General features: G+C 62.7%; 52 protein-coding genes (1 of these 52 running past the window's edge). 21 read left to right on the top strand and 31 right to left on the bottom strand.

Translation table 11 applies throughout. The features are described 5' to 3' along the window. Positions 1–157: 157 nt before the first annotated feature. Positions 158–961: a M48 family metallopeptidase gene (locus AC0969_RS07935; RefSeq protein WP_479623612.1), complete on the bottom strand. Its 804-nt coding sequence runs from the start codon at positions 959–961 to the stop codon at positions 158–160. A 265-nt stretch (positions 962–1,226) separates the two neighbouring features. Here AC0969_RS07935 and AC0969_RS07940 point away from each other — a divergent pair, with 265 nt between their 5' ends. Together AC0969_RS07940 and AC0969_RS07945 are read left to right on the top strand one after the other, a co-directional pair. Next, on the top strand, positions 1,227–1,463 hold the full coding sequence (locus AC0969_RS07940; protein ID WP_479623613.1) for a hypothetical protein: 237 nt from the start codon (positions 1,227–1,229) through the stop codon (positions 1,461–1,463). Between the two features lie 96 nt (positions 1,464–1,559). Next, complete coding sequence (locus tag AC0969_RS07945) at positions 1,560–3,299, top strand: methyl-accepting chemotaxis protein (RefSeq protein ID WP_479623614.1); 1,740 nt, start codon at positions 1,560–1,562, stop codon at positions 3,297–3,299. Positions 3,300–3,341: 42 nt separating this feature from the next. On the opposite strand, the gene AC0969_RS07950 is transcribed toward AC0969_RS07945, so the two are convergent. The 4 genes from AC0969_RS07950 to glyQ form a co-directional block, all read right to left on the bottom strand. Then, entirely contained in the window at positions 3,342–4,082 is a 741-nt protein-coding gene (locus AC0969_RS07950) for a lysophospholipid acyltransferase family protein (RefSeq protein ID WP_479623615.1), read from the bottom strand. 66 nt (positions 4,083–4,148) lie between these two features. Further along, positions 4,149–4,724, bottom strand: a complete 576-nt coding sequence (gmhB, locus tag AC0969_RS07955; RefSeq protein ID WP_479623616.1) for a D-glycero-beta-D-manno-heptose 1,7-bisphosphate 7-phosphatase — start codon at positions 4,722–4,724, stop codon at positions 4,149–4,151. 10 nt (positions 4,725–4,734) lie between these two features. Continuing rightward, positions 4,735–6,879, bottom strand: a complete 2,145-nt coding sequence (gene glyS / locus AC0969_RS07960) for a glycine--tRNA ligase subunit beta (protein WP_479623617.1) — start codon at positions 6,877–6,879, stop codon at positions 4,735–4,737. Position 6,880: 1 nt separating this feature from the next. Continuing rightward, positions 6,881–7,882 (bottom strand): glycine--tRNA ligase subunit alpha, encoded by a 1,002-nt coding sequence (glyQ, locus tag AC0969_RS07965; protein ID WP_479623618.1) that lies wholly within the window; start codon positions 7,880–7,882, stop codon positions 6,881–6,883. A 151-nt stretch (positions 7,883–8,033) separates the two neighbouring features. On the opposite strand from glyQ, the gene AC0969_RS07970 reads away from it, so the two are divergent. After that, a complete protein-coding gene (locus AC0969_RS07970) occupies positions 8,034–8,258 on the top strand; it encodes a hypothetical protein (RefSeq protein ID WP_479623619.1) in 225 nt (74 codons plus the stop codon). Between the two features lie 202 nt (positions 8,259–8,460). Here the strand turns inward: AC0969_RS07970 and AC0969_RS07975 are convergent, their stop codons facing one another. From AC0969_RS07975 to AC0969_RS07990, 4 genes are all read right to left on the bottom strand, one after another. Further along, on the bottom strand, positions 8,461–9,540 hold the full coding sequence (locus AC0969_RS07975; RefSeq protein WP_479623620.1) for a type II asparaginase: 1,080 nt from the start codon (positions 9,538–9,540) through the stop codon (positions 8,461–8,463). A 132-nt stretch (positions 9,541–9,672) separates the two neighbouring features. Beyond that, a complete protein-coding gene (gene lnt / locus AC0969_RS07980; RefSeq protein ID WP_479623621.1) occupies positions 9,673–11,202 on the bottom strand; it encodes an apolipoprotein N-acyltransferase in 1,530 nt (509 codons plus the stop codon). After that, positions 11,202–12,089 (bottom strand): HlyC/CorC family transporter, encoded by an 888-nt coding sequence (locus AC0969_RS07985; protein WP_479623622.1) that lies wholly within the window; start codon positions 12,087–12,089, stop codon positions 11,202–11,204. Before AC0969_RS07985 ends, lnt begins: the two co-directional genes overlap by 1 nt. A 75-nt stretch (positions 12,090–12,164) precedes the next feature. Then, the gene (locus tag AC0969_RS07990) at positions 12,165–12,854 is read right to left on the bottom strand and encodes an N-acetyltransferase family protein (protein WP_479623623.1); all 690 of its coding nucleotides are present in this window, start codon (positions 12,852–12,854) and stop codon (positions 12,165–12,167) included. A 220-nt stretch (positions 12,855–13,074) separates the two neighbouring features. On the opposite strand from AC0969_RS07990, the gene AC0969_RS07995 reads away from it, so the two are divergent. After that, positions 13,075–13,635 (top strand): DUF308 domain-containing protein, encoded by a 561-nt coding sequence (locus AC0969_RS07995; protein ID WP_479623624.1) that lies wholly within the window; start codon positions 13,075–13,077, stop codon positions 13,633–13,635. Positions 13,636–13,639: 4 nt separating this feature from the next. On the opposite strand, the gene AC0969_RS08000 is transcribed toward AC0969_RS07995, so the two are convergent. Beyond that, a complete protein-coding gene (locus tag AC0969_RS08000) occupies positions 13,640–14,113 on the bottom strand; it encodes an Lrp/AsnC family transcriptional regulator (RefSeq protein ID WP_479623625.1) in 474 nt (157 codons plus the stop codon). 98 nt (positions 14,114–14,211) lie between these two features. Between AC0969_RS08000 and phhA the strand changes: the two genes are divergently transcribed. Beyond that, a complete protein-coding gene (gene phhA, locus AC0969_RS08005) occupies positions 14,212–15,087 on the top strand; it encodes a phenylalanine 4-monooxygenase (protein WP_479623626.1) in 876 nt (291 codons plus the stop codon). Positions 15,088–15,147: 60 nt separating this feature from the next. Continuing rightward, positions 15,148–15,939 carry a 2-oxo-tetronate isomerase gene (gene otnI / locus AC0969_RS08010; RefSeq protein WP_479623627.1) on the top strand — a complete coding sequence of 264 codons (792 nt, stop codon included), beginning with the start codon at positions 15,148–15,150 and terminating at the stop codon, positions 15,937–15,939. Between the two features lie 49 nt (positions 15,940–15,988). Here the strand turns inward: otnI and AC0969_RS08015 are convergent, their stop codons facing one another. Continuing rightward, positions 15,989–16,912 (bottom strand): LysR family transcriptional regulator, encoded by a 924-nt coding sequence (locus tag AC0969_RS08015; protein WP_479623628.1) that lies wholly within the window; start codon positions 16,910–16,912, stop codon positions 15,989–15,991. Positions 16,913–17,009: 97 nt separating this feature from the next. Here AC0969_RS08015 and AC0969_RS08020 point away from each other — a divergent pair, with 97 nt between their 5' ends. The 4 genes from AC0969_RS08020 to AC0969_RS08035 all read left to right on the top strand — a co-directional run bounded on the left by AC0969_RS08020 (position 17,010) and on the right by AC0969_RS08035 (position 21,250). After that, complete coding sequence (locus AC0969_RS08020; RefSeq protein WP_479623629.1) at positions 17,010–17,972, top strand: Bug family tripartite tricarboxylate transporter substrate binding protein; 963 nt, start codon at positions 17,010–17,012, stop codon at positions 17,970–17,972. A 143-nt stretch (positions 17,973–18,115) separates the two neighbouring features. Next, positions 18,116–19,144 (top strand): 4-hydroxythreonine-4-phosphate dehydrogenase PdxA, encoded by a 1,029-nt coding sequence (locus tag AC0969_RS08025; protein WP_479623630.1) that lies wholly within the window; start codon positions 18,116–18,118, stop codon positions 19,142–19,144. A 10-nt stretch (positions 19,145–19,154) separates the two neighbouring features. Beyond that, entirely contained in the window at positions 19,155–20,327 is a 1,173-nt protein-coding gene (locus AC0969_RS08030) for an L-rhamnonate dehydratase (protein ID WP_479623631.1), read from the top strand. A gap of 5 nt (positions 20,328–20,332) precedes the next feature. Further along, the gene (locus tag AC0969_RS08035; protein WP_479623632.1) at positions 20,333–21,250 is read left to right on the top strand and encodes a dihydrodipicolinate synthase family protein; all 918 of its coding nucleotides are present in this window, start codon (positions 20,333–20,335) and stop codon (positions 21,248–21,250) included. Positions 21,251–21,316: 66 nt separating this feature from the next. Here the strand turns inward: AC0969_RS08035 and AC0969_RS08040 are convergent, their stop codons facing one another. Beyond that, a complete protein-coding gene (locus AC0969_RS08040) occupies positions 21,317–21,658 on the bottom strand; it encodes a zinc ribbon domain-containing protein YjdM (RefSeq protein WP_479623633.1) in 342 nt (113 codons plus the stop codon). Between the two features lie 135 nt (positions 21,659–21,793). Here AC0969_RS08040 and AC0969_RS08045 point away from each other — a divergent pair, with 135 nt between their 5' ends. Both AC0969_RS08045 and AC0969_RS08050 read left to right on the top strand, forming a co-directional pair. Beyond that, positions 21,794–23,479, top strand: coding sequence for an AMP-binding protein (locus tag AC0969_RS08045; protein WP_479623634.1), 1,686 nt, complete (start codon positions 21,794–21,796; stop codon positions 23,477–23,479). A gap of 104 nt (positions 23,480–23,583) precedes the next feature. Beyond that, positions 23,584–25,212, top strand: a complete 1,629-nt coding sequence (locus AC0969_RS08050) for a peptide chain release factor 3 (protein ID WP_479623635.1) — start codon at positions 23,584–23,586, stop codon at positions 25,210–25,212. Here the strand turns inward: AC0969_RS08050 and AC0969_RS08055 are convergent. From AC0969_RS08055 to AC0969_RS08135, 17 genes are all read right to left on the bottom strand, one after another. After that, complete coding sequence (locus AC0969_RS08055; protein WP_479623636.1) at positions 25,209–25,565, bottom strand: hypothetical protein; 357 nt, start codon at positions 25,563–25,565, stop codon at positions 25,209–25,211. The two genes, AC0969_RS08050 and AC0969_RS08055, sit on opposite strands and share 4 nt — an antisense overlap. 90 nt (positions 25,566–25,655) lie before the next feature. Further along, complete coding sequence (gene xylB / locus AC0969_RS08060; RefSeq protein WP_479623637.1) at positions 25,656–27,110, bottom strand: xylulokinase; 1,455 nt, start codon at positions 27,108–27,110, stop codon at positions 25,656–25,658. 147 nt (positions 27,111–27,257) lie between these two features. After that, positions 27,258–28,187: an AraC family transcriptional regulator gene (locus AC0969_RS08065; RefSeq protein ID WP_479623638.1), complete on the bottom strand. Its 930-nt coding sequence runs from the start codon at positions 28,185–28,187 to the stop codon at positions 27,258–27,260. A gap of 63 nt (positions 28,188–28,250) precedes the next feature. Further along, complete coding sequence (gene dalD / locus AC0969_RS08070) at positions 28,251–29,633, bottom strand: D-arabinitol 4-dehydrogenase (protein ID WP_479623780.1); 1,383 nt, start codon at positions 29,631–29,633, stop codon at positions 28,251–28,253. Between the two features lie 34 nt (positions 29,634–29,667). Then, positions 29,668–30,711: an ABC transporter ATP-binding protein gene (locus AC0969_RS08075; RefSeq protein ID WP_479623639.1), complete on the bottom strand. Its 1,044-nt coding sequence runs from the start codon at positions 30,709–30,711 to the stop codon at positions 29,668–29,670. 152 nt (positions 30,712–30,863) lie between these two features. Then, positions 30,864–31,676 carry a carbohydrate ABC transporter permease gene (locus tag AC0969_RS08080; protein WP_479623781.1) on the bottom strand — a complete coding sequence of 271 codons (813 nt, stop codon included), beginning with the start codon at positions 31,674–31,676 and terminating at the stop codon, positions 30,864–30,866. Between the two features lie 17 nt (positions 31,677–31,693). Beyond that, positions 31,694–32,551, bottom strand: a complete 858-nt coding sequence (locus AC0969_RS08085) for a carbohydrate ABC transporter permease (RefSeq protein ID WP_479623640.1) — start codon at positions 32,549–32,551, stop codon at positions 31,694–31,696. Positions 32,552–32,758: 207 nt separating this feature from the next. Further along, a complete protein-coding gene (locus AC0969_RS08090) occupies positions 32,759–34,069 on the bottom strand; it encodes an ABC transporter substrate-binding protein (RefSeq protein ID WP_479623641.1) in 1,311 nt (436 codons plus the stop codon). Positions 34,070–34,514: 445 nt separating this feature from the next. Next, positions 34,515–35,351, bottom strand: a complete 837-nt coding sequence (locus AC0969_RS08095; RefSeq protein WP_479623642.1) for an SHOCT domain-containing protein — start codon at positions 35,349–35,351, stop codon at positions 34,515–34,517. A gap of 91 nt (positions 35,352–35,442) precedes the next feature. After that, a complete protein-coding gene (locus AC0969_RS08100) occupies positions 35,443–36,486 on the bottom strand; it encodes a histone deacetylase family protein (protein WP_479623643.1) in 1,044 nt (347 codons plus the stop codon). Next, the gene (locus AC0969_RS08105; protein ID WP_479623644.1) at positions 36,483–36,842 is read right to left on the bottom strand and encodes a hypothetical protein; all 360 of its coding nucleotides are present in this window, start codon (positions 36,840–36,842) and stop codon (positions 36,483–36,485) included. The genes AC0969_RS08100 and AC0969_RS08105 overlap by 4 nt, the downstream gene beginning before the upstream one ends. Next, the gene (locus AC0969_RS08110; RefSeq protein ID WP_479623645.1) at positions 36,785–37,954 is read right to left on the bottom strand and encodes a class I SAM-dependent DNA methyltransferase; all 1,170 of its coding nucleotides are present in this window, start codon (positions 37,952–37,954) and stop codon (positions 36,785–36,787) included. Before AC0969_RS08110 ends, AC0969_RS08105 begins: the two co-directional genes overlap by 58 nt. After that, the gene (locus AC0969_RS08115; protein ID WP_479623646.1) at positions 37,951–39,918 is read right to left on the bottom strand and encodes an RNA-binding domain-containing protein; all 1,968 of its coding nucleotides are present in this window, start codon (positions 39,916–39,918) and stop codon (positions 37,951–37,953) included. The genes AC0969_RS08110 and AC0969_RS08115 overlap by 4 nt, the downstream gene beginning before the upstream one ends. Further along, positions 39,915–41,213, bottom strand: a complete 1,299-nt coding sequence (locus tag AC0969_RS08120) for a restriction endonuclease subunit S domain-containing protein (RefSeq protein WP_479623647.1) — start codon at positions 41,211–41,213, stop codon at positions 39,915–39,917. Before AC0969_RS08120 ends, AC0969_RS08115 begins: the two co-directional genes overlap by 4 nt. 382 nt (positions 41,214–41,595) lie before the next feature. Continuing rightward, the gene (locus AC0969_RS08125) at positions 41,596–42,840 is read right to left on the bottom strand and encodes a type I restriction-modification enzyme R subunit C-terminal domain-containing protein (RefSeq protein ID WP_479623782.1); all 1,245 of its coding nucleotides are present in this window, start codon (positions 42,838–42,840) and stop codon (positions 41,596–41,598) included. Further along, on the bottom strand, positions 42,722–44,386 hold the full coding sequence (locus AC0969_RS08130; protein ID WP_479623648.1) for a DEAD/DEAH box helicase family protein: 1,665 nt from the start codon (positions 44,384–44,386) through the stop codon (positions 42,722–42,724). The genes AC0969_RS08125 and AC0969_RS08130 overlap by 119 nt, the downstream gene beginning before the upstream one ends. Before the next feature lie 85 nt (positions 44,387–44,471). Beyond that, positions 44,472–45,359, bottom strand: coding sequence for a transporter substrate-binding domain-containing protein (locus AC0969_RS08135; RefSeq protein WP_479623649.1), 888 nt, complete (start codon positions 45,357–45,359; stop codon positions 44,472–44,474). Positions 45,360–45,701: 342 nt separating this feature from the next. Between AC0969_RS08135 and AC0969_RS08140 the strand changes: the two genes are divergently transcribed. The 9 genes from AC0969_RS08140 to AC0969_RS08180 all read left to right on the top strand — a co-directional run bounded on the left by AC0969_RS08140 (position 45,702) and on the right by AC0969_RS08180 (position 55,839). Continuing rightward, positions 45,702–46,409 carry a FadR/GntR family transcriptional regulator gene (locus tag AC0969_RS08140; RefSeq protein WP_479623650.1) on the top strand — a complete coding sequence of 236 codons (708 nt, stop codon included), beginning with the start codon at positions 45,702–45,704 and terminating at the stop codon, positions 46,407–46,409. A gap of 11 nt (positions 46,410–46,420) precedes the next feature. Further along, a complete protein-coding gene (locus AC0969_RS08145) occupies positions 46,421–47,434 on the top strand; it encodes an L-idonate 5-dehydrogenase (protein WP_479623651.1) in 1,014 nt (337 codons plus the stop codon). Between the two features lie 31 nt (positions 47,435–47,465). Continuing rightward, a complete protein-coding gene (locus AC0969_RS08150; protein WP_479623652.1) occupies positions 47,466–48,434 on the top strand; it encodes a sialic acid TRAP transporter substrate-binding protein SiaP in 969 nt (322 codons plus the stop codon). 7 nt (positions 48,435–48,441) lie between these two features. Continuing rightward, positions 48,442–49,053 (top strand): TRAP transporter small permease, encoded by a 612-nt coding sequence (locus AC0969_RS08155; RefSeq protein ID WP_479623653.1) that lies wholly within the window; start codon positions 48,442–48,444, stop codon positions 49,051–49,053. An 18-nt stretch (positions 49,054–49,071) separates the two neighbouring features. Further along, a complete protein-coding gene (locus AC0969_RS08160; protein WP_479623654.1) occupies positions 49,072–50,478 on the top strand; it encodes a TRAP transporter large permease in 1,407 nt (468 codons plus the stop codon). Beyond that, a complete protein-coding gene (locus AC0969_RS08165; RefSeq protein ID WP_479623655.1) occupies positions 50,475–51,998 on the top strand; it encodes a UxaA family hydrolase in 1,524 nt (507 codons plus the stop codon). Before AC0969_RS08160 ends, AC0969_RS08165 begins: the two co-directional genes overlap by 4 nt. Positions 51,999–52,008: 10 nt before the next feature. Continuing rightward, positions 52,009–53,220 (top strand): D-mannonate dehydratase ManD, encoded by a 1,212-nt coding sequence (gene manD / locus AC0969_RS08170; protein ID WP_479623656.1) that lies wholly within the window; start codon positions 52,009–52,011, stop codon positions 53,218–53,220. Positions 53,221–53,362: 142 nt separating this feature from the next. Continuing rightward, positions 53,363–54,823 carry a mannitol dehydrogenase family protein gene (locus AC0969_RS08175; RefSeq protein WP_479623657.1) on the top strand — a complete coding sequence of 487 codons (1,461 nt, stop codon included), beginning with the start codon at positions 53,363–53,365 and terminating at the stop codon, positions 54,821–54,823. Between the two features lie 8 nt (positions 54,824–54,831). Next, positions 54,832–55,839, top strand: coding sequence for a zinc-binding alcohol dehydrogenase family protein (locus AC0969_RS08180; RefSeq protein ID WP_479623658.1), 1,008 nt, complete (start codon positions 54,832–54,834; stop codon positions 55,837–55,839). A gap of 76 nt (positions 55,840–55,915) precedes the next feature. Here the strand turns inward: AC0969_RS08180 and phnX are convergent, their stop codons facing one another. Together phnX and AC0969_RS08190 are read right to left on the bottom strand one after the other, a co-directional pair. Beyond that, on the bottom strand, positions 55,916–56,734 hold the full coding sequence (gene phnX / locus AC0969_RS08185) for a phosphonoacetaldehyde hydrolase (protein ID WP_479623659.1): 819 nt from the start codon (positions 56,732–56,734) through the stop codon (positions 55,916–55,918). Positions 56,735–56,738: 4 nt separating this feature from the next. Then, positions 56,739–57,671, bottom strand: partial view of a TIGR03364 family FAD-dependent oxidoreductase gene (locus AC0969_RS08190; protein ID WP_479623660.1) — the 3' portion only. The gene runs 204 nt beyond the window's last position; 933 of the gene's 1,137 nt are visible here — the last part of the coding sequence; its start codon lies beyond the right edge, outside the window; its stop codon occupies positions 56,739–56,741.

Genomic DNA, 57,671 nt, shown 5'->3' on the forward strand with positions numbered 1-57,671 from the left:
TTGGTATCCTGCAACTGGGCTGAGTCCTTGTGGTGTCTGGTTCGTTTTGCAACTCCAGGCTATCACTGTCCAGGGCTCAGCCCACCCAGGTTTCAGGGGTACTTCTTCTTATCCTAGGGCATGAGGGTCAGAGCCCGGTTGCGAGTGATGCGCCAGCCTACCCGCCAATGCGCGGCGCGCAACCGGGATCTGACCCCTCGGCATCCCATTTAGGAACCGCCACACTGCGCAGCTCGGCCCGCAGCGGCGCATAGCCGGGCTGGATGGAGGCCACCGTGGCCCAGAACTGGGCGCTGTGGTCCATGTGGCGCAGGTGGCTCAGCTCGTGCACCACCACGTAATCGATGACGGCCATGCGGTGGTGCAGCAGCCGCCAGTTCAGCCGGATCGACCCGGTGCTGCTGGCGCTGCCCCAGCGGGTGGCGGCGTTGGACAAGGCCAGGCGCTTCCACTGCACTTGCAACTGGGGTGCGAAATGGTTCAAACGCTCTACAAACAATGCCCGGGCTTGCAGCAGCAACCACTTGTGTACGGCAGCGCGGATCTGCACGGGGGGAGTATCCAGCGGCAGGGCCAGACGCAAAGTGTGGTCCATCACCAGCGCCCCTTGGTGGGCCCGGTGCAGCGCGGGCTCCAGCAACAGCGTCAGCGGCTGGCCCAGATAGGGAAAGGCGGCCCCGTTTTGCCATACCACCCGCGCAGCCTGCTGCACGGCCTGGCGCTCCTGGGACTGGCCAAGCTTTTGCACGATCCAGCCACCCTTGCTGCGCACAGCCGCATCCACCTCGGCCAGCGGCACCCATTTGGGAGCACTAATTACCAGGCCTTGTGCGCCCACCACAAAACCGATGCTGCGGCGCTTACTGCGTTTCAACGCGAAACCCACTAACGCGCCAGGCAGTTGCACGGTGCGGTTGGCTGCAGGGTGGTGGTAGGCGATAGTCCCGAGCGTATCGCGCAAAAGCAGGGCCGATGGCTGCGGCTCAAGCGCAATATTTTCAGGAGCTGCTGGTGTATGTAAGATTTGCGCTAGCACGGTATTTCTTTGAAACCTGGAGATTTACAGGGACTGGCTCAAGCGGCAACCCTTTAAGCCCAGGGGCAAAAAGGTCAAAGGCAAACTTCAATAAACGGCGCCTCGAGAAAGTTTAGCCACGCCGCCATTTTGGCGCTGTCAAAGTTCTCAGCTTTCACGCACACAGTGATCTGTCAAGTTAGATGTAAGTATGTCCCCGGTCGCAGCTGGCCGCTCTTTAGAGCGCGGGAATTGCGGCACGGCAGCGACAGCGACAGCCTTATTTAACCCTTACCGACCGTTTTACCAGTCGTACAACCACCATATCCCGCAGCGGGCGCTGAATCACGTATTCCCCATTGAAGCGCTGCAAGCTTGGCGTAAAAAGTCGCTGGAATTATTCGCCAAGCAGGCATATAAACAGTCGGAATTTGACAGGCATCAATAAAAAGACATTTTGTAACTGTGAAAATTAAGTAAGTCACACATTGGCTTATTTTGGTACCGATGGTTCTTGTGCACACCTCTTTCATCCTAGGAATCTATGTCATTTGATGACCTCAAAGTAAGCACCCGTTTGGCTCTCGGCTTCGGACTGGCGATTGTGCTGGGTATTTTTATTGCCGTGCTCGGCACGGTGCAAATGCAGAAGATGTCCGCCGACCTGGACGAAGTGGCCAACAGCCGCATGACAAAGGTTGCCCAGTTCTCGGAAATCAAGGACAACGTGAATGCGATCGCCGTAAGCATTCGCAACATGATGGTTGCGCCTGAGAATGCCGCGCTGCTAGGGGCCGAGCAAAAAAAGATCGGTGATATGCGGTTGCGTAATGTCGAGCTGGTGGCCGCGCTGGACAAAACCGTGGCCGGCAAAGGCCGCGAACAGTTGAATTTACTCAAAGAAAAACGCCAATCGTACGTTCAAGCCACTGACCGTGTCATCGACTTTGTCAAACAAGGAAGGGCCAGCGATGCCAGCGCAGTGCTCTTTAGCGATGCCAAGATAGCCCGCGAAGCTTTGTACAAAATCGTGGGCGACGCAAACGACTACCAACAAGAATCCGGCAAAACCTTGGCCAATACATCGTCCCAGAACGCCAGCATTTATGCCGGGCTATTTAGTAGCTTGGCGGCGGCCATGGCCCTAGTGGGGGGGCTGATGGGCTGGGCCATCACGCGCAGCCTGACCCGCGCCCTGGGTGCCGAACCCGCACAGGTCAATGCAGCGGTGCAGCGCGTCGCCGAAGGCGACTTGAGCACACCCATTGTGTTGCGCAACAACGACCGCACCAGCATCATGGCGACGGTCAAAGGCATGCAAGAGTCGCTGACCCGCACCGTCAGCAGTGTGCGCAGCAATGCAGAAGGTGTGGCCAGCGCCAGCGCACAGATCGCCCAAGGCAATAACGATCTGAGTGCCCGTACCGAGCAACAAGCCAGCGCACTGGAAGAAACCGCTGCCTCGATGGAAGAGCTGAACGCCACGGTCAAGCAAAACGCCGATAACGCGCGCCAAGCCAACCAGCTTGCCCAAAGCGCCAGTACGGTAGCCACCCAGGGCGGTGAAGTGGTGGCCCAGGTGGTGGAGACCATGAAGGGCATCAACGACTCGTCGCGCAAAATCTCCGACATCATCAGCGTGATCGACGGCATCGCCTTCCAAACCAATATTCTGGCGCTGAACGCCGCAGTAGAAGCCGCCCGCGCGGGTGAGCAGGGGCGCGGTTTTGCGGTGGTGGCATCCGAAGTGCGCAGCCTGGCGGGGCGCTCGGCCCAGGCGGCCAAAGAGATCAAGAGCCTGATTGGTGCCAGTGTGGAGCGGGTGGAACAAGGCGCAGCGCTGGTGGACCAGGCGGGTGTCACCATGAGCGAGGTGGTCAGCTCCATCCGCCGGGTCACCGACATCATGGGCGAGATCAGCGCCGCCAGCAGCGAGCAAAGCGCTGGCGTATCCCAGGTCGGTGAGGCCATCATCCAGATGGACCAGGTGACCCAGCAAAATGCTGCGCTGGTCGAAGAGATGGCGGCAGCGGCTGGCAGCCTGAACACCCAGGCCGAAGACATGGTGGCCACGGTGGGCCTGTTCAAATTATCGACCCATGCGGCGCACCAAGCGGTTAAGGCGGCACCGACCCCGAAACCAACGTTGCGCAGTATCCCCAAGCCCGCCGCGAAACCAGCCGTTAAGGTGGTTCGCAGCCTGGCGCACAAACCCAAAGCGTTGCCCAAAGCACTGCCGAATGCGGCAGTCGCCAACGGTGATGGTGGGTGGAGTAGTTTCTAGGAGCCCGGGCGGCACCCTGGCCGATCCCGTCGTTTGAAGTGGCTACAGCTGCGGATAGGCCTCGGGGTCTAGCCTGCGCATTTCGGCTTCGATCCAGGCTTGGACCTCGGCCATCAGCTCGTCCGGGCGGCGGCCCACGCTGGAGATGGGCTTGCCGATGGAGATATCCACAATGCCGGGCGTTTTGATGAAAGCCTTGCGCGGCCAGCATTTGGCCGAGGTCACGGCGATCGGGATCACCGGTACGCCGCACTGGATGGCCAGGCGCGTGCCGCCGGTCTTGTATTCGCCCACCTGGCCCCGGGCTATGCGCGTGCCCTCGGGGAACATGATGATCCAGGTGCCCTGCTGTGTGAGGCGCCTACCCGAAGCGACCATCTTTTTAAACGCCTGCGTGCCCTGGCTGCGGTCGATATGGATCATGTCCATGCAGGCCATCGCCCAGCCGAAAAACGGCACGTACAGCAGCTCTTTCTTGAACACATAGGCCAAAGGGCGCGGCATGATGGCGGGCATCATCAGCGCCTCCCAGGTGGACTGGTGCTTGCACAGCAGCACCGCAGAATCCAGCGCGCCGGTGGGCAGGTTTTCCATGCCGGTGATGCGGTTCTGGATGCCCAGAATGGCCGTGCCGCTGTCCACCGACAGCTTTAGCCAGCGCGCGCACGCCCAGTACACCGCCGTCGGCCCGGCAAACAGGCGAATCACAAATACGGACGATGCCCAGGGAATGACGGTGATCGCCAAAAACAGCATGTGCAGAACAGATCGGATCAAAGGCATTTTTAAGAGTCTTTTAGGCCGCTAGCGCATATAAAAAATGCACATACAGCTATTAATTAAATAGCACTACACAAGCAACGGTTTGGCCGCCAGTTCGCGCTGGATGAGAAACGTGGCAAACGCCAGCAGGTCTTGGTGGATCCAGGTGCCCACCGGAAACTCGGGCGGCAGCACGCCCTTGCTGCGGAAGCGTGCGGCCTTGCCGGTCAGCACCACATGCGGCTCGCAGCCCACCGCCACCCCGGCCTGCAGGTCGCGCAGGCTGTCGCCCACCGTGGGCACGCCGTGCAGGTCGATGCCAAAGCGCTCGCCAATCTGCTCGAACAGGCCCGGTGCGGGCTTGCGGCAGTGGCAGGCATCGTCGGGCGCGTGCGGGCAGAAGAACACCGCGTCAATCTTGCCCCCGGCAGCGGCCAGCAGCTTGAACATCTTGGCGTGCATGGCATTCAGCGCCGCCACGTCAAACAGCCCGCGCCCCAGCCCCGACTGGTTGGTGGCCACCACCACACGCCAGCCCGCGTGGTTGAGCTTGGCAATCGCTTCCATCGCGCCGGGCAGCGGCAGCCATTCGTCGGGCGATTTGACGAACTCGTCACTGTCCACATTGATGGTGCCGTCGCGGTCGAGGATGGCGAGTTTCATGGGGTGTTTCCTATGAAGCCAGTTTGGACAAATCCGCCACGCGGTTCATCGCGTTGTGCAGGCTTTGCAACAGGCCCAGGCGGTTCAGGCGCACATCAACAGCTTCGGCGTTGACCATCACGCCGTCAAAGAAGGCATCCACCGGGGCGCGCAGGGCGGCCAGGGATTGCAGGCTGGCGGTGTAATCGCCGGACTCGAACTGGGCTTGGGCTGCGGGGGCGGCTTGCTGCATGGCGGCAAACAAAGCGTGCTCGGCGGGCTCCTGGAACAGCGCGGGGTTGGCGTGGGCGTCTACCGCGTCGGTCTTCTTCAGGATGTTGCCGATGCGCTTGTTGGCGGCTGCTAGGGCTGCGGCTTCGGGCAGGGCGGCGAAGGCACGCACGGCGGCCAGGCGCTTGGGGACTTCGGCCAGACGCTGCGGGCGCAGGGCGAGGACGGCATCGACCTCTTGGGCGCTGTAGCCCTCTTCACGCAGGCTGCCGCCGAGGCGGTCAAACATGAAAGTCAGCAGAGCCTGCACCGAGGCTTCACGCGGGGCGGTGCATTTGTCGCCCAGCACGTTGAACGCGGACTCGACCAGCGCGGTCACGTCCAGCGGCAGGTTTTGCTCGGTCAGCATGCGGATCACGCCCAGCGCATGGCGGCGCAGCGCGAACGGGTCTTTGTCACCGGTGGGCAGGTTGCCGATACCGAACATACCCACCAGCGTTTCCAGCTTGTCGGCCAGCGCCACGGTGGTTCCCACCGGGTTGCGCGGCAAAGTATCGCCCGCAAAGCGCGGCTTGTAATGGTCTTCAATGGCATTGGCCATTTCGACCGACAGGCCGTCGTTGAGTGCGTAGTAGCGGCCCATCGTGCCTTGCAGCTCAGGGAATTCGCCCACCATGTCGGTGACCAAATCGGTTTTGGCCAACTTCGCCACTTGCTGAGCAGTAACCGCCAGCGTTGCGTCGCCTTCAATTCGCGACAGCTTGAAACCAATGGCGTATGCGATATCGCCAACACGCTGCATCCGCTCACCTTGCGAGCCGAGTTGGTTGTGGTAGACCACTTTGTCCAGCCCCGCCACACGCGACGCCAGAGTCTTCTTGCGGTCTTGGTCAAAAAAGAATTTGGCATCCGCCAGCCGGGGCCGCACCACGCGCTCGTTGCCGCCGATGACCTGGCTGGGGTCGGCCGGGCTGATGTTGCTGACGATCAGGAATTGGTGGGTCAGTTTGCCCGCAGCGTCCAGCAGCGGAAAGTACTTCTGGTTGGCCTTCATGGTGAGGATCAGGCATTCTTGCGGCACGCCGAGGAATTCTTCCTCGAAGCTGCACACCAGCACGTTGGGGCGCTCGACCAGGGCGGTCACTTCGTCCAGCAATGCTTCATCTTCGATAGCACGCACGCCATTGCCGATCTGCGCTGCAGCCGCATTCAGCTGGCGCACGATGTCGGCACGGCGCTCGGCGAAGCTGGCGATGACTGCGCCGTCACGGGCCAGGGTTTCGGCGTAGCTGTCGGCATCCAACAGCACCACGGGATCGACGGCGGCTTCAAAGCGGTGGCCGTGGGTGGTGTTGCCGGACTGCAGGCCCAGGGCCTCGACGGGCACGACTTCAGAGCCGTGCAGCGCCACCAGACCATGCGCGGGGCGCACGAAGCTGACGCTGCTCCAGCCGGGCTGGGCGCAGCCGCTGGCGAGCTGGTAGCTCATCACTTTCGGAATCGGCAACTTGGCGATGGCTTCCAGCAGGGCTTTTTGCAAGCCCTCTTGCAGGCGGGCACCGGCCACCGTGCGCTCGAAAAACAGGGCTTCGGCCTTGCCGTCCATCGCACGCTTCAAACCGGCTACGGCAGATGCGTCGGCTCCCAGGGCCTGCAGCTTCTTGATGAGCGCGGGGGTAGGCGCACCGTCGGCGGTGAGGCCCACGGCCACCGGCATCAGCTTGGCCGATACGGCCTTGTCGGCGGCGAAGGCGGCCACGGCGGTGATGTGCGCGGCCAGGCGGCGCGGCGAAGCGAAGGCGGTCACGGTGGACTCGGCGCTGGCCAAACCTTGGGCCTTGAGCTGCTCTAGCAGCACGGCGGCAAAGGCATTGCCCAGTTTGTTCAAGGCCTTGGGTGGCAACTCTTCAACGAACAGCTCCACCAGTAAATTCTTAACGCTCATATCAGGCGGCTTTCTTTTCAATCTGGGCCAGGACTTCGGCGGCCCAGTCTTTGGGTGCCATCGGGAAGCCCAGGCGGGCGCGGCTCTCGAAGTAGCTTTGCGCCACGCTGCGGGCCAGGTTGCGGATGCGGCCCATGTAGGCGGCGCGCTCGGTCACGCTGATGGCGCCGCGCGCATCCAGCAGGTTGAAGCTGTGGGCGGCTTTGAGCACTTGCTCGTAGGCGGGCAAGGCGAGGCTTTCGGCGACGAGGTGCTTGGCCTGCTTTTCATGCGCGGTGAAGGCGGTGAACAAGAAGTCGGTGTCGCTGTGCTCGAAGTTGTAGGTGGATTGCTCGACCTCGTTTTGCTTGTACACGTCGCCGTAGAGGAGTTGGCCCCCACGCTCCCCCGCTTCGCGAGGTCCGCTGCCCCCCGGGGGGGCTGGGTCCGCTTGGGAGCGGCCCTGCGCTGACCCGCCTTCCGTCCAGACCAGGTTGTAAACGTTGTCCACGCCTTGCAGGTACATGGCCAGGCGCTCCAGGCCGTAGGTGATTTCGCCGGTGGCGGGCTTGCAGTCGATGCCACCGACCTGCTGGAAGTAGGTGAACTGCGTCACTTCCATGCCGTTGAGCCAGACTTCCCAGCCCAGGCCCCAGGCGCCCAGGGTGGGGTTTTCCCAATCGTCTTCGACGAAGCGGATGTCGTTTTGCTTGAGGTCAAAGCCCAGGGCTTCGAGCGAGCCCAGGTACAGCTCCAGGATGTTGGCCGGGGCGGGCTTGAGCACCACCTGGTACTGGTAATAGTGTTGCAGGCGGTTGGGGTTCTCGCCGTAGCGGCCATCTTTGGGGCGGCGGCTGGGCTGCACGTAGGCGGCCTTCCACGGCTCGGGGCCGATGGCGCGCAAAAAGGTGGCGGTGTGCGAGGTGCCCGCGCCCACTTCCATGTCGTAGGGCTGCAAGAGCGCGCAGCCTTGCTCAGCCCAGTAGGACTGCAAGGTCAGGATAATTTGCTGGAAGGTCTTCATGGAGGTCTGCAAAGAGGAAGATCACCGGAGGCGGCGATGCTGTTCCTGATTTTACGGGGCCGTGGAATATGTCACGGAAAAGGCTTAGCACGGCGTTTGCGTGCCACACTGTCGTAACATTTGTACACATCCAGCAACTCAGGAGACCCACATGGAGGAAGCAGGCAGCGCATTCAGCTGGTTTATGGCGTATTTGATCTGCGGCGTGCTGATGGTGGTGGGCGTGGCGGCTTGGATCATGGTGTGGCAGTACCGCAAGCACAAACACGAGCGGCAGACCGCCTCCAGAAAAGCCAGGGCCCGCGTTCGGGCCTGGCGCGCAGGCAAACCCACGGCCTCGCAACAAGCCAAGCTTGACAAAGAAAAAAGCCGCTAGCGCATATTCAATATGCATTAGCAGCTCTTAATTAGATAGCAAACAACTCTTCAGCCAGAACGACTCTGCCCCCGCCCCTTCCAGAGAAACCACGGAACTGGCTATGCCGGGCCGTAGACATCGCCCCCTGCATGTCCTATTGGCTTTTTAAGCCAATAGGAGGGGGGTGGCGGCGAGACGAAGTCCGCACGCCTGGGGGTGTTCAATACTCCCAAAAGATGCGTTGCAGTTCTTTGGTGTCGCTGGTTTTTGTCAAAGCCACCATTGCCAAAATACGGGCTTTCTGGGGGCGCAGATCGTGGGCTACGACCCAGTCGTACTTGTCGTCGGGCTGCTCGGCGTTGCGCAGCACAAAGCCGTCGGGCACGCGGGAGCTGCGGATCACGATGGCACCGTCGGCACGCACTTTTTGCAGGTAGGGCACGATGCGGTTGGCCACCGAGCCGTTGCCGGGGCCGCCGTGGACCAGGGCCTTGATGCCGCTCTTGCCCAGCGCTTCAATAGCGGTGGGGGCCACGCCTTCGTAGCCCATGGCGATTTCCACATTGGGCAAATCAGTGATGGTGTCAATGTCGAACTCAGAGTTCATGGTGTGGCGCTTGACGGGGGCGCGGAACCAGTAGTTCTTACCTTCAACAGTCATGCCCAGTGGGCCCCACTGGCTAGAGAACGCGTTGGTCTTGATGTTGACGTTTTTGCTGACATCGCGGCCGCTGTCGATGGTGTCGTTCATGGTCAACAGAACGCCTTTACCCATAGCGTCTTTGCTGCCCGCCACGCTCACTGCGCCATACAAATTCAGCGCGCCATCGGCCGACAAAGCCGTACCCGGACGCATGGAGGCCACCATCACGATGGGCTTGTTGGTGCGCTCTACCAGGGTCAGGAAGTAGGCAGTTTCTTCGACCGTGTCGGTGCCGTGGGTGATGACGATGCCATCCACATCGGCTTGCTTGGCCAGGGCCGAGACGCGGCGGGCCAGGGTCAGCAGGTTGTCGTTGGTCAGGCTTTCAGAGGCCACCTGGAACACTTGCTCACCCCGCACATTGGCAATATTGGCCAGCTCGGGCAGACCGGCGATCAGCTTATCCACACCAACCTTGGCGGCGGCGTAGGTGGCGCTGTTGATGGCCGAAGCACCGGCTCCGGCGATGGTGCCGCCGGTGGCCAGAATCACCACATTGGGTTTGGCTGCCTGGGCCTGGGCCAAGCTGACCAAGGCCGACAGGGCCGCAATTGCGGCTCCGGCAACGAATTTTTCGATCCTGAAATGGGTTCGCATAGAAAGACTCCTGGGGGTTAAAAATGGCCTCGTTTTCGAGGTGCCCGATGCTATCGGCGTGCACACTCCAGACTACGCAAGACCCATGCCTTCTCGGCATAACCCGCCACAAACCCGTCATACAACGGGTATTCACCGACGTTTGCGGTAAGCCCAAATCCAAGTCAGCAGCCCCAGCCCCCACAGCGGCCACAGGCCGAACCTGGCCACCCACCAGGCATAGGGGGTGATGCGCCAGCCGCTGGTGGCGTTTAGCCCCCGACCATCCACCTCGGCCACCAGCACGTCACGCGTCAGGCGCGGCAGCGCGGCGGTGACGCGGCCGGTGTGGTCGATGACGGCGGTGGCCCCGGTGTTGGTGGCGCGCAGCATGGGCCGCTCGAATTCCAGCGTGCGCATGCGCGAGATGCCGAGGTGCTGGTCGATGGCCAGCGAGTCGCCAAACCAGCCGATGTTGCTCACATTGACAAAAATAGTGGGGGACTGCGCCGGGTCGATAAAGCGCGCGCCCAGCTCTTCGCCAAACAAATCTTCGTAGCAAATATTCGGCGCCAGCCGCTGGCCCGCCACGCCCAGCGACGGCTGGCCCACCGCGCCCCGGTTGAAGTCGCCCAGCGGGATGTGCATCATTTCAGTAAACCACTTGAACAGTGGCGGAATGAACTCGCCAAACGGCACCAAATGGTGCTTGGCGTATTCATACGGCAGTGTGCGGCCGGGCTGCAGGCCGACCACGGCGTTCAGGTAGCCGTCTTTGGCGTTGCCCAGCGGCACGCCGACCAAGGCGGTTTGCCCGCCGCTGGCAAAGCGCTGCAACAAGTCCGGCCAGTAGCCCGCAGGCAGCTGTTGCGGCAGCATGGGAATGGCGGTTTCAGGGGCCACCACCAGCGGGGTGCGGGCCTGCGCCAGTTCGGTGCCATACCAATGCAGCGCCACCGGCACGCCTGCGCCGAGTTCGAATTTCTCGTCCTGCGGAATATTGCCTTGCAGCAGCGTGACGGGCAGCGTGGCCGCCGGGTCGTTGGGCGGCACGGGCACGGATACCGCCGCCACCGCCAGCACGGCCACCAGCAGCACGGGGCGCCACTGGCGCAGCACCACGCAAGCCGCCACCAGCGTGGCCACCCAGCCCACGCCATACACGCCCACATAGCGGGCAAACAGCGCCAGCCCGTCCAACTGGGCATAACCCCCGGCGCCCCACGGAAAACCGGTAAACCACTGCCCGCGCGCCAGTTCAGCCAGCATCCACAAAGATGCAAAAATAATAGCACGCTGCGCAGGTGGAATATGCGCTAGAGCCTTAAAACACCCACAAACTAGCGCATAGTACAGCGCCAACACTGCGGCCAGCCCACCCACCGCCAGCACCGCCAGCGGCGCAGGCAGGCCGCCATAGGTGTGCATCGAAATAAACAACCACCAGAACGTGCCACTGAGCCAGGCCCAGGCAAACACCCAGCCCCGCAACACCGCCTGCTGGGGTGTGGCGGCGCGGTCTACCAGCCAGAACAGGCCGCCCATAGACAGCAATTGCAGCCACCACAGGGGCTGGCCGTTGAAGGGGTTGGCGATGGACGCGGCCTGCGCTGCACCGAACAGCGCGGCCAACAGAAGCCCGCCCAGCGCTGTGTGGCGGGGCCGGTGGAACAAATCGCGCATTAACCGCTGGTGTCGGTGTCCGCCACCGCAGACACCTTGAACCAGCGTACCGCGCCGCCTTTGGCGTGCAGCACCACAAAGTTCAGCCCGGCAAGGGCGTGGTGTTCGCCGCGCTTGGGCACGTGGCCCATTTCGTGGGCAATGAGGCCGCCGATGGTGTCAAACGCGTCCTCGGGATCGGTGCTGGCTAGCTTCACGCCAAAGGCTTCGTTAACGCGGTCAATCGCGGTGTCGCCGCTGACGCGGTAGGTGCGGTCGGCCAGGCCGAAGATGTCGCCCTCGTCCTCGGCGATGTCGAACTCGTCTTCGATCTCGCCGACGATCTGCTCCAGCACGTCTTCGATGGTGATCAGCCCGGCAATGCGGCCAAACTCATCGACCACGATGGCCAGGTGGTTGCGGTTGCCCCGGAAATCCCGCAGCAAATCATTCAGGCCCTTGGTTTCGGGCACAAACACCGCCGGGCGCAGCAGGGCGCGGATGTTCAGCTCGGGTGCGCGTTGCAGCTTGAGCAAATCCTTGGCCATCAGGATGCCAATGATGTTTTCGCGTTCGCCCTCATAGACCGGAAAGCGCGAGTGGGCGGTTTCGATCACCTGGTGCAGCAGGTCGTCAAACGGCGCGGCGATGTCGAGCAGGTCCATGCGGGTGGCGGGCACCATGACCTCGCCAGCGGCCATGTCGGCCATGCGGATCACGCCCTCCAGCATCACGCGCGACTCGGCGCCAATGATGTGGTTGTCCTCGGCTTCGGACAGGGTTTCTAAGAGTTCGTCGCGCGAATCGGGTCCGGGGTGGATGAATTCGGCGAGTTTTTGCAAGAAGCCACGCTTGTCTTCCCGTTCAGGCAGATGGGAGGACGAGCGCGCGGGGTGGGGTTCGGACACAGCCTTGGATGCAGGACGTGCGGTTGTTAACAAGCCGCAAGGATAGACGATTGTGGTGACGGTGGCCGAAACCCGTCAGGCGGCCGACTTGTGGCGACCGTCGCGCACGCCCTGTCGCACGCTTTGCAGGCCGCTGAGAAAATCCCAAAAATGTTTGGCCTGGATTTTGAAGCGGTAGTCGGTCTGGGCCAGTTGCTCGGCCACCATCTCAGCCATGCGGCTGTCCAGCGTGGCGGGGGGCAGGCGTAAAAAGGCTTCGGCCTCGGAGCCGTCGCGCTCCACCGTGGCACCGGCTTTGCGGGCAATTTTCAGCATGGCGGTGTTTTCGCTCAGGGCGTGGACAAACAGCAGCTCGACCCCTTCGTTGCTGGCGTGCATGGTGGCCCGCTCGAACAGCCGCGCACCATAGCCCCGCCCGCGCGCAGTGGGCCGCACCGACACGCCAAATTCGGCACACGACTTGAACTGCGGATTCACCGAGTACGCCAAATGCGCCATGGCAATCAGCTCCAGCTTGCGGTTGTAGATGCCAAAGATGTCGTCCTTGGCAAAGTTGAGGCCGGCCACGTAATCCTGGATATGCCGGTCGGCGGCGTTGTAGCCAAAGCGCAGGTAGCGGTCGCGCGGGTCCAGCGCCAACAGGTGGGCCGCAATCCGCTCGCGGTGGCCCACGCCCAAGGAGCGGATCGGCACCACCGTGTGCGCGGCTGCACGCGAGGCCGCCAAGGCCAAGCGTGCAGGAGACGTATCTTGAAAATCTAACATCGCAGAAATATACGGGTTTTCCCTTAAAAGCCAAGCACTCCAGGTGACACAGCGCATTAAATAGGGGCGAGCCCCCAAAATCCATCGGCCTCCATTCCGATTAGCCCTGTTGCAAAACCGCATGGACCCGGGTAAAAACTCACACAACAGGCATAAACTTTGCATGCAATCCATGTGCAAAAGCAATTCCGGTATTAATTCACAGACAGGACGCCGCACCATGCGTATTTACACCGATTATTTTTTAACCCAGATGGGTCGCCAGTGGGGCTGGGTGGTGTTTCGCGGGTTGGTGGCCATCATGTTTGGGGTGGTGGCGCTGCTGGTGTCCAACCGCGAATTCGAGGCCTTCACCGAAGTCTGGGGGGCCTATGTAGTGACCGACGGCTTTGTCGTGCTGCTCACCGCCTACCAGATCCGCGAGAAAAACCGCCCCTGGGTCGCGCTGGCGCTGGCCGGAGCAGCCGGCGTCCTGGCCGGAGGGTTCATCTTTGCCCTGCCCGGCACACCGATGGGGCTGCCCAATTTGGTGGCCCTGTGGTCACTGGCGATGGGCATCTGCCAGATCGTGGCGGCGCGGCGCATGCGCCAGTCCATCCAGGGCGAGTGGAGCCTGGTGTTGTCGGGCGTGCTGGCCGTACTGCTGGGCGTGCTGCTGTTCATCATCCCCAACAACTTCAGCACCACGATCGGCTGGTTGATAACCGGCTTTGCGATGGGCTTTGGCGTGCTGGTGGTGGCCTTTGGCCTGCGCTTGCGCCAGACCAAATACGCCGACTGAACCGCTACACAGGTAACGCCGTGGTGGCCTTCACGTGGTCCAGCACAAAGCTGGTTTTGCAGTCTTCCACGCTGGGGTGCTTGAGCAGCGTGTCCATGATGAAGCGGGCGTAGGCCGCCATATCCTGCACCACCACGCGCAGCAAATAGTCCATCTCGCCGGTCAGCGACGCGCATTCCACCACCTCGGGCCAGGTCTGCACGCTGGCGCGGAACACGTCCATCGGGTTGCGTTTGTGGCTTTCGGTGTGTTTTTCCAGCCGCACATTCAAATACGCCGTGAGCCCCAGCCCCAATGCCTCGGGTTTGACCAGCGCCACGTAGCGGTCAATCACCCCGGTGTCCTCCAGCCGCTTCACGCGGCGCAACACCGCGCTGGGCGACAGACTCACCTGCTCTGAAAGCTGGTCGTAGGTGGCACGGCCATCGGCTTGCAGGCTGCGCAAAATCAGGCGGTCAATCTTGTCGAGTGTTTCCATTGCCCGTATTTTGCAGTTTTCCTGCGCAATTTTCCTAAATTTGCAGCAATGACAAATCACCCCAAGGCTACAGTGGCTCTCTATCCAGAGGAGACAGCATGGCCCCCGAACCCACAACAGTACCCACCGTCTACGGCAGCAGCGACCGCCCGCCGCGTGGCGATTACGCCCGGGGCGGCCTGGTTGCCGCCGACTACACCTGCCCGCAAAACTACGCGGCCTACACGCCCCAAGACCACGATACCTACCGCCGCCTGTTCGAGCGCCAGTCGGCCCTGCTGCCGGGCCTGGCCTGCGATGCCTTCATCACCGCCCTGCCCTTGCTGGGTGTGCACGACCACATTCCGCGCTTTGCAGACATCAACGCCCGCCTGACCCCGGCCACCGGCTGGTCCGTAGTGGCCGTGCCGGGGCTGATTCCCGAGCTGGCGTTTTTCACCCTGCTGGCAAACCGCCAATTCCCGGTGACCGACTGGATCCGCACGCCCGCCGAGCTGGACTACATCGTCGAACCCGATGTGTTCCACGATCTGTTCGGCCACGTACCGCTGCTGTTCAACCCGGTGTTTGCCGACCACATGCAGGCCTACGGCGCGGGCGGGCTGAAGGCGCACCGGCTCGGGGCCTGCGAGCTGCTGAGCCGCCTGTACTGGTACACGATTGAGTTTGGCTTGGTGCGCCAGGCCGATGGCCTGCGGGCCTATGGCGCGGGCATTCTTAGCTCGGCGGGCGAGTTGCAGCACAGCGTGCGCAGCCCGGAGCCGCAACGCATCGCGCTGGACGTGGCCCGCTGCATGCGCACCCGCTACAAGATCGACAGCTACCAGCAAAGCTACTTCGTGATCGACAGCTTCCAGCAGCTGTTCGACCTGACCGCCCCCGACTTCACCCCGCTGTATGCGCAGGTGCAGGCGCTGGGGGAACTGGCGGCGGATGTGCAGCTGGACAGCGATATCACTATCGCTATCAATTAAAGAGCTGCCTGCGCAGGTTTCATATGCGCTAGCGGCCTAAAAAGCCTACAAAATAGCCTGATGCCCCAATTCGCCGCCAACCTCAGCATGCTCTACCCCGAGCACGCCTTCATCGACCGCTTTGCCGCCGCCGCTGCCGACGGTTTCACCGCCGTGGAAATTCTGTTCCCCTACGCTTTTGCGGCGGCTGATCTGGCCGCGCAATTGCAAGCGCACGGGCTGCAACAGGTGCTGTTCAACGCCCCGCCCGGCGACTGGGAGGCGGGCGAACGCGGCATGGCCTGCCTGCCGGGGCGCGAAGCGGAGTTTCGCCAAGGCTTTGCCCAGGCCCTGGACTATGCCCACGCCCTGGCCTGCCCGCGCATCCACGTGATGGCCGGGCGGCTGCCTGCGGGCCACAGCCGAGACAGCCTGCGCCCGGTCTATGAGGCTAATCTGGCCTGGGCCGCCGAGCAGGCCGCCACAGCGGGCTTGGACGTGCTTATCGAGCCTATCAACACCCGCGACATGCCCGGCTATTTCCTGAACCACCAGGCCCAGGCGCACAGCGTGGTGCAGGCCGTGGGCGCGCCGAATCTCAAGGTGCAGATGGACCTGTACCACTGCCAAATCATGGAAGGCGACTTGGCGATGCAACTGCGCTCCTACCTGCCCACGGGCCGCGTTGGCCATATCCAGATCGCCGGGGTGCCCGAGCGGCACGAGCCAGACGGGGGTGAAGTGCACTACCCCTACCTTTTCGCGCTGCTGGACAGCCTGGGCTACACCGGCTTTGTGGGCTGCGAGTACCGGCCCCGGCGCGGCACCTCGGCCGGGCTGGGTTGGCTGCGCGACGCACTACAAAATCAATAGCTACTAGCGCATATGAAATATGCGCCAGAGGCCTAAAAAGCTTAAAAACTTAAGTGTGCAACAGCTCCAGAAACCGGGCCGCTGCCACGCCCACGGGCCGGTCACTGCGCACGATGCTGCCGTAGGCGGCCAGCTTGTGGTGGATGGTGTAGGGCAGGATTTTCAACAACCCGTGTGTCTGGTAGCGGCTGGCGCTGGACTCGGGAATCACCGCAATCATCTGGGTTTTGAAAATCAGGTTGGTGGTGGTCAGGATGGACGAAGTCTCGATCAGCCCCCGGTGCAAGCTGGTGTGGTGGTCGCGAAATTCTTGCTCCAGCACCTCGCGCATGGGGCTGCCATGCGGCTGCAAAATCCAGGGGAAACGCAACAGCTCGTCAAACGACACACTGGATGCATCAGCCAGCGGATGGTCTACCGCCACCACCACCGACAGCGGCTCCTCGCCAATCGGGCGAAAGGCGTGGTTCTGCCGTGCCGGGCCCAGCATGCGGCCAATCACCACGTCCAGCACGCCTTCGCGCATTTGCTCCACCAGCCGGTCGCTGGTGTCCACCGCAATTTCGATCGCCAGCAGCGGAAACTCCTCTTTCAGGCGGATCAGCGTGTCGGTCAGCAGCACCGGCGACGCCGCCATGATGCTGCCGATGAACAGCTTGCCGGCACCGCCCAGGCGCAGGTCTTGCAACTCGCGGCCCAGCGCCTCCATCGTGCCGCGCATGCCACGAAAGGTGTTCGTTACCGCTTGCCCGGCCGGGTTGAGTTGCAGGCCGCGCCCCACCCGGTCAAACAGCGGCTGGCCGAGCGCGTCCTCTAGCTCGTGCAGCATTTTGGTGGCCGCTGGCTGGGTCAAGCCCAGCTGCTGCGAGGCCGCGTGCAGGGTACGGTGCGCGTCAATCGCCAGCAGCAGGGCCACCTGGCGCATGCGCAAGCGGTTCAGCAGCTGGGCGGTGGTGTCGGTAGTGGCCGTCATTTGATAACCCCAGGGAATCAATACATCAAATACTTTCACTATACGGGAATCAATCGTCTTTCTAAGATCCAGCCTATACAACGATTTGGAGACACTTATGCACCCCCCCTTTTGGCTGGCCACCGCCACCGTCCTGGCCTGCACCAGCTTTGCCACACAGGCCCAAGAATGGCCGAGCAAGCCGGTCAAAATTCTGGTTGGGTCGGCCCCCGGCGGCGGCACCGACGCCATGGCCCGCGCCGTGGCCGACCGCCTCGGCCCGCTGCTGAAGCAAGCCGTGGTGGTGGAGAACAAACCCGGTGCCTCCAACACCCTGGCCGCCGATGTGGCCGCCAAATCCACCGACGGCCACACCCTGCTGATGGGCGTGTCCACCGCCCAGGCGATTGCGCCGCATTTGCTCAAGCTGAATTACGACAGCAACAAAGACTTGGTGCCAGTGGCCTTTGTGGGCTCGGTGCCGAATGTGCTGGTGGTCAACACCGCCGTGGGGGCCACGGATGTGGCATCGCTCATCAAGCTGGCCAAGGCCAAGCCCGGCCAGCTGAACTACGCCACCAGCGGCTCGGGCAGCACGCAGCACATTGCAGCCGAGCTGTTCAAGGAAGCGGCGGGCGTGTTCGTCACCCACATCCCGTACCGGGGCAGCGGCCCGGCGATGGTCGATCTGATCGGTGGCCAGGTGCAGATGAGCTTTGACACCCTGCCCTCGGTGATCGGCCAGATCAAGGCGGGCAAGGTCAAGGCCCTGGCCGTCGCCGCGCCCAAGCGCAACAGCCAACTGCCCGACGTGCCGACCCTGGCCGAAGCAGGCGTCAAAGGCGTGGAAATGAGCGCCTGGTACGGCATCTACATGCCCGCCAGCACGCCCAAAGCCGTGCAGGAGCGGGTGCTGGCCGAGGTGAATAAAGTGCTGGCCATGCCCGAAACCCTGACCCGGCTGGACGGCATTGGCGCAGAAGTTACGCCTATGGCGCAGACTAAATTTCAGGAATTCCACAACGCCGAATACCAGCGTTTTGGTGACCTCATCAAGCGCAAGAACATCAAACTCGACTGAACTATCGCTCACCCCCAGGCTGCAGTGCTTCGCATCTTTCGCCAACCCCCTTGCAGGGGGCAACACCAGCAGCCTGGCAAAGCCAGTTCTGCGGTGTTTCTGGCGGACGGGCGTTCGTTGCGTCAACTAACTTTGGAGAAACCATGCACCCCATAAAACCCGCGCCTCTACCTGTGGTGGCCCTCACCCTGGGCGACCCTGCGGGCATTGGCCCCGAGCTGATTGCCCGGCTGCTGGGCCAGACCGATGCCACCACCCACGCCAACATCGTGCTGGTGGGCGATGCCTGGCTCTGGGCCGACGGCCAAAAGGTCGCGGGCGTACAGGTCGCCACCCAGCCGGTGCGCAGCTTTGCCGAGGTGCGCGCCCGTACCGACACCAGCCTGCCCGCCTGGCTGCCGATGGACACCGTGGCCCCCGAGCAGGTGGTGCGCAGCCAGGCCCAGGCCATCGGCGGTGCATCGGTGCTGCAAGTGCTGAACGCCTGCATGGACGCGACCCAGCGCGGCGAGGTGGACGCGATCTGCTTTGCCCCGCTGAACAAGTTCGCCATGAAGCAAGGCGGCCTGCGCCATGAAGACGAGCTGCACCATTTCGCCGAATACCTGGGTGTGACAAGCTACTTTTGCGAGTTCAACACGCTGGGCGATGTGTGGACCTCGCGCGTGTCGTCCCACATCCCCCTCAAGGATGCCGCCAGCTACCTCACGCAAGAGCGCATCCAGCAGGCAGCCGCCTTGATTTACCGCTCGTTGCAGGCCAGCGGCATTGCCAACCCGAAGGTGGCGGTGGCGGCCTTCAACCCGCACGGCGGCGACGGCGGCACCTGCGGACGCGAAGAGATCGACACCATCGCCCCGGCGGTGGCCGCACTCAAAGCACAGGGCATGGCGGTGGACGGGCCCTTCCCGGCCGACACCATCTTTCTGAAAGCGCGAGACGGGGAATACCAGGCCATCGTCACCATGTACCACGACCAGGGCCAGATCGCCATCAAGCTGATGGGTTTCAGCAAGGGCGTCACCGTGCAGGGCGGCCTGCCCGTGCCCATCACCACGCCCGCGCACGGCACGGCCTACGACATCGCGGGGCTCGGCAAGGCCGATATCAACGCCACCTACAACGCCTTCCGCATCGCCGCCCGCATGGGTCTGGCACAAGCAACACACTGAAAGAGCGACCATGAAAATCACCGCCGTCCGCGCCCGCGTCTTCGAGTGGAAGGGCAAAACCGTGCCCCCGCAAGGCAACTTTTGCTCCAACGCGATGGACCTGGTTTATTCCAAGACCGAGAGCATGAGCACCTTCCGCTTCCACTCGTGGACGGTGGTGGAGATTGAAACCGACAGCGGCATCATCGGCCTGGGCAATGTGGCTCTGGCCCCCAAGATCGCCAAGGCCATCATCGACGAATATCTGGCCCCGCTGGTCATCGGCCAGGACCCCTGGGACTATGAATACCTGTGGCAGCGCATGTACCGCGCCACCCACGCCTGGGGCCGCAAGGGCGTGACAATGGGCGCGATTTCGGCCATCGACCTGGCCATCTGGGACATCCTGGGCAAGTCGGTCAACAAGCCCGTCTTCAAGCTGCTGGGGGGCCGCACCAAGGAGAAGATTCCTTGCTACTACAGCAAGCTGTACCGCACCGATTTGAATGAGATGCAAAAGGAAGCCCAGACCTTCAAGGACCAGGGTTTCACCGCCTTCAAGATGCGCTTTGGCTACGGCCCGGCGCACCTGCAGCACGGCGTGGCCGAGAACCTGAAATCGGTGGCTGCCATCCGCGAAGTGATTGGCTATGACAACGACCTGATGCTGGAGTGCTACATGGGCTGGAACCTGGAATACGCCAAGCGCATGCTGCCCAAGCTGGCCAAGTTTGAACCCCGCTGGCTGGAGGAGCCGGTGATTGCCGACGACATCGACGGCTACGCCGAACTCAACGCCATGAACATCGTCCCCATCAGCGGCGGCGAGCACGAATTCAGCCTGTATGGCTTCAAGCAGTTGCTCGACAAAAAAGCCGTGAGCGTGGTGCAGTACGACACGAATCGCGTGGGCGGCATTACCGCAGCACACAAGATCAACGCGCTGTGCGAGGCCTACAGCGTGCCGGTGATTCCGCACGCCGGCCAAATGCACAACTACCACCTGACCATGAGCACCATCGCCAGCCCGATGAGCGAATACTTCCCGATGTTCGACGTGGAAGTGGGCAACGAGCTGTTTTATTACATCTTCAAGGGCGAGCCGGTAGCCGAGAACGGCTTTGTACAGCTCGACGACAACACGCCGGGCCTGGGCCTGACGCTGAACACCGACTTTCTCGACCAGTTCGTCATCACCGAATGACCGCCATGGTTGCCCGTTACAAAGGCGTATTCCCCGTCGCGCCCACCATCTTCCACCCCGACGGCACACTGGACCTGCCCGGCCAGAAGCGCTGCATCGACTTCATGATCGACGCGGGCTCGCACGGCATCTGCATCCTGGCCAACTTTTCCGAGCAGTTTTTGCTGTCGGACGACGAGCGCGAGCTGCTGACCCGCAGCGTGCTGGAGCACGTGAATGGCCGGGTGCCGGTGATCGTCACCACCACGCATTTCAGCACCGATGTCTGCGTTAATCGCAGCCAGCGCGCCCAGGCCCAGGGTGCTGCGATGGTGATGGTGATGCCGCCCTACCACGGGGCCACCTTCCGCGTGCCCGAGGCGCAGATTTTTGAGTTCTACGCCCGGCTGTCGGACGCGATCAGCATCCCCATCATGGTCCAGGACGCACCCGCCAGCGGCACGGTGCTGTCGGCCGCCTTCCTGGCGCGCATGGCGCAAGAAATTGCACAGCTCAGCTACTTCAAGATCGAAACCGCCGGGGCTGCCAGCAAGCTGCGCGAGCTGATCCGCTTGGGCGGCGACGCGGTAGAGGGCCCGTGGGACGGCGAAGAAGCCATCACCCTGCTGCCCGACCTGGATGCCGGGGCCACGGGGGCAATGACCGGCGGCTCGTATCCCGACGGCATCCGCCAGATCATGGACGCCTACACCGCTGGCCGACGTGAGGATGCCGTGGCCGCCTACACCCGCTGGCTGCCGCTGATCAACTTTGAAAACCGCCAGGGCGGCATATTGACGGCCAAGGCGCTGATGCGCGCAGGCGGCGTGATCGCCTGCGAGGCCCCGCGCCACCCATTCCCCGAAATGCACCCCGAAGTGCGCCAGGGGCTGTTAGATACGGCGCGGCGGCTCGATCCGCTGGTGCTGCGCTGGGGTAAGTAGGCCACGCATGCTATTAAATTAATAGCTTCTAGCGCATATGAAATATGCGCTAGAGGCCTAAAAGACTCAAACTTTCTTCAAAAAGCAGGCCTTCAGCATGAAGCTGCCTGCATCCATCTTGCAATCCACCTCGTGGTCGCCGCCCACCAGGCGGATGCTTTTGACCTTGGTGCCGACCTTCAGCACGGTGGACGAGCCCTTGACCTTCAGGTCTTTGATCAGCACCACGGCATCGCCATCGGCCAGCAGGTTGCCGTTGGCATCCTTGACCACCGCGTCGGCCTCTTCCACCTCCTCGGCCACGGCTTGGGGCCATTCAAAACCGCAGTCGGCGCAAACGAAGTTGGCCCCGTCGGGGTAGCTATTGGGCAGGGTGCATTGGGGACAGGCAAGAGGCATAAAAGGCATCGCAGAGTCGTTTGTGGGGAGATGCATTGTCCGGCATGCCTCTGCCATCTTGTCTCCCAAGCGACCGCGCATTAGGACAAGCCCGGTAACACATACTTACCAGTCCACCCAGAATCGCTGCATAAGGAGCAACGCATGGACAAGGTCTGGTTAAAAAATTATCCCGCCGACGTGGCGCACACGGTTGACGTAAACGCCTACGGTTCGCTCACGCAGCTGCTGGAAGAATCGTTCAAAAAGCACGCCGACAACCCGTTTTCGGTGTGTATGGAGCGCTGGATGTCCTACCGCGAGCTAGACCAGCTGTCGGGCGCGCTGGCCGCCTGGCTACAGGCCCAGGGGCTGAAACCCGGGGCACGGGTGGCCATCATGCTGCCGAATATTCCGCAGTTTGCCGTGACGATGGCCGCCGTGCTGCGCGCCGGGTACACCTGCGTCAACGTGAACCCGCTGTACACCCCGCGCGAGCTGGAGCACCAGCTTAAGGATTCGGGGGCCACCGCCATCGTGATCCTGGAGAACTTTGCCCGCACGCTGCAAGAGGTGGTGGGCCGCACCCCCATCCAGCACGTGGTGGTGGCCCACATGGGCGACCTGCTGGGCGCGGTGTATGGCAGGGTGGTCAATTTCATGGTGCGCCGGGTCAAAAAGCTGGTGCCCGCCTACCAGTTGCCGCGCAACGGCACTTTGCGCGTCAGCACCTTCAACCAGGCGCTGGCCGATGGCCGGGGCCGCACGCTCCAGCCCACCGCCAGCACGCTGGATTCCATCGCCTTTCTGCAATACACCGGCGGCACTACCGGCCTGTCCAAGGGCGCCATCCTGACGCACCGCAACATCGTGGCCGCCGTGCTCCAGGCCGAAGCCTGGTTCAGCCCGGCGCTGGCAGGGGTGGGCGAGGCGCGCAAGATCAACAGCATTGCCGCCCTGCCGCTGTACCACATCTTCGCCCTGACGCTGTGCCTGATGGGCATGCGCCTGGGCTCGCACATGACGCTGGTGCCCAACCCGCGCGACTTTGGCGGCTTCATCAAGACACTGAAAAAACGCCCCTTCCACTTGTTGCCCGCCGTCAACACTTTGTTCAACGCGCTGCTACTGCAACCCGAATTCAAAACCATCGACTTCTCCAGCCTGTGCGTCACCCAGGCGGGCGGCATGGCCGCATCCGAGGGCACGGCCCAGCGCTGGCTGGAAGCCACCGGCAGCGCGATGGTGGAGGGCTGGGGCATGAGCGAAACCTGCGCCATTGGCACCAACAACCCGGTGCTGAACAAAAGCTTTACCGGCACCATTGGCCTGCCGCTGCCCAGTATCGACATCGCCATCAAGGACGACGATGGCAACAACCTGCCGCTGGGCGCTGCGGGCGAAATCTGCATCAAGGGCCCGAACGTCACCATCGGCTACTACCACCAGCCCGAGGAAACCGCGCGCTCGTTCACTGCCGACGGCTACCTGCGCACCGGCGACATCGGCATGATGGACGAACGCGGCTACACCCGCATCGTGGACCGCAAGAAGGACATGATTTTGGTCAGCGGCTTCAACGTGTTCCCCAATGAGCTGGAAAACGTGATCTCGCTCTGCCCCGGCGTGGTGGAATGCGCGGCCATCGGCGTGCCCGACGAGAAACAGGGCGAGGCCATCCAGGTGTTTGTCGTCAAAAACAACCCGGCGCTAACCGAGGCCGACGTGCTGGCGTTCTGCAAGCAGAACCTGACCGGCTACAAGCTGCCCAAGACCATCACTTTCCGCACCGACCTGCCGAAATCGAATGTGGGCAAGATCCTGCGGCGGGAACTGCGCGAGGGCAAGTAAGGGCTTGCGGGGCGTTAGATGGACGGCCCTGGTTAAAATCGCGGGTTGCCTGCCCCATCACGTGATGGTTGGAGCAGCGCCCCGTTTTTGCCCTGGAAACCACCTTGTCCTACGCCTCTGAAACCCGCCGCCGCCGCACGTTTGCGATCATTTCCCACCCGGATGCGGGTAAAACCACGCTGACCGAAAAGCTGCTGCTATTTTCGGGCGCAATCCAGATTGCGGGCTCGGTCAAGGCGCGCAAGGCCACCCGCCACGCCACCAGCGACTGGATGGAGATTGAAAAGCAACGCGGCATCTCGGTGGCCTCGTCGGTCATGCAGATGCTGTACCGCGACCACGTGATCAACCTGCTCGACACGCCCGGCCACAAAGACTTCAGCGAGGACACCTACCGGGTGCTGACTGCGGTGGATTCGGCCCTGATGGTGATTGACGCGGCCAATGGCGTGGAGGCGCAAACCCGCCGCCTGATCGAAGTCTGCCGCCAGCGCGATACGCCCATCATCACGTTTGTCAACAAGATGGACCGCGAAGTGCGCGAGCCGCTGGACATTCTGGACGAGATCGAGCGCGAACTCGGCATGCCCTGCGTGCCCATGACCTGGCCGGTGGGCCAGGGCAAGAGCTTTGGCGGCATCATGAACATCCGCACCCAGAGCATGACGGTGTTCGACTCGGGCAAGGAGCGCCTGCCGCAAGAGTTTGAAACCATCGCCCTGAGCAACCGCGCCGAGCTGCTGAAACGCTTTGGCAGCGAATTTGAAGGGGCCGAGCAAAGCATGGAACTGGCCGCCGGGGCCTCGCCCGCCTGGGACTTGCAAGCCTTTTTGGCCGGCAAGCAAACCCCGGTGTTCTTCGGCTCCGGGGTGAATAACTTCGGGGTGATGGAGGTGCTGGACGCGCTGGTGGACTTGGCCCCGCCGCCCCAGCCGCGCACCAGCACCACGCTGGTGAATCGCCAGCCGGTGGTGAAAGAAATCCAGCCCGACGACAAGGCGTTTGCGGGCGTGGTGTTCAAGGTGCAGGCCAATATGGACCCGGCGCACCGCGACCGCATCGCCTTTGTGCGCATGGCCTCGGGCAAGTACACGCCGGGCATGAAGCTGCGCGTGCAGCGCACCGCCAAAGAGCTGCGCCCGACCAGCGTGGTGACCTTTTTGAGCCAGCGCCGCGAGGCGGTGGACGAGGCCTATGCGGGCGACATCATCGGCTTCACCACCCACGGCGGCGTGCAGCTGGGCGACACGATTACCGACGGCGCCAGCCTGCAGTTCACCGGCCTGCCCTTCTTCGCGCCCGAGCTGTTCATGACCGTGATCTTGAAGAACCCGCTGCGCACCAAGCAGTTGCAGCAGGGCCTGGCCCAGCTGGGCGAAGAAGGTGCCATCCAGGTGTTCCGCCCCAATGTGGGCGGGCCGATGCTGCTGGGTGCTGTAGGCCAGTTGCAGTTTGAAGTGGTGCAGCACCGCCTGAAGTCTGAATACGATGCCGATGTGCGGCTGGAAGGCTGCCAGTACACGGGAGCCCGCTGGATCACCGCCGACACCCCAGCCGAGCTGCGCGCCTTTACCGATGCGTATCCGATGCGCATGGCGAACGACGCGGCTGAAACGCTGGCCTACCTGTGCACATCCCCCTACGACGTGCGGCTGGCGCAAGAGCGTTTTCCGAAGATCCACTTCCACCCGCTGCGCGAGCATGCGGGCTTGGCGCTGCAAAACGCGGGCTAATCCGTCCCCGTCGGCGGTTGCACTTCCAGCGTGGAGTCGCAGCCAATGCCCGCCGCCACCCAGCGCCGCGCCCAGCGGCCCAGCAGCGGTGCCGCCCAACGCCAGCGCGGGCCCAACACGCCTGCGGGCTGGCTGATGGCTCCGCAGAGGTAGCGGGCCTGGTCAGCATTCCAACGTAAAGCCGTGCACGCCCCGGTGCGGCGACCACTCAACACGATGCCCAGCGGGCACGGGGCCGATACACAGCACACGCCGCAACCGTTGCAAGGCGCGCCCACCGCCGGTTTAGCGGGAGCCGTGGGGTGGAGGTGCAGCACCTGCCATGCAGGATCGCGGGGGATAGGCGTGGGCATGCGCGATTGTGGCCCAGCCACCAACCGCTATGCATTCAGTAGCTTCTCACGCTTATGGAATAAGCGCTGGAGGCCTAAAAAGCTTAAATTTTAGAAACTACCCCGTACCGCCTGGTACAGCGCGCCAAAACGTTGGTAACGGGCAGCTTCAGCGGCGGGCTGGGTGAGCGGCTCGAAACGCTGGGCCACGGGCGGACTCAGACACACGTCCGCCTCTACGCCGCCATCGGCCAGCCAAGCCAGACGCGCTGCGCCCAGGGCCCCGCCGGTGGCACCGCCCTCTTGTGTGACCAGCGGCACGCCCAGGGTGTTGGCCAGCTCTTGCGACCACCAGGCGCTGCGGGCACCGCCGCCGACGACTGACAGCGCGGCGATGGGTTGGTCGGTGGCTAAGGTCCGCCAGCCGTCACACAGACCGAAGTTCACGCCTTCAACCACGGCGTAGGCCATCGCAGCCGCGTCATGGCTGTGCGTCAGACCGAACAGCACGCCCTGGGCGTTCGGGTTGTTGTGCGGCGAGCGTTCGCCGGACAGGTAGGGCAAAAACAGCGGTGCGTTGGCACGGGCGCTGGGCGATACCTGGGCCGCAGCAGCCAGCAACGCCGCCTCGTTATCGAAGCGCAGCAGCTTGGTGGCCCAGCTCACCGCGCTGGCGGCGGACAGCATCACCGACATCTGGTGCCAGCGGTTCGGCAGCGCGTGGCAAAACGCATGCACTGCCTGGGCCGGGTTGGGCCGGAAGCTGCTCGTAGCCAGAAACACCACGCCCGAGGTGCCCAGCGACACAAAACCCTGGCCCGGCGACACCACGCCCATACCCACGGCACTGGCGGCGTTGTCGCCACCGCCCCCGGCCACGGGCAGGCCCGCACGCAGGCCCCAGCGGGTGGCGATGTGGGCACTCAGCCCACCCGACACGGCGCTGCCCTCGACCACGCGCGGCATGTGCGACTCGTCCAGGCCACAGGCCGCCAACAACCTGGGCGACCAGGCGCGTGCGCCTACGTCCAGCCACAGCGTGCCGGACGCATCGGAGCAGTCGGTCACGGCCTCGCCAGTCAGCAGCAGGCGCAGGTAGTCTTTGGGCAGCAGCACGCGGGCAGTTTGGTTGAATATCTCGGGCTCATGCTCTCGCAGCCACCACAGCTTGGGTGCGGTGAAGCCGGGCATGGCCAGGTTGCCGGTGATGGCCGCCACCTCGGGCACGGCTTCGGTCAGCGCCACGCAGGCCGCACCGCTGCGGCCATCGTTCCACAAAATTGCCGGGCGCAGCACCTTGTCTTGCGCATCCAGCAGCACCGCACCGTGCATCTGGCCGGACAGGCCGATGGCCCGCACGGCGGACAACTCAGCCCGGTGGCTGGCCGCCAATTGGTCCATCACCGACTCCAGCGCACGCCACCAGCTGTGCGGATCTTGTTCAGACCACAGGGGCTGGGGCTGCTGCACGGTGAGCTGCGCATGCGCGACGGCCACCACGCGGTGGTCGTCGGCGAGCAGCAGGGCTTTGAGTTCGGAAGTGCCTAAATCGAGTCCAAGGTACATGGCATTGCCTTATGAGTAGAAGGTTCGGGGGAAGTAGAAATGGGATAACCGGGGCCGCGCAGGGCTTGGCATACCAAAGTTAGTTTTAAAGAAAAACTAACTTTACCGCATATTCCACCTGCGCAAACAGCTATGTTTTATATAGCACTAGGGGTTTTTACTGCCAAATCGGGCTTCGGCCTGGCGGCGGAAATCTTTGGGAGTCATGCCTTTGATCTGCATGAAACGGCGGTTGAAATTGGCCACATTGTTGAAACCCACGTCGTAGCAGACGTTATTGATGTAGCGGTCGGTTTCCATCAGCAACTGGCAGGCGCGGTTGATGCGCAGGCGGTTCACAAAGTCGGTAAAGGTGTTGCCGGTGGCTTTGCGAAAGTAGCGGGAGAACTGGCTCTCCGTCATGCCCACGCGCTCAGACACCTCACCCATAGTGAACTGCTCGGCGCTGTGCTCGGTGAGGTAGCTGACGATGCCACTGATTTGTGCCAGCGAGGCATCGTCGTCAAAGCTTTGCATCTGCACGGTGGACAGCAGCCGGTAGTCGGTGCAGCGGGCCAACTGGTCTAGCAGCATCAAGAATTCGCCATACCGGGCCATGCCGTGGCTGTTTTTGATGCGCACCAGGGCATCGCGGGCGACAACGCTCATGTCGAAAAATTCGATGCCGTGGCGGGCCCGCTCCAGCAGGGGTAGCACGCTGTGCAGCTCGGCCACGTCGGCCCCCACCTGGCGCAAGGGTGCTTCGGAGAATTGCAGCACCATGTCGCGCAGGTGGACGACTTCGTCGGAACCGTCGCTGCTGATCCAGTTGTGCGGCAGGCGCGGGCCGGTGAGCACCAAGTTGCCGGGCTCGAAGTGGCCGATGTAATCACCCACAAACAGCTTGCCCCGGGTCTCCACGATGAGGTGCAGCTCGCATTCCTCGTGCTGGTGCCAGCGCACCAGCGGCGTGGGGATGCCGTGCTCCAGATAGCGCAGGCTGCCGGGCATTTCCAGTGGCTCGTAGCCCAGAGTCAAATGGCGGCCCAGGTCGTGCTCCAGCTCGGGTTCGCGGTCACGTTGTCGCAGGCTGGCCATGGTCATCTCCTTGTTAGCCTAGGACGTTACCACCGTCCACGTGCAAGGTTTGGGCGGTGGTGGTCATGCTTTCTGGATGAACTGGTGCACTTGCAGCGTAGCTTTTTGCAGCGCGGCGACCAGACGCGGATCGCCAGCCAGCTCGGCCCAGAAAGCGACGTTGCCCGCCAGTGCCACCACCGGGTCTGGCGCATCGCACAGGGCATGGGCAACCGCCGGGTCCATCGCCTGGTCCTGGTACACATAAGACAGCTCGCCCCGGTGCCAGCGCTGCAAGAACGCCAAAAACAGCGCGGGCAGCATGGCCACGGCGTCGATGCTGCGGCCCTGGGCCAGGCACTCGCGCACGGTGGGGGCAATGAAGCCGGGCATCTTGGAGAAGCCGTCGGCGGCCACACGCTGGTTGGTATCCAGAATGGCGGCATTGCCAAAACGGTCCAGCACCACATCGCGGTAGGTGGGCAGGTCCAGTGGGCAGGGGTGCTCAGGCGTATCCAGGCAGGGGATCACGTCGGTGGTGACGTAATCAAAAGCTATTCTGCGGATGCGTGCGTCGTGGGTGCCTTCGTGGATATAGGTATAGCCCGCCAGCGTACCGGCCCAGGCAATGCAGCTATGGGTGGCGTTGAGCAGGCGGATCTTGGCCTCTTCAAACGCAGCCACCGAGTCCACCATCTGCACACCCACGGCTTCCCAGGCAGGGCGGCCGTTGCAGAAATTGTCTTCGATCACCCACTGGATGAAGGATTCGCCCATGATGGCAGCACCGTCGTCCCAGCCGGTAGCGGCCAGCACGCGGCCCCGCAGCTCGGGCGCGGGGCGCGGCGTGATGCGGTCCACCATGGCGTTGGGGCAAGTGGTATTAGCCAGTACCCAGGCGTGCAAAGCCGTGTCGCCCGCCAGCTGGATAAAGGACAACAGGCCCTTGCGCACGCGGTCGCCGTTGTGGCGCAGGTTGTCGCAGTTCAGCAGCGTGAGCTTGCCACCACCGCTGGCCATGCGGGCGCGCAGGATGGCGGTAAGGGCGGCGTAGATGCAGCTGCCGGGCTGGCCGTTTTTGGCGCGCTCCAGGTCAGCGGCCAAGTCGGGGGAGCCCAGGTCGAGCTGGTCGTTGGCATCCAGGTAATAACCGGCTTCGGTGACGGTGAACGAGATGATGCGGGTGTGGGCATCGGCCCCTACCTGGATCAGCCCGGCCAGGTCAGGCGTGTACGGCACGATCTGGCGGATGGACTCGATGCGCTCGTAGCTGCGCTCGTCGGTGGGGGTGACTGTTTCCAGCGTGTAGGCACCGCCCTGGGCGGCCAGGGCCGCCATAGTCTCGGGCATGTCGGGGCGCGTATTGCCCCCGGCCAGCGACCATTGGGTGTCGCCGGTGGCGCGCAGCTTGTGCATGTAAACGGCCTGGTGGGCACGGTGGAACGAGCCCACGCCCAGGTGCAGCATGACGGAGTTGGTAGCAGACATTCTGGGCAACTCCTTACGACAGTGCGACCGTGCGGCCTGCGCTGTCAAAACAATGCAGGGTGTTCAGGTCGAACTCCAGCGTGACCGGGTCGCCAATCTGTAGCGTGGTGCGCTCGGCCTGGCGGGAGATCATCTGCGTGCCCATCACGTCCACGTGGATCAGGGTGTCGGCCCCCAGGGCTTCGATCAGCTCGACCTTGCCGGGTACGCCTGCGCTGCCCACGGGCAGCACGCGCACGCCTTCGGGGCGCACACCGATCAGGCCATCCTGGGGCACGCGGCCTGCGGCCTGGCCGGCCAGTGCGCCGAATTGCGACAGTTGGGCGGCCTTGACGATGTTCATCGACGGCATGCCAATGAACTGCGCCACAAACTGGTTGGCGGGCTTGTCGTACAGCTCCAGCGGTGCGCCCACCTGCTCGATGGCTCCGTCGCGCAGCACCACCACGCGGTCGGCCAGGGTCATGGCTTCCACCTGGTCGTGGGTCACGTAGATAGTGGTCACGCCCAGGGCGCGGTGCAGTTTGTGGATTTCGACACGGGTCTGGCCACGCAGGGCGGCATCCAGATTGGACAGGGGTTCGTCGAACAGGAAAATCTTGGGGGCCCGGACGATGGCGCGGCCAATGGCGACGCGCTGGCGTTGGCCGCCGGACAGCTCTTTGGGGGTGCGCTGGAGGTAGGCGGTGAGGTTGAGCTTGTCGGCAGCGGCCTCGACTTTGCGCTTGATCTCGTCCGGGGCCACCTTGGCCAGCTTGAGGGCGAACGACATATTGTCAAACACCGTCATGTGCGGGTACAGGGCGTAGCTTTGGAACACCATGGCCAACTCGCGCTGCGAGGACGGCAGGTGGGTGATGTCTTTGCCATCGACGTGCAGGCTGCCGCCGTCGGTGGTTTCCAGCCCGGCAATCATGCGCAGCAGGGTGGACTTGCCGCAGCCGGACGGGCCGACGAAGACGATGAATTCGTTCTTGTTGATATCGAGGTCGATACCCTTGATGGCGCGGTGCTCGCCAAAGAATTTTTCAACACCACGGAGTTGCAGAAAAGACATGATCGAATCCTAAAAAAGACTGCCAAATATTCAAAACAAGAACGCTGCCGCCCCTTCCAAGAACACCGTGGAACCGGCTTTGCCGGGCCACTGGTGTTGCCCCCTGCAAGGGGGTTGGCGAAAACGCGCAGCGTGTAGCCTGGGGGTGTGCCCTATTTCACTGCGCCGAAAGTAAGACCCTGCACCAATTGCTTCTGGCTAAACCAGCCAAAAACAATGATCGGCGCAATCGCCATCAGCGAGGCGGCCGACAACTTGGCCCAGAACAGCCCTTCAGGGCTGGAGTACGAGGCAATCAGCGAGGCCAACGTGCCCGCGTTGGCGGAGGTCAGGTTCAAGGCCCAGAAAGCTTCGTTCCACGACAGCACCAAACACAGCAGACCGGTGGAGGCAATCCCGCCCATAGTGAGTGGCAGGATCACGTGGCGGAACTCTTCCCACACGGTGGCACCGTCAAGGCGCACGGCTTCCAGAATGTCTTTGGGGACTTCTTTGAAGGCGCTGAACAGCATCCACACCATGATGGGCAGGTTGGACAGGGTGAACACAATGACCAGGGCGGTCAGCGAATCCAGCATGCCGACGGTTTGCGCCATCACGTACACCGGCACCAGGGCACCTACAGCGGGCATCATCTTGGTCGACAGCATCCACAGCAGGATGTCGCGGGTCTTCTTGGTGGGAAAGAAAGCCATCGAGTAGGCCGCAGGCACTGCAATCAAGATGCCCAAAATAGTCGAGCCCAGACTGGTGATCAGCGAGTTCTTGGCAAACAGCAGGTAGTTGCTGCGCTCTTGCACTTCGGCAAAACTGTGCAGGGTGGGCGAGAAGAAAAGTTCGCCTGCAATGGCCTGTCCTTCGGTCTTGAAGGCCGTAATGGCCAGCCAAAACAGCGGAAAGAACAGGAACAGCGCAATGCCCCACGCAAACACGGTGCGGGCCAGCGGGAAGGGTGCTTTTTTCATCATGGTGGTGGTCCCGTTCAGTCCAGGTTTTTACCGACGAGCTTGACCAAGAAGACCGACGCGATGTTGGCCAGAATGACCGCAAACAAAGCACCGGCCGAGGCCACACCCACATCAAAATTCATCAGCGCTTGCTTGAAGATCAAGAAGGCCAGGTTGGTGCTGTCGTTGCCGGGGCCGCCACCGGTGGTGGTGAAGATTTCGGCAAACACGCTCAGCAAGAAAATCATTTCGATCATCACCACCACCGCAATCGAGCGCCCCATGTGGGGCAGCACGAGGTAGAAGAATTTATCGAAGCTGTTGGCGCCGTCCATGCCGGCGGCATCCATCTGCTCGCGGTCCAACGACTGCAACGAGGTAATGAAGATCAGGCAGGCAAACGGTAGCCATTGCCACGACAGCATGATGATCACCGACAGCAGCGGAAAGTCGGTCATCCAGTCGATGGGCGTAAGGCCAAAGAACTGCCAGACGTGCGCCATAACCCCGTAAATCGGGTTCATCATCATGTGCTTCCACAGCAGCGCGTTCACTGTGGGCATAACAAAAAAGGGCGAGATCAGCAGCACCCGCACGATGCCCTGGCCGGGGAACGGCTCGTTCACCAGCAAGGCCAGGCCCACGCCCAACACCACGGTGATGACGATGACCGAACCCAGTAATTGCAGGGTGTGCAACACCGACGGCCAGAAGTCGGGGTCGGACATGAAGTAGCGGAAATTTTCCAGGCCCACGAAACCGGTTTCGTCGGGCTGCATCAGGTTGTAGTGGATGACGGAGAAATACAGCGTCATCACCAGTGGAACAATCATCCACAAAAATAAGGTGACGATGCTGGGTGCCATCAGTGCACGGGGGAGAAATCGACTCATGGTGTGTAGCTTTCAAGCGCAGGCCTGTAACCTCGGCTCTCTTGGGGGGCGCCGTAGTTAAAGCCCATTTTTCAGTTTCCTGCGGTCCAGCGGAACGAAGCCTCCACAGTGGGGAGCCCCGCCAGGCGTACACAGCGCAAGCCGATCCACGGGGAGCGGAGAGCGGCAGCCGTTTAGACCGCCCTCTCCGTTCACCCGGCCGGGGCTTTACTTCTTGTAGTAACCGCCCTTGGTCATTTCGCGTTCAGCGGCAGTTTGCGAGGTCTTCAAAGCCGCATCGACCGTGACCTTACCCGCCAAAGCTGCGCTCATTTGCTGGCCTACAGCAATACCGATAGCCTGGAACTCAGGAATGGCGGCGTACTGCACACCCACATACGGCGACTTGGGCAAAGTGCTGTCGTTGGGGTTGGCGCTGTTGATGGCCTTGAGCTCTTCGGTGGCGAACTTGGCCACTTTCTGGAACTCGGGGTTGGCGTAGGTGGACTTGCGCGTACCGGTGGGCACAGCGATCCAGCCTTCTTCTTTGGCCACCAGGTTCACGTAGTCCTTGGAGGTAGCCCAAGTAATGAACTTCTGTGCTTCAGCAGACTTCTTCGAGGACGCTGGCACGGCCAGATTCCACGACCACAGCCAGTTGCTGCCCTTGGCGGTTACCGCCTGGGGTGCCTGGGTGAAGGCCATCTTGTCCGCCACTTTGGACTGCTTGGGATCGCTCACGAACGAGGCGGCAATGGTGGCATCGATCCACACGCCGCACTTGCCTTCGTTCATCAGGGCCAGGTTTTCGTTGAAGCTGTTGGCCGAAGCGCCGGGAGGTCCGTACTTCTTCATCAGGTCCACATACTGGGTGATGGCATCCTTCCAAGGCTTGGTGTCGATTTGGGGCTTCCACGCCATATCGAACCACTGGCCACCGTAGGTATTGACCATGGTGCTCAGGAAGGCCATGTTGTCGCCCCAACCTGGCTTGCCGCGCAGGCACAGGCCGTACACACCCTTGGCTGGGTCGTTGATCTTGGCCACGATGTTGGCCATTTCAGCCCAGGTGGGGTTGGCAGGCATGGTCAGGCCGGCGGCCTTGACCAGGTCGGCACGGTACATGGTCATCGAGCTTTCGCCGTAGAACGGTGCCGCGTACAGCTTGCCGCCCATAGACAAACCATCGCGGATGGCGGGCAGCATGTCATCAATATCGTAAGCCGCGTCGGTCACGATGGGGGCCAACCAGCCCTTTTTGGACCAGATAGGGGCTTCGTACAGGCCGATAGTCATCACGTCAAACTGGCCGCCTTTGGTGGCGATGTCGGTGGTCACGCGCTGGCGCAGCACGGCTTCTTCCATCGTGACCCACTTCACCGTGATGCCGGGATTCGCGGCTTCGAAGTGCTTGGTCAACTTTTGCATGGTGATCATGTGGCCGTTGTTGACCGTGGCAATCACCAGTTCGGTGGCAGCCAATGCGCTAGCAGAAGCGAACATCGCGGTAACGAGGGCGGCGCAATATTTCAATTTCATGGAGTGTCTCCTGGGGTTTTGGACGAATCCCGCAAGCACATGCGGTGCACTTGATCGGTGCCGCTATCGTAGGAGTGGCCCCATGCAAACAGCAATACCTAAAGCGCTAGTTCTTGTACTTTGATGCGATACAAGTTTAGTAAAAACCCTTATTTCATAGATAAAAGTATCTGAATATTCAAATAAAGCACCCCGCAACGGCCCCACATTGGTGCAAATCCTGACCATCGCACCACCACATCGCCGGTCAGAACCGCCGCAAATTTAAGTATAAAAACAAGCTTTGGCGCAGATTCAATATGCGCAAGATGCTACATATTAAATAGCACTCAGGCATGCATTCAAGGAAACGGCCTGAAGCAGCCGTGCGCCACAGTACGCATAAAAAAGCCCCCGCTAACCGTCGTGCACGGCCCTGCGGAGGCTTTTTAGGGGCGCGAGTGGCTTACAGGCGGCTCAGCAGCTCGGCCTTTTTGGTGGCGAACTCTTGCGGGGTCAGGATGCCCTTGGCCTGCAAAGAAGCCAGTTTTTCGATGCTGGCAAACACGTCGCCACCGTTGCCGGAACCCGTGTTGTTGCTGTAGCTGGTGTCGTTGTTGTTATTGCTGTTGAAAGCCGGGGTGGGCATCGGCGCAGGTGCCAGAGGGGCCATGCCATTGATGCTGACCACCGGCAATTGCGACAGGTTCACATAGCCATACTGGCTGCTGAACTGGGGGCCGTAGCCGCCGCTTTGTTGTGACACGCCGCCAATGCTGTGGTCCAGCGTGTCGTACACCGTGACCTGGCCTCCCACGTCGATCGCCAAGCGCCGGGCCTGGGCAAAGTAGGCATAACGCATGTCGTTTTGTCCGCCAGCGGTGTTGGGGAAACGCAGGTCCGGGCCCCACCAGTCGGGGGGTGCGGGGGCAAACAGGCTATTGCCATTGCCCGAACCATTGGAATGGTTCGAACTGTTGTATTGCGTGCTGCCGTTTTGGTTTTGGCTCTGAAAACTGCCGCTGCGCAGCAGGTCGGGCTGGTTACTGATCAGGCGCGCCAGCTCGCTGCACAGGTTATCGACCCGGCCTTTCAGGTAGCCGTTGAACATATCGCCAATCATGGTCATGCCGCCCGACATCCACTGCCCACCGCCGCCAAATTCCGGGTGGCTGAACTGGGCCATGCTGCCATTGCCATTGATAACCGACTCCAGCATGGATTCCACCGCCTGGGTGCTGAAACCCTGGCGCTGGGCAATGTCGTTAACGGCCTGCTGGCCTGCGGGAGAGAGTTGGCGCATCGATGTAACCCCAAAAGTGCAAGAGTGGAAACCACTAAAAAGCCACTCTATCAGCCCCGGTGCACTACAAGGTGTTTAAAACCTGACAGGCTCATGCCCGCTGGGCATAACCTTCCAGCACATTCACCGTGTTCGTACCCAGCGCGTCCACCGCGTAGCCGCCCTCAAACACAAACACCGTGGGCAAGCCCGTCGCCGCCAAATCCTCCCCCACGCGGAAGTAATCCTCGCTGCGCAGCTGAAAGCCCGAAATCGGGTCGCCCTCGAAGGTATCCAACCCCAGCGACACCACCAGCGCCTGCGCCCCGCTCTGCGCAATCCGCTGCAAAGCCAGGCCCAGTGCCTCGCGCCAACGCACAAAGCCGGTGCCACGCGGTAGGGGAAGATTCAGGTTTGCCCCCAGGCCCGCGCCCTGCCCTAGTTCGTCCGCATAGCCCAGGTAAAACGGGTATTCGGTGTGCGGGTCGCCATGCACACTGGCAAAAAACACGTCGGCCCGTTCGTAAAGAATAGCCTGCGTGCCGTTGCCGTGGTGGTAGTCGATGTCCAGCACCGCCACCCGTGCGGCCCCCGCGTCACGCAGGGTCTGGGCGGCGATGGCGGCGTTGTTCAAGAAGCAATAACCGCCAAAAAAGTCGGCTCCCGCGTGGTGGCCGGGTGGGCGGGTCAGGGCAAACGCACTGCGCTCACCGCTGCTAAGCCGTTGCGCCGCCGTCACCGCGCAACACGCCCCGGCATACGCCGCCGCCCAGGTGCCAGAGGTCAGCGGCGTGCCCGCGTCATAAGAAAACAAGCCCATGCGGGCCGAAAAGTTGGCGGGCAACACGTCACTGCGAAAGCTGCGCACCGGCCACACCGAGGGCAGCGCATCCCGCGCAGCATTGGCCGGGTCCAGCGCCACCCACTCGGCCCAGGCAGTAGCCAAAAAGTCCAGGTAGCGCGGGCTGTGGATGCGCTGGAGCGGGTCCAGTCCGCAGTCGATAGGTGCCAGCACTTCGCCGAGTTGGCGGCGCTGCAATTCTTGCAGCACATCGTCGGCCCGGGCCGGCACCTCAAAGCAAGGCACCAGTTGGCCTCGGAACATTTCCAGCTTGCCCTGGTGCAGGGCGTGCTGGTGGTTGTAGATGGTTTTCATGCTGTAGTGGTTTCGCTGGACCGAGGCAGGCCCGCAGCTACGTCGCGAAACGCGGCCAGAGCGGCTTCCAGGTGGTCAATAATTTCTTGTTGCAGCACATCGGGCGGCGGCAGATCGTCCAAGTTGTCCAGGCTGTCGTCCTTCAGCCAAAAAATATCCAGACTGGCCTTGTCGCGGGCCACCAAGTCGGCATACGCATAGAACTTGAATCGCTCGCGCTCCACCCGCTGGTGGCGCTGGCCCGGTTGGTAGCAGGCGGTGAAATCGGCCAGATCCTCCAGCTTCAAAGTGCGGGTTTTCAGCGTGAAATGCTTGTTGGTGCGCAGGTCGTAAAACCACACGCCTTTGGTGTGCACCTTGCCATCTTTGGGTTTGGCATCAAAAACACCACATTCGCCTTCACGCCTTGGGCGTAAAAAATGCCTGTGGGCAGGCGCAGCACGGTGTGCACATCGCAGGTTTCCAGCAGCTTTTTTCGAATCTTCTCGCCCGCGCCGCCTTCAAACAACACGTTGTCGGGCAACACCACCGCCGCCTGGCCATGGTCTTTCAAGATGGTGCATATGTGTTGCAAAAAGTTGAGCTGCTTGTTCGACGTGGTTTCCCAAAAGTCCTGCCGCTCGTAGGTCAGCGCATCGCGGTCCTCGTCACCGTCGGCATTGGTGATGGTCATGCTGCTCTTTTTGCCAAACGGCGGGTTTGCCAGCACGTAGTCAAAGCGCTGGCCCCGGTCGGCAATCAGTGCATCGGCGCGGTCCACCGTGGGCTCCCCCACCAAGTCGCCAATATTGTGCAAAAACAGATTCATCAGGCACATGCGCCGCGTGCCCGCCACGATCTCGTTACCAAAAAAGGTCTGATTGCGCAAAAACTCCGCCTGCTTGCGGTTCAGCTTCTGCCCCAGCAACCACTGTTGTGCACCCAAAAAGAAGCCCCCCGTGCCGCAGGCCGGGTCGGCAATGGTTTTGAGCGGCTGCGGCTGCACACACTCCACCATCGCCTGGATCAGGGCGCGCGGCGTGAAATACTGGCCCGCCCCGCTCTTGGTGTCTTCAGCGTTCTTTTGCAGCAAACCCTCGTACAGGTCGCCCTTGGTATCGGCATCCATGCCCACCCAGCTCTCGGCATCAATCAACTGCACCAGCCGCGACAACTTGGCCGGGTCCTGGATCTTGTTTTGCGCCTTGAAGAAAATCGCCCCCAGCATCCCCGGTTCCTGCCCCAGCCGGTGCAGTGTGGCCAGGTACTGCGCCTCCAACGGCTCGCCCGTGCGGCGTTTCAGCGCCGCCCAGTCGTAACCATCCGGGATATGCGTATCGCGCAGATAGGGCTCTTGCGCGTACTCATGCGCCATTTTCAAAAACAGCAGATATGTCAACTGCTCCAGATAGTCGCCATAGCCCACCCCGTCGTCGCGCAGGGTGTGGCAGAAGTTCCAGACTTTCTGGACGAGAGAAGATGTATTCATAGGATTACGGTTGTGTAGGCTTGTCGGGGATCATTTGCCTGAGGATGCGCACGCTTTAGAACGCCTTGGGTAACCAGGGGATTCAGGATACGGCGACGTAGATCACCCCCCTCCTGGTTACGCCTTTTCAATAGTTCGGCCAGCACGCGCAAACCGAGGTAGCGGCCACGGCATAACGCCAGCACTGTTTGCTGAACAAGCTCCGGGCTTGCGCGCTGGCGGGTGCTGACCGGTTTTGCCATCTCCTCCAACACAGCGATCTCCTGGGGGCTCAAGCTGCTTAAATCGACGATTAGAGGCAGATTTTGCTGCGCTACGGGCTCGCCGGGATCCGGCGGTAATGCGCTTAGCTCCGGTGTTAATGCGCTTAGCTCCGGTGTTAAGGCGCTTAGCTCCGGTGTTAAGGCGCTTAGCTTTGGGGCTAACGAAGTCACCTCATCACCAAAAATAGCTTTCGCTTGGTCTTTCTGCCAAGGCAGTACGTACCGCATGCCACGTCCAACGCCCTCCGATAGCAATAACCCGTCTTTCACCAGCCGCCCCAGCATCTTGGTGATGTCGCTCGGATGATCCGTAGAAATATCCCGCAACCGCCCGTGATGGACTTCGCCCTCCGTTGCCGCAGTTACAAGGGCGAGCCGCTCTTGTGGCGATAAACCTGAAAACTTTGCGCCCAGATGCGCCTCCAACTCCGCTACGGCTTGCGCGGGCAGCAAACTCGCCATACGCAACTCCATCAGCGTTTGCTCTGGCTCACGCACCTCATACAACACCGGTCGCCGCCAGTGCTGCCCAGCCCAGTTGTGGTAAATCTTGGGCAACCCCGAACCCGCATGGTCGCCATACCCCACCAGCTGAAACATCGTTTGCAAGCGATGGTTGCGGCAATCACTAGTGCCCCCCGCCACCGCCTGTGCCAAAGGTATGCGCATCAACCCCGGGTTGCGAAAGCCAAACATATCGGGCCGCTTCACCACCAATATCGATACCCGCCCCGAAAAATCCGCGTGGATCAGCGTATTCACCAGCGCCTCACGTAACGCCTCATGCACCGGCGTATCTTCAATGCGCTGACCATCCTGCAGCTGAAACGGCACTTTTAAATCCACCGTCAGCTTTTGGTACACCTTACGGAAAAAGTCGTACACATTGCCCGACCAGCTCCCATCGGGAATAAGGCGGTCCACCCAGCGCCGCTCCGTCTTCGCCTCTGGCCGTTCCTGGTAGTCCACCATGTAATAAGGTACGGCATCGCGAATCACCTCCGCCCGGCCGAACATCAACAGCCCCGCCAAACGCATGCCGCGACTACCGTCCTCCCGGTTTTTGCCAAACGCGCCAATGCGATCCAAAAAATCCGCCACTGGCAAATCAGCCCACACATGGCCTGGTTTCACTGCGGTAAATCGGTTCCGGTACGCAGACACCGTATCCATATCCAGGTCGCTAAAGTCAAAGCCCTTCAGAATGCGCTCGTCGCGCGAATCCTCCACCCGCTCAGCCAGCATGCGGCGCACCGCCTCGTCGTCGGCCAGGTAATCCCCTTCGTAGCGCCGCAAATACGTGCCGCCAAAAGGGTTGCTGCCCACATGCACCGGGCGCGTCTGGCGCGCAGCACGGGGCACCTCAACCCGCAACACCGTGCGTCCCTCCACGCCCACAGGCTGCACATCCTGCTCGGCCAAGAGGTTGACGCTGACCTGTTTGCGGTTGTTCAGGTTGTCCCACAGTGCCTTACGCACCTTCTCCAAATTTGCCAAACCCAATGCCTGAAACTGGCCCGGCGGCTTCTCCTGGATACCCAGCCAGATGACTCCGCCATCGCTGTTGGCCATGGCGCAATAGCTTTTCCAGAAATCGTCCGGCAGCTCGCCCTGGCCATCGCGGCCCTGGGCGGCTTTGCACTCCAGATCCACGCTTTCGGCCAGCGCGGCTATGTCGTCCAGGGAGAACTCTTGGGTCACGATGGCTCCTTTTTCTTACTTCGCACCGGACCCGCCGCCGCCCGCTCGGCCCGCTCGGCCCGGATACGCGCCAGCAACACACTGGCCGGCTCGTCGGCCGGGTCTTGGGGGACTAGCTGGCCGGAGAAGGCGGCTTGAAGGATGTTTTTGCGTTGGGCAGCGGACTGGCAGAGGGAATGAATCACCGCTGCTTCCTGCACAACCGCATCGCCATCCGCCGTTGCCACTGCCGCCATGATGCTGATTTGCTCTTCATAGGGCGGCACCGGAACCGCAAAATTGGAAAACCGCCCCAAACTCACCTTCTTTTGAGCTACCCCTTGCGTCATCGGCTCAATCTGCCTCTGGCCGATGTATGAATTGATGACCGATTTCAAAAAGTGTGGGTGCATCAATCCTGGCCAACACCGAACCTTGATGCAGTCTGCCGTAATGATGGCTGTAGGCTGGTTTGCAGGATATACATCCGCATCGCCGGGCGGTTCACCCATCTTGGTAATTAGCACATCACCCGCCGCCACACTGTGTGCGACGAGTTCTTTGGCTTTTTCTTGCGTTACATACTTTGTGTGCTCACCGCCGTAATGGCTCGACCGAATATTGCGCACAAACACCAACGGCACTCCTGATGCACGGTAGTCTGGCACTTTTAAATTACTACCAAACGGCCCTATCGCAAGGCTGTAGCGTTCGTCGGACGCAAGCTGCTCCACGCTCGCCCACACCCACCCCTGCGGCAACCCACTGATATCGGGTGCCACGGGCTCCGGGTACTTGGCTTGCCAGTCTTTGGGCGGCGTCTTGCCCTGGGCCTGGAACTTAGCCTGTTGGCGGGCTTGCCAACGGCTGCGGCGCTCGGCCAGGATGCGGGCCAGCAGGGCAGCACCCGACTCGGCGGGCGCCGCCGCAGGGCTGGCTGCCTGTGCCGCACGCCAATCCGCCGTCAACGCGCCCTCCACCGCCGCCTTCAGCAGCGACTGGCGGTATTGCGCCAGCTTCTTCTGCGCCGCCTTGAGCTCGGCCACGCCCGCGTCGAGGTCGGAGAGCAGTTCTTCGAGCTTGGCGACGATGCGGGTTTGCTCGGCTGCGGGGGCCACCGGTATGGGTTGCGACACCACGTCGCTGCTGCGAACTGCGGGGTAACTCACCCCGCGCTGCAACGGCAGCAACATATCCAAGAAGCCCTCGCTGCGCAGATAAAAATACAGGTAGTGCGGGTTCATAGCCGCTGCCGCACGCACCACACAAAACCCCGTAGACGCAATGCCATTCGCCACCGCTGGCACCATGGCCATAGCCCGTAAATTGGGTCGTACCGTCGAAAACAATACGTCACCCGCCTGCACAATTTGCCTAGCCCGAGAAGGCGCATCCGCACCAAGAACGACTTTTGCGTCACGCACACGCCCCGCATCGTTGTCAATCGATCCAATGTCGAAATAGGTGATTTCCACGTTTGGGGCAGCAGACGGGTCTGTCGTGCGGACCTCGCGTATGACATCCGCAATAGGGGTAGCAAGCCAGCCACCGGGCAAAGAAAAATCACTCATGCCGTCACCGCCATCGTCCACCAAAAATTTAAACAAAATCGCCCTCTAGCGCAGCTTCTACCTGCGCTAGCAGCTACAAAATCAGGAGTCCACATGAAATATCCAAACGCAGTTAACAAAAGATATTTCACGCAACCAGCACCTCGTTCATTTCATCCATCAGCCCGTCTAGTTCGGTGCCCAGCACGCCCCACACTTTTTGCAGGCCGCCCTGGTCGGCCAGCGCGCCGTAGTCGAAGTCGCTGCGGGTGATGCAGCAGCTGGCGGCAACCACGTCTTTCATCTGACGCAGCCACGCGGTTTGCTCGGGGCTGAAGGCGGTGGCGCGTTGGGCGTTGTGCCGCCAGATCCAGTCGGCAAAGCGCTGGTTGACCTGGTCGGCGAAGGGGCGCAGGGTGCCGCCCTGGCCGTCCAGGCCCAAGGCGTAGCGCACCAGGGCGGCCAGGTCGGTCAGCTGGCGCTTGGCTTGGGCGCCTTGCACATGGCTGGCCTGTACGCGGGCGTAGGCGCTCCACAGGCGCTCGGTGGTGAGCATCAGCGGCGGGCGGGCCAGGTGGTCGTGCAGGTCTTGCAGCATTTCCAGCGTTAGCGCCCGTCGGCTATAGGGTTGCTGGTAGAAAAACGATAGCGCGGCGATTTCATCTTTGTGCTGGGCCACATAGTCGGCAAAGGCCTGGATGCTGGCTTGGGCTTGTTGCGCGGCCTCGGCGCTGTAGCCGCTGAAGTGGAGGTGGTCGAGGTTGATGTGGTCTATGAGTTGTTCGCGGTCGCGGCGGGCGTTTTCGATCTCTTCGCGCAATGCCGGTTGGTCGAACGGGGCGCAGGCGTTGGCCACGCGCAGGGCACGGGCGGCGGCAAGTTCACCAGCGGTCAGCGTGGCTTCATTGCGGGTGATACCTTGGAACTGGGCAGTGGCCAGGGCTTGCTGGACGATCTGGTCGGGGTCCAGGGCGATCACCAGGGATTTACCCAGCTCGGCGATGGGGATGCCCCCAGCGGCTTTTTCGATGCGTGCCTTGGCTTTGTCGTCGAGCTGTTTGTGCAGGCGGATCAGGCGGCTGGCCAGGCTGAGCACGGTGTCGTCGTCGCGGTGGCCCAGTGCGACACCTTGGAGAAGGTCTTTCAGCGGCACGGTGGGCTTTTTCTCCAGCGGGCGGCTTTCGGTTTTGAGCGACTTTTCCACACCTACCGCGTCGATCAGCACGAAGCGGGTTTTGGCGCTGTCGGCACTGTTGCTGACGCGTTTGAGGTCATCAAAGCCCAGGCTGCGCACGCCCCGGCCTTTCATCTGCTCGTAGTAGCCCCGGCTGCGTACATCGCGCATGAAGAGCAATACCTCTAGCGGCTTGACATCGGTGCCGGTGGCGATCATGTCTACGGTGACGGCGATGCGGGGGTAGAACTCGTTGCGGAAGTTGCTGAGGATGCTGTCGGTGTCTTCGATGGCCTTGTAGGTGACTTTTTTGCAGAAGGCGTTGCCTTGGCCGTAGACCTCGCGCACGGCTTTGATGATGTCGTCGGCGTGGCTGTCGGTTTTGGCAAAAAATCAGTGTTTTTGGCACCTCGGCGCGGGTAGGGAATATCTTGGTTTCCACCGCCGTCTTCATGGCTTGGATGACCTGGCGGATCTGGCTCAGGTTGACCACCGAGCGGTCTAGCTCTTTGCCGGTGTAGGGGGTGTCGTCTTCGGTTTGCTGCCAGCGTTTGGCACGGGTTTGGCGGTCGCGGTGGTCTACCCATTCGCGGGCTTCGAGAGTGGCACCTTTCTGGGTGATGTCGGTTTCGATCAGAAACACGTCGTAGCCGACGTTCACGCCATCCACCACCGACTGTTCGTAGCTGTATTCGGCCACCACGTTTTCCTGGAAGAAGCCATAGGTGCGCTTATCGGGTGTGGCGGTCAGGCCGATGAGAAAGGCATCAAAGTAGTCCAGCACCTGCTTCCACAGGTTGTAGATGCTGCGGTGGCATTCGTCGATGACGATGAAGTCGAAGGTTTCGATGGGAACAGCGGGGTTGTACGCTACCCGCTTGGCCTGGGCGGCGGTTTGCTGCACCTCATTGAGCGACACGTCGTCTGCAGAGTCGTCGATGGGCTCGCCCGACAGCACCGAGTACATGCGCTGGATGGTGCTGATCACCACCTGGGCCTGCGGGTCGATGGCGCTACTGCTAAGACGCTGCACGTTGTACAGCTCGGTGAACAGGCGGCCATCGTCCGGCGGGGTGTAGGCCATGAACTCCTGGTGCGCCTGGCGCCCCAGGTTGCGCGTATCTACCAGAAACAGGATGCGCTGGGCCCCGCCGAACTTGAGCAGGCGGTACACCGAAGTGATGGCGGTAAAGGTTTTGCCCGCACCCGTGGCCATGTGGACCAGAGCACGTGGCTTGTTGGCTGCCAGTGAGGCCTCTAGCCCGGTGACGGCGCTGACCTGGCACTGGCGCAAGTTGCGCTCCGGCAAGGTCGGCATCTGCGCCTTCAGGCGTTGGCGCAGGCTGTTGGGCTGGGCCAGCCAAACGGCCAGCGTGGCGGGCTGAAAGAAGTGGAAGATTTCGCGGGCGCGGGGAAACGGGTCGCGGGTGTCGGTGAAGTGGGTGATGTGGCCGGTGGCTTCAAACAAAAACGGCAGCGGCGTGGCATCTTTGCGCCACTTGACCCGGGAGCTGGCGTAGCGCTCGGTTTGGGTTTCAGCCACGGTCAGGTTCTGCCCGGCATCGGCACGCTTGGCTTCAATCACGCCCACCGCTGCACGGTCTACAAACAGCACATAGTCGGCCGGGCCGGTGTCGGTGGGGTATTCGCGAACAGCCACGCCCGCGGCAGCCCCTAGGTTCAACTGGGAGAGGTCTTGGACGACCCAGCCTGCATGGCTGAGTTGGCGGTCAATGTGCTCGCGGGCTTTGGCTTCTGGCGTCATGGTGGCTCCCTGCGGGGCATTCTAGGGCTGTTTTAGGCCCTAGCGCTTATTCCACCTGCGCAAGCAGCTATTATTTAAATAGCAATTATGGCAACTTGGTGATGCTGGCCTTCAGCGCCTCCGACATGGGGATATTCAGCGCCACCTTAGCCGGGCCGATGGGCTGCATGAACCAGCGCTCGTAGCTGGCGGCCCAGGCTCCCGAGGTGCGCTGTTCCACCAGCATCTGGCTGACCAGTTTTTGCAAGGCGACATCGTCTTTGGCAAAGGCGATAGCGATGTTTTCGCTGGACAAGGCTTCGGGCAGCAGCAGGTAGTCGGCCCGGTCGGGCAGGGTGGCCAACTGCATCGCCAGCAGCACGTCGTCGCGGGCGTAACCGGCCACCCAGCCCAGCTTGAGCTGGCCCAGCGCCGCGTCGGGCCCCACCGATTTATCCACCGTAAACGCCAGCCCTTTTTGCTTGGCGTAACCCGCCACTGCCGGACCCGCCGTGGTGCGGTCAATCACCGTGATGGGCTTGCCGCCCAGTTGCGCCATCGCGGTGAGTTTGTCCTTTTTGCGCACCAGCACTTTGACCGCAGCGATAAAGATAGGCGGCGAAAAATCCACGCTGGCGCGGCGCTCCACGGTGTCGGACATGGCACCGCACAGCAGGTCTACATTACTGCCTTTCACAAACCGCTCGCTCTGGTCTACCGGCACCGCCAGAAAGCGCACCGCCGTGGCGGGCAGCCCGGCCTGCTGCGCCAAACGCGCCGCCATCGGCAAGCACAGATCAAGGGTGTAGCCCGCAGGCCGCCCGGCATGGGTGAACGAGAACGGCGGGGCATCGTCGCGGTAGCCCAGCGTTACCTGGCCCCGCTGCTTGATGCGCTCCAGCGCCGCCTGCCCCAGAGCCGGGCCCGCCACGGCCCCGCACGCCAGCCAAGCCAGCAGCCCGCGCCCGATCCAGCATGTGTAGTGCAACGCCATAACCCGCTCCCGTAGTAACAAGAACAGGACTGAACGCAAGTCCCCCTGATCGCCCAAAGGGCTTCAGGGGGCGCTGCGTCTAGTCCTAAAGAAGCTGCACTCTACCCCCACAATTCGTTACAAACAAGAAACATTCGCAGATGTTTCGCCAACCCAAAAGTAATAGTAAAAACCACCTATAGCGCATGCGTGTAATGCACATATAGCTATATTTTTAGTAGCAAAATATTTTCTCAACTGCACCACCCCGGCGCGGGAAAACCCTGTTCCCCATCTGCTGTGCACAGCCCACAATCCGGTAAATTGGTAAGACCAATTGACCTTTTGACCAAATTTATCCCCATGCCCTTCCAACCCATCGAACCCCGCAGGCTGTACCGCCAGATTGCCGACCAGCTGCGCCAGCTCATCCAAAGCGGTGAATTCGCCATCGGCTCGCGTTTGCCGCCCGAGCGGGACCTCGCTACCAAGATGGGGGTGTCGCGCCCCTCGGTGCGTGAGGCGCTGATTGCGCTGGAGGTGGAGGGACTGATCGAGGTCCGCATGGGCTCGGGCATTGTGGTGATTGGCCGCGACAGCGTGCGCCTGCTCGACAACGCCCACGGCCCGCTGGAAATCATCCGCGCCCGCCAACTCATCGAATGCGAACTGGCCGCGCTGGCCGCCTGCAGCACCGACACCACCCTGGTCGGCGACCTGTTAGAGACCCTGCGCGATATGGAGGCCGACATTGCCGCGCGCACCCTGCCCATCCGGGGCGACCGCGCCTTCCACATCCGCATCGCCCAGGCCAGCGACAACAGCGCCTTGCAGGCTGTGGTGACGCAGCTGTTTGACGAACGTAACGGCCCGCTGTTCACCGCCCTGGGTAGCCACTTCGAGCGCGAAGCCACCTGGAAAGCGGCGGTAGAAGAGCACCGTGCCGTGGTGGAGGCGATTGCCGCGCACGACCCCGACTTGGCCCGCGCCGCCATGAACGGCCACCTGGACCATTCGCACGCCCGCTTCTCGGCTGGCTGGCCCTCCACCGCCACCGCTACCAACACCTAAAGATCGACCCCATGAGCCTTGCCTGCACCTTGAACGGCCCCATGCAACTGAGCGTGCAGCAACTCGCCCCGATCGAGCCCGGCCCCGGCCAGGTGCTGGTGCGCCTGGGCGCGGGCGGCATCTGCGGCTCGGACCTGCACTACTACCAGCACGGGCGGGCGGGCATCTTCGCCATCCGCGCGCCGTTTGTGCCGGGGCATGAAGCTTCGGGCGTGGTCGAAGCGGTGGGTGCGGGGGTCACCACAGTGCAGCCGGGGCAAAAAGTGGCCGTCAACCCGGCCCACCCCTGCGGTGTCTGCCCGGCCTGCCGGGCGGGCCGCAGCAACCTGTGCGAAAGCATGGTTTTTTTGGGCAGTGCGGCGATTTTTCCGCACATTGCTGGCTTCTTCCGCGAGCACTTTGTGGTGGGCGAGGCGCAGCTCACGGCGATTGATGAAGACGTAAGTCTGGGCGAAATCGCCTGTGCCGAGCCGCTGTCTGTGGGCCTGCACGCGGTGCGCCGTGCGGGTTCCGTACTGGGCGCAACCGTGCTCGTCACCGGCGCGGGCACCATTGGCTGCATGTCCGTCATCGCCGCGCGGCTGGCCGGGGCGGGCCGGGTGATTGCCTGCGACCCCAGCGAACGCGCCCGCGCAATGGCCTTGACCGTAGGGGCCGACGAAGCTCTGGCGGACTCCAGCGCCTGGAAGGGCCGCGTGGATGTGGCGCTGGAAGCTGCGGGCCACCCGGCCGCGCTGGCGGGCTGCTTGGCCGCCGTGCGCCGGGGCGGGCGCATCGTGCAGGTGGGCACGCTGCCGCCAGAAATCCCCTTCCCCGCCAACGACATCATGTCGCGCGAGCTGGACTACCTGGGTGCGTTCCGCGCCGACACCGAATTTGACTGGGCCGTGCAGGCCATCCGCACCCGCCGGGCCGATGTGCGCCCGCTCATCAGTGCGCAGTTACCAATCAGCCAATCGAAAGCGGCCTTCGATCTGGCGTTAGACAAAGGCCGCAGTACGAAGGTGCAGCTCATCCCAGGCTGACACCGTATTTACAACAAAAGGAGACAAAACCATGACATTCAAACGTATCACTCTCGCACTGGCCGCTGGCCTGGTGCTGGCAGCCCCCGCCTTCGCGCAGACCAAGCTCAAATGGGCCCACGTGTACGAACCGGGCGAGCCCTTCCACACGGCGTCCGTCTGGGCGGCCGATGAAATCAAAAAGCGCAGCGGCGGCCGCTACCAGATTGACGTCTACCCCGCATCCCAACTGGGCAAAGAGAACGACATCAACCAGGGCCTGGCGCTGGGCACGGTGGACATCATCATCTCCGGCTCCAGCTTTGCGGCCAAGGCCTTCCCGCGCATCGGGGTCACCTACTACCCCTACACCTTCCGCAATGTGGACCACCTGCTGGCCTACACCAAGAGCGACATTTACAAAGAGCTGACGGCGGGCTACGAGCAAAAGAGCGGCAACGAAATCATTGCCACCACCTACTACGGCACCCGCCACACCACCAGCAACAAACCGATTGCCAAGTGCACCGACCTCAAGGGCCTGAAGATGCGCGTGCCCGACGTGCCCGCCTACCTGGCCATGCCGCGTGCCTGCGGGGCCAACACCTCGCCCATCGCCTTTGCCGAGGTCTACCTGGCGCTGCAAAACGGCACGGTCGATGCGCAGGAAAACCCCCTCACCACCATCGAAGCCAAGAAGTTCTATGAAGTGCAAAAGCACATCGTGCTCACCGGCCACATCGTGGACCACCTGAACACCGTGGTGGCGGGCGGCCTGTGGAAGAAGTTGTCCGAGGCGGACAAAAAAATCTTCTCCGACGTGGCGCTGGAAGCCGCCGCCAAGGCATCCAAAGAAGTGGCCGCGCGTGAAGGTGAACTGGCTGCCGTGTTCCGCAGCAAAGGCATCAGCGTGGCCGAAGTCAACACCACCGAGTTCCGCGACACGGTGCTGAAGAACGTGCCGTTTGAACAGTATGGCTACCAAAAAGCCGACTGGGACCGCATCCAGGCCATCAAGTAAGGCCGCCATGTCGCACCCACATTCTTTGCCCGCACCGCGCGGGACGGTCGAGCCACGCCCAGTGGAGGCCAGTGCGGAAGCGCTGGTCGCCAGCTTCGCCGAGGCCGACCAGCACCAGGTGGACCTGTCCGGCTACGGCGTGGAAGACTGGATCTGCCTGGGCTTCTTCTGGACCATGGCGGGCCTGGTGTTTCTGCAATTCTTCAGCCGCTATGTGCTGAACGACTCGTATGCCTGGACCGAGGAACTGGCCGTCTACTGCCTGATGCCGGTGGTCTTTATTGGTGCGTCCATGTGCGTACGGCGGGTACGGCATATCCAGGTGAATCTGGTCTACCGCTACCTGCCCGAGCCTGCGGGCCGGGCGCTATCTACCGCCGTGGATATTGCGGCAATAGCCTTTTACGGCTACGCCAGCTGGCTGATTGCCCGCTACGCACTGGCGGTGGACAACGAACCCATGACCACCATCCAATGGAACAAAAGCCATGTGTACTGGCTGGCCTTTGCCGGTTTTGCATTGATGACCCTGCGCGCCGTGCAGGTGGCGGTAGAAAACTGGCGGCGCGGCTTCTCGGCGCTGCAAAACCCCGGCTTCTTTGACGGCTCGGACGACTGAACTGAACGGAACCCCACCATGTTGATCCTGATTGTTTCCTTCTTAACCCTGATGCTCTGCGGCCTGCCGGTGGCAGTGGCGATGGCCGGTGGCTCGCTGGTCTACATCCTGGTGTCGGGCAGCGTGCCCGACATCGTACTGGCGCAACGCATGATTGCGGGCATCGAGTCCTTTCCGCTGCTGGCCGTGCCCTTCTTTATTTTGGCGGGCAACCTGATGAATATTGCAGGCATTACCGGGCGTATCTACCAGTTTGCAGTGGCACTGGTGGGCTGGATGCGCGGCGGCCTGGGCCAGGTCAACATCATCGGCTCGGTGATCTTCTCGGGCATGTCGGGCACGGCCATCGCCGACGCGGCGGGCCTGGGCTCCATTGAGATCAAGGCCATGAAAGAGCATGGCTACTCCACCGAGTTTGCAGTGGGCGTGACCGCCGCATCGGCCACGCTGGGCCCTATTTTTCCGCCGTCGCTGCCGTTTGTGATCTACGGGATGATGGCCAACGTATCCATCGGCGCGCTGTTTGTGGCGGGCATCTTGCCGGGCCTGTTCATGACCCTGCTGATGATGCTTACCGTGGCCTACTTTGCCCGCCGCAACGGCTGGGGCGGCGATGTGGCGTTTGACTGGGGCCGCCTGGGTGGGGCCACGCTGGAGATTCTGGTGGTGCTGGCCTTCCCCATGTCGGTGTGGCTGGCCGTCAAGGCCGGGGTATCGGTCAACCTGGCGGCGGGCACGGCCTTTGTGGCCCTGCTGTTGCTGGACTGGCGCTACAACTTCTCGGCCGTGCTGGCGCTGATGGCCCCGGTGATTTTGATCGGCGGCATGACGATGGGCTGGTTCACCCCCACCGAGGCTGCGGTGGCGGCAGTGATCTGGGCGCTGTTTCTGGGCCTGGTGCGCTACCGCTCCATGACCATCCGCACACTGGCGCAGGCTACCTTCGAGACGATTGAAACCACGGCTTCGGTGCTGTTCATCGTGACCGCCGCCTCCATCTTTGCCTGGCTGCTCACCACCACGCAAGCGGCCCAAGCCCTGGCGGATTGGATTTTGTCCATCACCAGCAACAAGTGGGTGTTTCTGCTGCTGGCCAACCTGCTGATTTTGTTTGTGGGCTGCTTCATCGACACCATTGCCGCCATCACGATTTTGGTGCCCATTCTGTTGCCCATCGTGCTCAAGCTCGGCATCGACCCGATCCAGTTTGGCCTGATCATGACGCTGAACCTGATGATCGGCCTGCTGCACCCGCCGCTGGGCATGGTGCTGTTTGTGCTGGCGCGCATCTCCAAACTCTCGGTCGAGCGCACCACGATGGCCATCCTGCCGTGGCTGGTGCCGCTGATGCTGGCCTTGGTGGCCATCACCTACATCCCGGCCATCACGCTGTGGTTGCCGCAGCAAATGGGCTTGCTGAAATGAACCCGGTCATCCGTATCCACCCGGCGGACGATGTGGTCATCGCCCGGCAGCAATTGCTGGGCGGCACGCACATCGCGTCCGAAGGCATCACCGTGTCGGGCCTGGTGCCACCCGGCCACAAAATCGCGGTGCGTGCCATCGCCGCAGGTGCGCCGGTGCGGCGCTACAACCAAATCATTGGTACCGCCACGCAGGCGATTGCGCCCGGCCAGCATGTACACAGCCACAACCTGGCCTTCAGCCGCTTTGACCGGGGCCATGCCGTGGGTGGCGATGTGCGGCCCGTGGTCTATGTGGACACACCCGCCACGTTTGACGGCATTGTGCGCAGCGATGGCCGCGTAGCCACACGTAACTACATCGGTGTGCTGACCAGTGTGAACTGCTCGGCCACCGTGGCCCGCGCGATTGCCGACCACTTCCGCCGCGACATCCACCCCGAGGCCCTGGCCGCCTTCCCGCAGGTGGATGGCATCGTGGCCCTGACCCACGGTGCAGGCTGCGCCACCGACAGCGAGGGCGAAGGCCTGCGCGTGCTGCGCCGCACGCTGGCAGGCTATGCCCGCCACGCCAACTTTGCCGCCGTCATCGTGGTCGGCCTGGGCTGCGAGACCAACCAGATCCAGGGCCTGCTGGCACAAGAAGGCTTGCGCGAAGGTGCCAAGCTGGTGACCTTCAGCATCCAGGACACGGGCGGCACGGCGAAAAGCGTGGCGCGCGGTATTGCGGTGGTCAAAGCCCTGCTGCCCGAGGCCAATGCCGTGCAGCGCGTGCCCGTGCCCGCCAGCCACCTGGTGGTGGGCCTGCAATGCGGCGGCTCAGACGGCTATTCCGGTATCAGCGCCAACCCGGGCCTAGGTGCGGCGGTGGATGTGCTGGTGCGCCACGGTGGCACCGCTGTGTTGTCCGAAACGCCCGAAATCTACGGCGGCGAACACCTGCTGCTGCAACGCGCCGTATCGCAAGCCGTGGCCGACAAGCTAGAAGCCCGCCTGCAATGGTGGACCGCCTACTGCGCCCGCCACCAGGCCGAGATGGACAACAACCCGTCGGCTGGCAACAAGGCCGGTGGCCTGACCACCATCCTGGAGAAATCGCTCGGCGCGATTGCCAAGGGCGGCACCACGCCGATGGTGGATGTGTACGAGTACGCCCAACCCATCACCGCACATGGTTTTGTCTACATGGACACGCCGGGCTACGACCCGGTGTCGGCCACCGGGCAGGTCGCTGGCGGGGCGAACCTGATCTGCTTTACCACCGGGCGCGGCTCGGCCTATGGCTGTGCGCCCTCGCCTTCGCTCAAGCTGGCCACCAACAGTGCGCTGTGGGCCAAGCAGGAGGAAGACATGGACATCAACTGCGGCACGGTGATCGACGGCGATGAGTCCGTGGAGCAGTTGGGCGAACGCATCTTTTTGGAGATGCTGGCCGCCGCCTCGGGCCGCAAGACCAAGAGCGAGCTGCATGGCTACGGCCAGAACGAATTTGTACCCTGGGCGCTCGGCGCCGTGATGTGAGAAAAACCCTATGAAAATCATTTCCGCCAAAGTCATCGTCTGCGCACCCAGCCGCAACTTTGTCACCCTGAAAATCGAAACCGACGAAGGCCTGACCGGCATCGGCGATGCCACGCTGAACGGCCGCGAACTGGCCGTGGCCAGCTACCTGACCGAGCACGTCATTCCCTGCCTGATCGGCCGCGACCCGCAGCAGATCGAAGACATCTGGCAGTACCTGTACAAGGGGGCGTACTGGCGGCGTGGCCCGGTCACCATGAGTGCGATTGCCGGGGTAGACACGGCGCTGTGGGACATCAAGGCCAAGGCCGCCAACATGCCGCTGTACCAGTTGCTGGGGGGCAAGAGCCGCACCGGCGTGATGGTCTACGGCCACGCCAACGGCAAAGACATTGGCCACACCGTGGAAGAAGTGCTGCGCTATAAAGAGATGGGCTACAAGGCCATCCGCGCCCAAAGCGGCGTGCCCGGCCTGGACAAGGTGTATGGCGTGGGCAAGGGCACGATGTTTTATGAGCCGGCCGATGCCGACCTGCCCAGCGAGCACGACTGGTCCACCGAGAAATACCTGCGCCACACGCCCGAGTTGTTCGACAAGGTACGTGCCGCCGTCGGCCCCGACATCCACCTGCTGCACGATGCCCACCACCGCCTCACCCCCATTGAAGCGGGCCGTTTGGGCAAAGACCTGGAGCCCTACCGCCTGTTTTGGCTAGAAGACGCCAGCCCGGCGGAGAACCAGGATGCCTTCCGCCTGATCCGCCAGCACACCACCACGCCGCTGGCGGTGGGCGAGATTTTCAACACCATCTGGGACTGCAAGGACCTGATCCAGAACCAGCTGATCGACTACATCCGCACCACCGTGGTCCATGCGGGCGGCATCACCCACCTGCGCCGCATTGCGGATTTGGCCGCGCTCTACCAGGTGCGCACCGGCTGCCACGGGGCCACCGATTTGTCGCCGGTGTGCATGGGCGCGGCGCTGAATTTTGATTTGTGGGTGCCCAATTTCGGCATCCAGGAATACATGCGCCACACCGACGTGACCGATGCGGTTTTCCCCCACGCCTACAGCTTCAAAGACGGCTACATGCACCCCGGCGAAACCCCCGGCCACGGGGTCACCATCAATGAGGCCCTGGCCGCCAAGTACCCTTATCAGCGCGCCTACCTGCCGGTGAACCGCCTGCAACACGACGGCACGCTGTGCAGCTGGTGAGCCAACCATGCAAAGACTGAACACAGCCACCCTCGCGCATGCACACACCGTTGGTGGCTGCCCGCCCCCACCCCAACCCTCCCCCGAAGAGGGAGGGGGCAATGCGGGGCCCAGTATTGCTCCCTCCCCCCCCGGGGGAGGGTTGGGGTGGGGGCCTGCAAGGCTCCCGGCCTACGACCGCAGCCAGCTGCAACCCGGCATCGTCCACCTAGGCATTGGGGCCTTCATGCGCGCCCACCTGGCCGCCGCCACCGAGGCGGTACTGGCCGCTGGCGACCTGCGCTGGGGCATCGTCGGTGTATCCCTGCGCCAGCCCGACACGCGCGATGCCTTGCAGCCGCAAGACGGCCTGTACACACTGGCTATCCGCGATGCCGATGCCCAGGGCCAGCCGCGCCAGCGCCTGCAAGTGATAGGCGCTGTCACCCGCCTGCTGGTCGCCCCCGAGAACCCGCAGGCCGTGCTGGAGGCTATAGCCGCCCCCGCCACCCGCATCGTCAGCCTCACCGTGACTGAAAAAGGCTACTGCCACGACCCGGCCACCGGCAGGCTGCGCCTGGACCACCCCGACATCGTGCACGACCTGGCCCATCCGCAAGCGCCCCGCTCGGCCATCGGCCTGCTGGTTTACGGCCTGCAACTGCGACTGGCCCAGGGCTTTGGACCGCTGACGCTGCTGTCGCTCGACAACCTGCCCGCCAATGGCCGGGTTCTGCGTTCGGCCGTGCTGCGCTTTGCTGAAGAAATTGATAGCACCCTGCGCAGGTGGATAGAGCGCCAGTGCCACTTTCCATGCTCCATGGTAGACCGCATCGTGCCGCGCACTACCGATGCCGACCGCGCCATAGTCAGCGCGGCCCTGGGCCTGGAAGACCGCTGGCCGGTGCTGGGCGAACCGTTTTTTGACTGGGCGGTAGAAGACCGCTTTGCCGCCGACCGCCCCGACTGGACGCTGGGCGGAGCCCGCTTTGTGGCCGATGCCGAGCCCTTTGAGCGGCTCAAGCTGCGCATGGTCAACGGCACGCACTCCAGCATCGCCTACCTAGGTGCGATGGCGGGCTGGCACACGGTGGACGTGGCCATCGCCCAAGCCCCTCTGCGGGCGCACATCGAAGCCCTGATGCGCGATGAAATAGAGCCCACGCTGGAGCCCCTGCCCGGCCTGGACCTGGCCAACTACCGCAACAATCTGCTGGCCCGCTACGCCAACCCGGCCCTCGCCCACCGCACCCAGCAGATCGCCATGGACGGCTCGCAAAAGCTGCCCCAGCGCCTGCTGGGCACGGTGCGCGACCGCTTAGCCCGGCAACTGCCCATCCCCCGCATGGCGCTGGGCCTGGCCGCGTGGATGCACTACCTGCGCGGCGTGGACGAGCAGGGCCAGCCCTACCCCATCGACGACCCGCACGCAGCCGCACTCACTGCGCTGTACCAAAGCAGCCTGGGCCAGGGCACCACGCTGGATGCCGTACACACCATGCTGGCCTACGCGCCGGTATTTGGCGACCTGGCAGGCCACGCCCCCCTGGCCGCCGCGCTGTTGCCCGCTTTGCAATCCCTGCACACGCGGGGGGTGGCCGCCACCTTGCAATCTGATTTTTAGGAGACCCCATGCTGACCGTTGTTTGCGATACCCCCGGCACGCTGCGCGCCGAAGACCGGCCCATGCCCCTGCGCGGTGCCGATGAAGTGCTGCTGCGCGTTAAACGCGTAGGGGTATGCGGCACGGATTTGCACATCTTCACCGGCAAACAGCCCTACCTGAGCTACCCCCGGGTGATGGGCCACGAGCTATCCGGCATCGTGGAAGCCGCCCCCACCGGCGGGCCCCTGGTGGCGGGCGACGCGGTGTACGTTATGCCGTATTTGTCCTGCGGCGACTGCATCGCCTGCCGGGCGGGCAAAACCAACTGCTGCGTGCGCATCCAGGTGCTGGGCGTACACCGCGACGGCGCCTTCACCGAATACCTCAGCGTGCCCCAGCAGTTCGTCCACAAAGCCGAAGGCGTGTCGCTGGACCAGGCGGCGATGGTGGAGTTTTTGGCCATCGGCGCACACGCCGTGCGCCGGGCGGCCATCCGCCCAGGCCAGCGCGTGCTGGTGGTGGGTGCCGGGCCGATTGGCATGGCGGCGATGGTGTTTGCGCAACTGCGCGGGGCCACCGTCACCGCGCTGGACAGCCGCCAGGACCGGCTGAGTTTTTGCACCCAGTCGCTGCACGTCAGCACCGGCGTGGTCTTGGGCGACTCCGATGAGACACAGCTGGCCGCGTTGACCGAGGGCGAGTTCTTCGATGTGGTGTTCGACGCCACCGGCAACCCCCAGGCGATGGAGCGCGGTTTCCGCTTCGTGGCGCACGGCGGCAGCTATGTGCTGATCTCGGTGGTGGGGGCCCACATCACCTTCTCCGACCCCGAGTTCCACAAGCGCGAAATGACCCTGCTCGGCAGCCGCAATGCCACGGCGCAAGACTTTGAAACCGTGCTCACCGCCATGCGCGCAGGCCAGATTCCCGCCACGCTCAACACCCACCGCCTGGCCCTGGCGGATGTGCCCAGCCAATTCCCCGGCCTGCTGGACCCGCACGCCGGGGTAATCAAGGCGATCGTGGAGTGCTGATAAAAATATATACAAAATAGGCCGATAGCGCATATAGCACCTGCGCAAGCAGCTATTTTTTAAATAGCATCAACAATCAGGGCCGTTCCCCTTGGGCCAGCCTGGCGGCGATAGCGTCCAGTACCGGCAGCAGCTCCGCCACCGAGTCCACCACGTAGTGCGCACCCGCCGCCTGCAGTTTGGCGGTGGCGGCTGCGCGCAGCTCCTGCTGCTGGTCGGGGGGCTGGGCCTGCCACTCGGCCAGCGTCAGGCCCATCGCGTTACCGCTGACCGCCAAGCCCACGGTCCAGGTGCCCGCGTTCAGGCCCTCTTCAAGACCCACCCCGGTGTCGTCCACCTTGACCACGGTGTACGGCGGCCACACCCCCAGGTCGGCGAAGCTGCGGTACACCATCAGCGGCGACGGGCGACCCGCAGCCAAGTCCCCGGCACACACCAGGTTGTCCGGCACATAGCCGCCCGCAGCGGCAATCGGTGCCAGCACGTCCATGATGGGCCGGTTGTAGCCGGTGGTGGAGCCGATCTTTAGGCCGCGCGCGCGCAGCGTGCGGACCACCTCGAGCGCACCGGGAATGAAAGCCGCAAAGTCGGCCACCACAGCGGCATTCATCGGCGTAAAGACGGCGTACAGGTGGTCTACATCGGCATCGGTAAAGGGTTTGCCATGCACCTGCTGCCACTGGGTCGCAATGCGCGGCAGGCTGCCTAGCGCGTGGATGTGGTCCCATTTGGCCAAGCCCATAGGGCCCCGCGCTTCGTCGGTGCGGAGCTGGATGCCGAATGTCTCGAACAGGCGCACAAAGGCCCCCATCGGTGCGCAGGAGCCGAAGTCGAGGATGGTGCCGGCCCAGTCGAAGACGACGGCGGTGAGTTGGCGGTGTTCGGTAGGGGTCATGGTGTTACCAGTGGGCAAAAACTTCTTCGGCGATGCCAAAGGCGGTGCTGGCACCGGTGCCGCTGGTCACCAGCACCATGCGCGTGGCGGCATCGGGCGGGTCGATCAGGCAGTCGGTGCTGGGCGAGGAGGGGTAGGTGCCGACCCAGCGCTCGGTCACGCGGGCCTCTTTCAGCTGCAAGGTGTGGTGCAGGTGGTGCAAAATTAATTCGTCCACCCGCTGATTGGCAAACGGCTCCAGCACCGGGCCGTAGTGGTGCGAGTCGCCCACCACCAGCGAGCCATCGGCGCTTTGCACCACGATCAGGTGGATGCCGTGCGCCAGCGACTCGCCCTCTTCCGCGTCCAACTGGGCCCGCAGCGCCGCCGCAGCGGGCAGCTGGCTGTAGCCGTGGTAGCGCACCAGGCTCAGGTCCATCATCACCGAGCCCGGCAACTGGAAACCCGGCTCGGGCTGGACCCGCAGCATCTGCAACTGGCACAGGCGCAACGGGTGCGCGGCCAGCCGCTCGGCAAACAGGCCGTTGAGGTCGGTGTGGGTGCAGACCACCACGCGCTCGGCGTGCAAGGTGGCGCGCGCGGTGCGCACCCTGGGGGTTGCCACCTCCAGCACCGCTTCGCTAAAGCGGAACTGCACGCCCAGGGTCTCGGCCAGCCAGCGCGTGAGCTGGCCGATGGCAGTGCGCGACTCCACCCGCATTTCATGCGGGCTGTACAGCACGGCCTGTGCGCCGTCCAGCTGCAAGGTGGGTGCGCGGCGGGCGGCCTCTGGCACATCCAGCAGGGCGCAGCCTTCGGCCATAGGCGTGGCCATGAAGGCATGCAGTACGTCCAGCGCCTTGGGGCGGAAGGCGGTCAACCACAGGCCCTGGTGCAAGACCGGAATGCCGGCCAGCGGTGCAAGCTCGCCCCAGACCTCACGGGCCCGCTTGGCGCG

It is taken from the genome of Rhodoferax sp. LB1P47 (assembly GCF_056521445.1).

Coding starts and splice junctions, on each gene's coding strand:
- xylB (WP_479623637.1), bottom strand. CDS start 27,110: ATGTACCTTGGACTCGATTTAGGCACTTCCGAACTCAAAGCCCTGCTG.
- AC0969_RS08055 (WP_479623636.1), bottom strand. CDS start 25,565: ATGCCCACGCCTATCCCCCGCGATCCTGCATGGCAGGTGCTGCACCTC.
- AC0969_RS08000 (WP_479623625.1), bottom strand. CDS start 14,113: ATGGAAACACTCGACAAGATTGACCGCCTGATTTTGCGCAGCCTGCAA.
- AC0969_RS08145 (WP_479623651.1), top strand. CDS start 46,421: ATGAGCCTTGCCTGCACCTTGAACGGCCCCATGCAACTGAGCGTGCAG.
- AC0969_RS08165 (WP_479623655.1), top strand. CDS start 50,475: ATGAACCCGGTCATCCGTATCCACCCGGCGGACGATGTGGTCATCGCC.
- AC0969_RS08030 (WP_479623631.1), top strand. CDS start 19,155: ATGAAAATCACCGCCGTCCGCGCCCGCGTCTTCGAGTGGAAGGGCAAA.
- AC0969_RS08075 (WP_479623639.1), bottom strand. CDS start 30,711: ATGTCTTTTCTGCAACTCCGTGGTGTTGAAAAATTCTTTGGCGAGCAC.
- AC0969_RS08155 (WP_479623653.1), top strand. CDS start 48,442: ATGTCGCACCCACATTCTTTGCCCGCACCGCGCGGGACGGTCGAGCCA.
- AC0969_RS08040 (WP_479623633.1), bottom strand. CDS start 21,658: ATGCCTTTTATGCCTCTTGCCTGTCCCCAATGCACCCTGCCCAATAGC.
- AC0969_RS08045 (WP_479623634.1), top strand. CDS start 21,794: ATGGACAAGGTCTGGTTAAAAAATTATCCCGCCGACGTGGCGCACACG.
- AC0969_RS07950 (WP_479623615.1), bottom strand. CDS start 4,082: ATGCCTTTGATCCGATCTGTTCTGCACATGCTGTTTTTGGCGATCACC.
- glyQ (WP_479623618.1), bottom strand. CDS start 7,882: ATGAAGACCTTCCAGCAAATTATCCTGACCTTGCAGTCCTACTGGGCT.
- AC0969_RS08135 (WP_479623649.1), bottom strand. CDS start 45,359: ATGGCGTTGCACTACACATGCTGGATCGGGCGCGGGCTGCTGGCTTGG.
- AC0969_RS07995 (WP_479623624.1), top strand. CDS start 13,075: ATGCGTATTTACACCGATTATTTTTTAACCCAGATGGGTCGCCAGTGG.
- otnI (WP_479623627.1), top strand. CDS start 15,148: ATGCCCCAATTCGCCGCCAACCTCAGCATGCTCTACCCCGAGCACGCC.
- AC0969_RS08015 (WP_479623628.1), bottom strand. CDS start 16,912: ATGACGGCCACTACCGACACCACCGCCCAGCTGCTGAACCGCTTGCGC.
- AC0969_RS08100 (WP_479623643.1), bottom strand. CDS start 36,486: ATGAAAACCATCTACAACCACCAGCACGCCCTGCACCAGGGCAAGCTG.
- AC0969_RS08125 (WP_479623782.1), bottom strand. CDS start 42,840: ATGATCGCCACCGGCACCGATGTCAAGCCGCTAGAGGTATTGCTCTTC.
- AC0969_RS08035 (WP_479623632.1), top strand. CDS start 20,333: ATGGTTGCCCGTTACAAAGGCGTATTCCCCGTCGCGCCCACCATCTTC.
- gmhB (WP_479623616.1), bottom strand. CDS start 4,724: ATGAAACTCGCCATCCTCGACCGCGACGGCACCATCAATGTGGACAGT.
- AC0969_RS08090 (WP_479623641.1), bottom strand. CDS start 34,069: ATGAAATTGAAATATTGCGCCGCCCTCGTTACCGCGATGTTCGCTTCT.
- phnX (WP_479623659.1), bottom strand. CDS start 56,734: ATGACCCCTACCGAACACCGCCAACTCACCGCCGTCGTCTTCGACTGG.
- AC0969_RS08180 (WP_479623658.1), top strand. CDS start 54,832: ATGCTGACCGTTGTTTGCGATACCCCCGGCACGCTGCGCGCCGAAGAC.
- AC0969_RS08110 (WP_479623645.1), bottom strand. CDS start 37,954: ATGAATACATCTTCTCTCGTCCAGAAAGTCTGGAACTTCTGCCACACC.
- AC0969_RS08025 (WP_479623630.1), top strand. CDS start 18,116: ATGCACCCCATAAAACCCGCGCCTCTACCTGTGGTGGCCCTCACCCTG.
- lnt (WP_479623621.1), bottom strand. CDS start 11,202: ATGCGCGATTTGTTCCACCGGCCCCGCCACACAGCGCTGGGCGGGCTT.
- AC0969_RS07975 (WP_479623620.1), bottom strand. CDS start 9,540: ATGCGAACCCATTTCAGGATCGAAAAATTCGTTGCCGGAGCCGCAATT.
- AC0969_RS08020 (WP_479623629.1), top strand. CDS start 17,010: ATGCACCCCCCCTTTTGGCTGGCCACCGCCACCGTCCTGGCCTGCACC.
- AC0969_RS08065 (WP_479623638.1), bottom strand. CDS start 28,187: ATGGCCAGCCTGCGACAACGTGACCGCGAACCCGAGCTGGAGCACGAC.
- AC0969_RS08130 (WP_479623648.1), bottom strand. CDS start 44,386: ATGACGCCAGAAGCCAAAGCCCGCGAGCACATTGACCGCCAACTCAGC.
- AC0969_RS07945 (WP_479623614.1), top strand. CDS start 1,560: ATGTCATTTGATGACCTCAAAGTAAGCACCCGTTTGGCTCTCGGCTTC.
- glyS (WP_479623617.1), bottom strand. CDS start 6,879: ATGAGCGTTAAGAATTTACTGGTGGAGCTGTTCGTTGAAGAGTTGCCA.
- phhA (WP_479623626.1), top strand. CDS start 14,212: ATGGCCCCCGAACCCACAACAGTACCCACCGTCTACGGCAGCAGCGAC.
- AC0969_RS08095 (WP_479623642.1), bottom strand. CDS start 35,351: ATGCGCCAACTCTCTCCCGCAGGCCAGCAGGCCGTTAACGACATTGCC.
- AC0969_RS07990 (WP_479623623.1), bottom strand. CDS start 12,854: ATGTTAGATTTTCAAGATACGTCTCCTGCACGCTTGGCCTTGGCGGCC.
- AC0969_RS07970 (WP_479623619.1), top strand. CDS start 8,034: ATGGAGGAAGCAGGCAGCGCATTCAGCTGGTTTATGGCGTATTTGATC.
- dalD (WP_479623780.1), bottom strand. CDS start 29,633: ATGCTGCACCTGGGCGTGGGCTCGTTCCACCGTGCCCACCAGGCCGTT.
- AC0969_RS07940 (WP_479623613.1), top strand. CDS start 1,227: ATGTCCCCGGTCGCAGCTGGCCGCTCTTTAGAGCGCGGGAATTGCGGC.
- AC0969_RS08080 (WP_479623781.1), bottom strand. CDS start 31,676: ATGAAAAAAGCACCCTTCCCGCTGGCCCGCACCGTGTTTGCGTGGGGC.
- manD (WP_479623656.1), top strand. CDS start 52,009: ATGAAAATCATTTCCGCCAAAGTCATCGTCTGCGCACCCAGCCGCAAC.
- AC0969_RS08085 (WP_479623640.1), bottom strand. CDS start 32,551: ATGAGTCGATTTCTCCCCCGTGCACTGATGGCACCCAGCATCGTCACC.
- AC0969_RS08140 (WP_479623650.1), top strand. CDS start 45,702: ATGCCCTTCCAACCCATCGAACCCCGCAGGCTGTACCGCCAGATTGCC.
- AC0969_RS08150 (WP_479623652.1), top strand. CDS start 47,466: ATGACATTCAAACGTATCACTCTCGCACTGGCCGCTGGCCTGGTGCTG.
- AC0969_RS08160 (WP_479623654.1), top strand. CDS start 49,072: ATGTTGATCCTGATTGTTTCCTTCTTAACCCTGATGCTCTGCGGCCTG.
- AC0969_RS08120 (WP_479623647.1), bottom strand. CDS start 41,213: ATGGCCATGGTGCCAGCGGTGGCGAATGGCATTGCGTCTACGGGGTTT.